Origin of the sequence: Actinoplanes sp. NPDC026670 (assembly GCF_040638175.1) — a bacterium.
GTDB lineage: Bacteria > Actinomycetota > Actinomycetes > Mycobacteriales > Micromonosporaceae > Actinoplanes.
The window spans coordinates 170,752-215,108 of the sequence record NZ_JBEZXU010000012.1; the positions used below are offsets into that span (position 1 = coordinate 170,752).

The 44,357-nt window shown below is 69.5% G+C and carries 32 protein-coding genes (1 of these 32 running past the window's edge); 16 read left to right on the top strand and 16 right to left on the bottom strand.

Annotated elements, in window-relative coordinates:
- Positions 1 to 302, bottom strand: partial view of a sugar ABC transporter substrate-binding protein gene (locus AB0E94_RS14680; protein ID WP_360326315.1) — the 5' end (the start) only. Its footprint begins 982 nt before the window's first position; only the first 302 of its 1,284 coding nucleotides appear in the window; the start codon lies at positions 300 to 302; its stop codon lies beyond the left edge, outside the window.
- Positions 303 to 576: 274 nt separating this feature from the next.
- Between AB0E94_RS14680 and AB0E94_RS14685 the strand changes: the two genes are divergently transcribed.
- On the top strand, positions 577 to 1,404 hold the full coding sequence (locus AB0E94_RS14685; protein ID WP_360326316.1) for a DeoR/GlpR family DNA-binding transcription regulator: 828 nt from the start codon (positions 577 to 579) through the stop codon (positions 1,402 to 1,404).
- A gap of 184 nt (positions 1,405 to 1,588) precedes the next feature.
- On the opposite strand, the gene ilvD is transcribed toward AB0E94_RS14685, so the two are convergent.
- Positions 1,589 to 3,436, bottom strand: a complete 1,848-nt coding sequence (ilvD, locus tag AB0E94_RS14690; protein ID WP_360326318.1) for a dihydroxy-acid dehydratase — start codon at positions 3,434 to 3,436, stop codon at positions 1,589 to 1,591.
- Positions 3,437 to 3,556: 120 nt separating this feature from the next.
- Here ilvD and AB0E94_RS14695 point away from each other — a divergent pair, with 120 nt between their 5' ends.
- The 5 genes from AB0E94_RS14695 to serA all read left to right on the top strand — a co-directional run bounded on the left by AB0E94_RS14695 (position 3,557) and on the right by serA (position 11,015).
- A complete protein-coding gene (locus AB0E94_RS14695) occupies positions 3,557 to 5,896 on the top strand; it encodes a bifunctional diguanylate cyclase/phosphodiesterase (RefSeq protein WP_360326367.1) in 2,340 nt (779 codons plus the stop codon).
- A 141-nt stretch (positions 5,897 to 6,037) separates the two neighbouring features.
- Positions 6,038 to 7,867: an acetolactate synthase large subunit gene (locus AB0E94_RS14700; protein ID WP_360326320.1), complete on the top strand. Its 1,830-nt coding sequence runs from the start codon at positions 6,038 to 6,040 to the stop codon at positions 7,865 to 7,867.
- Positions 7,864 to 8,382, top strand: coding sequence for an acetolactate synthase small subunit (gene ilvN, locus AB0E94_RS14705; protein ID WP_106316311.1), 519 nt, complete (start codon positions 7,864 to 7,866; stop codon positions 8,380 to 8,382). Before AB0E94_RS14700 ends, ilvN begins: the two co-directional genes overlap by 4 nt.
- Before the next feature lie 11 nt (positions 8,383 to 8,393).
- Complete coding sequence (gene ilvC / locus AB0E94_RS14710) at positions 8,394 to 9,407, top strand: ketol-acid reductoisomerase (protein WP_360326322.1); 1,014 nt, start codon at positions 8,394 to 8,396, stop codon at positions 9,405 to 9,407.
- Between the two features lie 30 nt (positions 9,408 to 9,437).
- Entirely contained in the window at positions 9,438 to 11,015 is a 1,578-nt protein-coding gene (gene serA / locus AB0E94_RS14715; protein WP_360326323.1) for a phosphoglycerate dehydrogenase, read from the top strand.
- On the opposite strand, the gene AB0E94_RS14720 is transcribed toward serA, so the two are convergent.
- The 4 genes from AB0E94_RS14720 to AB0E94_RS14735 all read right to left on the bottom strand — a co-directional run bounded on the left by AB0E94_RS14720 (position 11,012) and on the right by AB0E94_RS14735 (position 17,130).
- Positions 11,012 to 11,362 (bottom strand): hypothetical protein, encoded by a 351-nt coding sequence (locus AB0E94_RS14720; RefSeq protein WP_360326325.1) that lies wholly within the window; start codon positions 11,360 to 11,362, stop codon positions 11,012 to 11,014. The two genes, serA and AB0E94_RS14720, sit on opposite strands and share 4 nt — an antisense overlap.
- A gap of 108 nt (positions 11,363 to 11,470) precedes the next feature.
- The gene (locus AB0E94_RS14725) at positions 11,471 to 13,342 is read right to left on the bottom strand and encodes a hypothetical protein (RefSeq protein ID WP_360326326.1); all 1,872 of its coding nucleotides are present in this window, start codon (positions 13,340 to 13,342) and stop codon (positions 11,471 to 11,473) included.
- Positions 13,343 to 13,385: 43 nt separating this feature from the next.
- Positions 13,386 to 15,242: a hypothetical protein gene (locus AB0E94_RS14730; RefSeq protein WP_360326328.1), complete on the bottom strand. Its 1,857-nt coding sequence runs from the start codon at positions 15,240 to 15,242 to the stop codon at positions 13,386 to 13,388.
- Between the two features lie 43 nt (positions 15,243 to 15,285).
- Positions 15,286 to 17,130: a hypothetical protein gene (locus AB0E94_RS14735; RefSeq protein ID WP_360326329.1), complete on the bottom strand. Its 1,845-nt coding sequence runs from the start codon at positions 17,128 to 17,130 to the stop codon at positions 15,286 to 15,288.
- A gap of 697 nt (positions 17,131 to 17,827) precedes the next feature.
- Between AB0E94_RS14735 and AB0E94_RS14740 the strand changes: the two genes are divergently transcribed.
- The 3 genes from AB0E94_RS14740 to AB0E94_RS14750 all read left to right on the top strand — a co-directional run bounded on the left by AB0E94_RS14740 (position 17,828) and on the right by AB0E94_RS14750 (position 23,241).
- Positions 17,828 to 18,718, top strand: a complete 891-nt coding sequence (locus tag AB0E94_RS14740) for a hypothetical protein (protein WP_360326331.1) — start codon at positions 17,828 to 17,830, stop codon at positions 18,716 to 18,718.
- Positions 18,719 to 19,122: 404 nt separating this feature from the next.
- Positions 19,123 to 22,863, top strand: coding sequence for a polymorphic toxin-type HINT domain-containing protein (locus AB0E94_RS14745; RefSeq protein WP_360326332.1), 3,741 nt, complete (start codon positions 19,123 to 19,125; stop codon positions 22,861 to 22,863).
- Positions 22,864 to 22,959: 96 nt separating this feature from the next.
- Positions 22,960 to 23,241 carry a hypothetical protein gene (locus AB0E94_RS14750; RefSeq protein WP_360326334.1) on the top strand — a complete coding sequence of 94 codons (282 nt, stop codon included), beginning with the start codon at positions 22,960 to 22,962 and terminating at the stop codon, positions 23,239 to 23,241.
- 64 nt (positions 23,242 to 23,305) lie between these two features.
- Here the strand turns inward: AB0E94_RS14750 and AB0E94_RS14755 are convergent, their stop codons facing one another.
- Complete coding sequence (locus AB0E94_RS14755; RefSeq protein ID WP_360326336.1) at positions 23,306 to 25,198, bottom strand: hypothetical protein; 1,893 nt, start codon at positions 25,196 to 25,198, stop codon at positions 23,306 to 23,308.
- Between the two features lie 296 nt (positions 25,199 to 25,494).
- Between AB0E94_RS14755 and AB0E94_RS14760 the strand changes: the two genes are divergently transcribed.
- The 5 genes from AB0E94_RS14760 to AB0E94_RS14780 all read left to right on the top strand — a co-directional run bounded on the left by AB0E94_RS14760 (position 25,495) and on the right by AB0E94_RS14780 (position 33,857).
- Positions 25,495 to 26,535 carry a hypothetical protein gene (locus AB0E94_RS14760; protein WP_360326337.1) on the top strand — a complete coding sequence of 347 codons (1,041 nt, stop codon included), beginning with the start codon at positions 25,495 to 25,497 and terminating at the stop codon, positions 26,533 to 26,535.
- A gap of 14 nt (positions 26,536 to 26,549) precedes the next feature.
- Complete coding sequence (locus AB0E94_RS14765) at positions 26,550 to 30,794, top strand: polymorphic toxin-type HINT domain-containing protein (RefSeq protein ID WP_360326339.1); 4,245 nt, start codon at positions 26,550 to 26,552, stop codon at positions 30,792 to 30,794.
- Between the two features lie 12 nt (positions 30,795 to 30,806).
- A complete protein-coding gene (locus AB0E94_RS14770) occupies positions 30,807 to 31,271 on the top strand; it encodes a hypothetical protein (protein WP_360326340.1) in 465 nt (154 codons plus the stop codon).
- A 317-nt stretch (positions 31,272 to 31,588) separates the two neighbouring features.
- Positions 31,589 to 32,614, top strand: a complete 1,026-nt coding sequence (locus AB0E94_RS14775) for a 3-isopropylmalate dehydrogenase (protein WP_360326368.1) — start codon at positions 31,589 to 31,591, stop codon at positions 32,612 to 32,614.
- A 145-nt stretch (positions 32,615 to 32,759) separates the two neighbouring features.
- Entirely contained in the window at positions 32,760 to 33,857 is a 1,098-nt protein-coding gene (locus AB0E94_RS14780; protein ID WP_360326341.1) for a branched-chain amino acid aminotransferase, read from the top strand.
- A 135-nt stretch (positions 33,858 to 33,992) separates the two neighbouring features.
- Here AB0E94_RS14780 and AB0E94_RS14785 read toward each other — a convergent pair whose 3' ends face one another.
- The 3 genes from AB0E94_RS14785 to AB0E94_RS14795 form a co-directional block, all read right to left on the bottom strand.
- Positions 33,993 to 34,265, bottom strand: coding sequence for a hypothetical protein (locus tag AB0E94_RS14785; protein WP_360326343.1), 273 nt, complete (start codon positions 34,263 to 34,265; stop codon positions 33,993 to 33,995).
- Complete coding sequence (locus AB0E94_RS14790; RefSeq protein WP_360326344.1) at positions 34,262 to 35,131, bottom strand: hypothetical protein; 870 nt, start codon at positions 35,129 to 35,131, stop codon at positions 34,262 to 34,264. The genes AB0E94_RS14785 and AB0E94_RS14790 overlap by 4 nt, the downstream gene beginning before the upstream one ends.
- Before the next feature lie 62 nt (positions 35,132 to 35,193).
- Positions 35,194 to 35,940 carry a tyrosine-protein phosphatase gene (locus tag AB0E94_RS14795; RefSeq protein ID WP_360326346.1) on the bottom strand — a complete coding sequence of 249 codons (747 nt, stop codon included), beginning with the start codon at positions 35,938 to 35,940 and terminating at the stop codon, positions 35,194 to 35,196.
- A 246-nt stretch (positions 35,941 to 36,186) separates the two neighbouring features.
- Here AB0E94_RS14795 and cimA point away from each other — a divergent pair, with 246 nt between their 5' ends.
- Positions 36,187 to 37,776 (top strand): citramalate synthase, encoded by a 1,590-nt coding sequence (cimA, locus tag AB0E94_RS14800; protein WP_360326347.1) that lies wholly within the window; start codon positions 36,187 to 36,189, stop codon positions 37,774 to 37,776.
- Here cimA and thrS read toward each other — a convergent pair.
- The 6 genes from thrS to AB0E94_RS14830 all read right to left on the bottom strand — a co-directional run bounded on the left by thrS (position 37,759) and on the right by AB0E94_RS14830 (position 43,713).
- Entirely contained in the window at positions 37,759 to 38,964 is a 1,206-nt protein-coding gene (thrS, locus tag AB0E94_RS14805; protein ID WP_360326349.1) for a threonine--tRNA ligase, read from the bottom strand. The two genes, cimA and thrS, sit on opposite strands and share 18 nt — an antisense overlap.
- Before the next feature lie 146 nt (positions 38,965 to 39,110).
- Positions 39,111 to 39,650 carry a GNAT family N-acetyltransferase gene (locus AB0E94_RS14810; RefSeq protein ID WP_360326351.1) on the bottom strand — a complete coding sequence of 180 codons (540 nt, stop codon included), beginning with the start codon at positions 39,648 to 39,650 and terminating at the stop codon, positions 39,111 to 39,113.
- Complete coding sequence (locus tag AB0E94_RS14815; protein WP_360326352.1) at positions 39,647 to 40,642, bottom strand: endonuclease/exonuclease/phosphatase family protein; 996 nt, start codon at positions 40,640 to 40,642, stop codon at positions 39,647 to 39,649. Before AB0E94_RS14815 ends, AB0E94_RS14810 begins: the two co-directional genes overlap by 4 nt.
- Positions 40,643 to 40,695: 53 nt before the next feature.
- A complete protein-coding gene (locus AB0E94_RS14820) occupies positions 40,696 to 40,977 on the bottom strand; it encodes a hypothetical protein (protein WP_360326354.1) in 282 nt (93 codons plus the stop codon).
- Positions 40,978 to 41,062: 85 nt separating this feature from the next.
- The gene (locus AB0E94_RS14825) at positions 41,063 to 42,403 is read right to left on the bottom strand and encodes a pitrilysin family protein (protein WP_360326356.1); all 1,341 of its coding nucleotides are present in this window, start codon (positions 42,401 to 42,403) and stop codon (positions 41,063 to 41,065) included.
- Positions 42,400 to 43,713 (bottom strand): pitrilysin family protein, encoded by a 1,314-nt coding sequence (locus tag AB0E94_RS14830; RefSeq protein ID WP_360326357.1) that lies wholly within the window; start codon positions 43,711 to 43,713, stop codon positions 42,400 to 42,402. Before AB0E94_RS14830 ends, AB0E94_RS14825 begins: the two co-directional genes overlap by 4 nt.
- 115 nt (positions 43,714 to 43,828) lie before the next feature.
- Here AB0E94_RS14830 and arfB point away from each other — a divergent pair, with 115 nt between their 5' ends.
- Positions 43,829 to 44,266 (top strand): alternative ribosome rescue aminoacyl-tRNA hydrolase ArfB, encoded by a 438-nt coding sequence (arfB, locus tag AB0E94_RS14835; protein WP_360326359.1) that lies wholly within the window; start codon positions 43,829 to 43,831, stop codon positions 44,264 to 44,266.
- Positions 44,267 to 44,357: the final 91 nt, after the last annotated feature.

A 44,357-nucleotide genomic window follows, 5' to 3' on the forward strand; every position in this document is an offset into this window, starting at 1 on the left:
AGGCCCACCACGTCGGGCAGCGTCTTGGAGGCCGCGCCGGTGATGAGCTGCTGCTTGGTCGACGCGTAGGGGGCGCTCAGCAGCTTGACCTTGATGGTGGGGTTCTGCGTGGTGAAGTCGTTGATGATCTTGTCGAATTCTCCGGCTGGGAGCTCCGCCCCCCACCACTGTGCGAACTCGAGCGTGACGGTGCCGTCCGCGCTCTCGTCGCCGGAACCGCCGCAGGCGGCCGCGGAACCGACCAGAACGGTCGCCGCGAGTGCCGCCAACAGCCGCCTCGGCCGGGTGGAACGAACTGCCATGGCCAGCTCCTTCTATATCTAAATCTTTCTGTTCTCTGCTGTGTTGGCGTCACGTTAGCAGCGTGTTACAGATGAGAACAAGAGAAGAACCGCAGAAAACCGCGTAGTACGGCAGACTGTCGCGCGGCAGTTGCCGTCAACCGGCACCGCGGGCAGGTCTTCTGGCAGCTTGTCAGGCCCTGCTAGGCCATGCGGTTCTTTGCGGCATTGCACGGTAGTGTGCGTTTCGCCGGTGAGGTTGTGGCATACTGCCGCACTGACAAGGGGGAGAACAGTGACCGTCGATAAGGATGACCGGCCGCGGAACCTGCCCGCCGGGCGCAAGGCGCAGCTGGCGGCGTTCGTCGCCGACGCAGGTCAGGTCACCGTGGCCGAGCTCGCCGAGCGCTTCAAGGTCTCGATCGACACGGTGCGCCGCGACCTCGATCAGCTGGCCGCCGACGGAGCGCTCGTGCGTACGTACGGTGGCGCGGTCAGCCTCTCCACCGCGGCCCGCGCCGACCGTGCCGTCGACCAGCGGCTCGCCCTCCAGGAGCAGGAGAAGGAGAAGATCGCGACGCTGGCCGCAGAGCTGGTCCAGGACTCCTCGACCATCATGATCAACGGGGGGTCGACCACTCTCGCGGTCGCTCGCCGGCTGGGCCAGCACCGCGATCTCACGGTGGCCACCAACAACCTGCTGGTGCCGGGAGCTCTGCCGGTCACGGCGATCCGTGACATCTACGTGTTCGGCGGCGCGGTGCGGCAGTTGACGCTCGCCACCATCGGGTCGGTCAGTTTCCGGGCCAGCGGTGGCGCCGACCTGGACATCACCTGCGACCTGGCGCTGATCGGGGTCGGCGCGGTCGCGGCCGACGCCGGTTTCACCACCAGCAACATCGCCGAGGCCGCGATGATGCAGGAGATGATCTCCCGGTCCGCGCGGGTCGCGATCCTCGCCGACTCCTCGAAGTTCGACAGGCGCCTGTTCGCCCAGGTCTCCGAACTCAGCGCCGCCGACTACCTGATCACCGACACCGCTCCGCCGGAGCCGCTCCAGGAGGCCCTGACCGCCGCCGGAGTCGCCGTGATCACCCCGGCGTCAGGCTCCCGCCGCCCCTGACCCGCACCCGCGCCGAGCGTGCCGACCTACGGCGCGCTCCAAACCGCACATCACCACGCAGCACCCGGCCACCGGTTGGGTGCCGCCCTGCGGCGAGTTTCGGACCGCACATCACCACGCCGGTTGCGTGGTGACGGTGCGGGTGCCGGAGGCCGGCCGGGATGCGGCGGCCTCCGGCGGTGGGTTACTCCGGGACGCGGCGGTAGGCGCCGTCGCTGGCCGCGGTGGCCATCGAGGCGTAGGCGCGCAGCGCCGCCGAAACCGGCCGCTGCCGGTCGACAGGCGTGTACGGTTTCGGCCGCCGCTCCTGCTCGTGCCGGCGCTGGGCCAGCACGTCGTCGTGCACGTTGAGCGTGATCGACCGGCCCGGGATGTCGATGGTGATCTCGTCACCGGTCTCCACCAGGGCGATCAGCCCGCCACCGGCCGCCTCGGGCGAAACGTGCCCGATCGACAGCCCGGAGGTGCCGCCGGAGAACCGCCCGTCGGTGATCAGCGCGCAGGCTTTGCCCAGTCCCCGGCCCTTGAGGAAGGACGTCGGGTAGAGCATCTCCTGCATACCGGGCCCACCGCGCGGGCCCTCGTACCGGATGATCACGACGTCGCCCTCGACGACCTCCTTGCCGAGGATGCCGGTGACCGCGTCGTCCTGCGACTCGTAGACGCGGGCCGGGCCGGTGAACTTCCAGATCGACTCGTCGACACCGGCGGTCTTGACGACGCAGCCGTCCGGGGCGAGGTTGCCGAAGAGGATGGCCAGGCCGCCGTCGACCGTGTACGCATGCTCGACCGACCGGATGCAGCCGCCCTCCGCGTCGGTGTCCAGCGTGGCCCAGCGGTTCTGGGTGCTGAACGGCTCGGTGGTGCGGACCCCGCCGGGAGCGGCGTGGAAGAGCTCCAGCGCCTCAGGTGACGGGTTTCCGCCGCGGATGTCCCACTTGTCCAGCCAGGACGTCAGATCGGGGGAGTGGACCGCGCGCACCGAGGTGCGCAGGGCGCCGCCCCGGTGCAGCTCGCCGAGCAGGGCGGGGATGCCGCCGGCCCGGTGCACGTCCTCCATGTGGTACTTCGGGCTGTTCGGCGCGACCTTCGACAGGCAGGGCACCCGGCGGGAGATCGCGTCGATGTCGGAGACGCTGAAGTCGAGCTCGGCCTCGCGGGCGGCGGCCAGCAGGTGCAGGATCGTGTTGGTCGAGCCGCCCATCGCCACGTCCAGGGCGACCGCGTTCTCGAAGGCGTCCCGGCTGGCGATGGCCCGCGGGAGCACCGACTCGTCGTTCTTCTCGTAGTAGTCCCGGGCGATCTCCACGATCAGCCGGCCCGCCTCGGTGAACAGCGCCTTGCGGGACGCGTGCGTGGCCAGCGTCGAGCCGTTGCCGGGCAGCGACAGGCCGATCGCCTCGGTCAGACAGTTCATCGAGTTGGCGGTGAACATGCCGGAGCACGAGCCGCAGGTCGGGCAGGCGGACCGCTCGATGGTGTCCAGCTGGGCGTCGGTCACCTTGTCGTTGGCGGCGGCGCTCATCGCGTCGACCAGGTCGAGTTTCTCGTGGACGATGCCCTCGATGGCGATCGTCTTGCCGGCCTCCATCGGGCCACCGGAGACGAACACCGTCGGGATGTTGAGCCGCAGCGCGGCCAGCAGCATGCCCGGGGTGATCTTGTCGCAGTTCGAGATGCAGACCAGCGCGTCGGCACAGTGCGCGTTCACCATGTACTCGACGGCGTCGGCGATCAGCTCACGGCTGGGCAGCGAGTAGAGCATGCCGCCGTGGCCCATCGCGATGCCGTCGTCGACGGCGATCGTGTTGAACTCGCGGCCGATGCCGCCGGCCTCGAAGATCGACTCGGCGACGAGGCCGCCGAGATCCTTGAGATGCACGTGCCCGGGTACGAACTGGGTGTAGCTGTTGGCGATGGCGACGATCGGCTTGCCGAAATCGTCGTCAGTCATGCCGGTGGCGCGCCACAGGGCGCGGGCACCGGCCATCGTCCGACCGTGGGTCGAGGTCCGGGAGCGCAGCTCAGGCATGCCCCCCATAGTGCCACCGTCCGGGCCGTGGACCGTGCCGGACGTCCACAGCGCGGGACGCCGGGGGTGTCGCAATCCGAGAAGATCCGGCACAGTGTGTCCGTGCACTCACCGTCCGGTATGGAGCTGGCGGGCCTCGCGGGCCTGCTCGCCGCCGTCCCGGCGGTCGCCTACCTGGGCCGGTCCGGCCGCCGGCACACCGGCGCGGCCCGGCGTGCCCACCTTCTGCTGGCGGCCGGCGGCGCGGTGGCGACCGGGGCCGCCCTGGCCGGCCTGGTCACGGCCCTGCTCGGCGGTCATCACAGCGATCCCGGTCACAGCCGCGCGCTGGCCACCGCGGTCGCGATCGGCATGGGCCTGGGCACGCTCACCCTGCTGGCCGGCACGGTGGCGCTGCCCGGTTCGGCCCGCAGCCCGGCCGCCGCGATCCGGCACGTGCTGGACGGGCTGGTAATCGCGGCCGCCATCTGGTTCGTCGGATGGGTGCTGGTCAGCGAGCCGACCCGGATCCTGGGTGACGCCACCCCCAACAAGTGCCTGGCCATCCTGCTGCCGGCCGTGCTGCTGGTGCTCGGGCTGGGCCTGACCGCGGTGCTCGCGCTGCACGCCCACCGGCCCCGGCGGCACACCGTGCGGGTGGCGGCCGGGGTCACCGTGGTGGCCACCGCCGCGAATGTGCTGGCCATCGGCATCTGCCGGGAACAGGGCGGGTACACGCTGGTCAGCGGCCTGCTGCTGACCGGCGGGCTGGCCTGGGTGGCGTGGGCGGTGCGAGCCGCCGACCGGCCGGTCGAGGTGACCGGGGACGTGCTGGAGCGCGGCGCGGCGTACGCGGTGGTCCCGATGGTCGCGATGATCGGTGCTCTCGGCTACCACCTGGCCCGTGGCGGTGTCATGGACGTGTTCGGCTATCTCGGCGCCACCGTCGAGGGCCTGGCCCTGGTCTCCCGGCAGTACCTGGCGCTCGACGACGTGCGGCGCTACACGCTGCGGCTGCGGCAGAGCGAGGCGCACTTCCGGGAGCTGGCGCACACCGACCCGCTCACCGGGCTGGCCAACCGGCGCGGCCTCCAGCGGGCGCTGCGTTCGGCGGGGGAGCAGGGCGCCCTGATCGGCATCGACCTGGACGGCTTCAAGACCGTCAACGACCTGCGCGGCCACGACGTCGGCGACCGGGTGCTGGCCGAGGTGGGCGCCCGGCTGCGGCGCAACCTGCTGGCCGGGGACGTGGCGGCCCGGCTCGGCGGCGACGAGTTCGCGGTGCTGATGCACGGTGACGCGGACGAGGCGGTGCTCGCGGCCCATCGGCTGCTCGCGGTGCTGGGGGAGCCGTACGAGGTCGACGGCGGCTCGATCTTCCTGTCCGCGAGCCTGGGCGTGGCCGCGACCGGCGAGCTGCTGCACGACGCGGACCTGGCGCTGCGCTACGCCAAGCAGCGCGGCAAGAACCGGGTGGAGCGATACCAGCAGGGGTACGACGAGCTGCTGCGCCGCCGCGGCACGCTGACCGGTGAGCTGCGCCACGCCATCGACCGGGACCAGCTGCATCTGGTGTTCCAGCCGGTGGTGGCGCTGCCGTCGATGCGCCCGGTCGGCGCCGAGGCGCTGCTCCGCTGGACCCACCCGGAGCTGGGCCGGGTCGCCCCGGTCGAGTTCATCCCGGTGGCCGAGGAGTCCGGCCTGATCAACCGGATCGGCGCGTGGGTGCTCGAGCAGTCGGTCAAGCAGCTCTCCGAGTGGCGGGCCAAGGGCCACGACGTCTGGCTGTCGGTCAACCTGTCACCGAAGGAGCTGCACAACTCCGACTACGCCGCCCAGGTCGCCGACGTGCTGGCCGAGTACGGCGTGCCCCCGCAGCGTCTCGTTCTGGAGGTGACCGAGCACGCCGTCGCCACCGACATGGAGGAGCTGGTCCGGCGGCTGGCCGAGCTGCGTGAGACCGGGGTGCGGATCGCGCTGGACGACTTCGGCGCCGGCTATTCGTCGCTGACCCAGCTGCGGACGCTGCCGGTGGACATCCTGAAGATCGATCACGCGCTGGTGGCCGAGCCCGAGTCGCGTACCGGCACGGCGGCGCCGCTGGTCGACGTGGTGGTCCGGCTGGGGCACCGCCTCGGCCTGGAGGTGCTGGCCGAGGGGATCGGCACCCCGGCGCAGCGGGAGATCGTCGAGGAGGCGGGCTGCCGGCTGGGTCAGGGCTCGCTCTTCGGCTGGGGTGTGCCGGCCGAGCACTTCGAGTCCCGGCTGCTGTCGCTGCGCTCGCCGAACCCGCGCCCGGCCCCTGCGCCGAGATCAGCACCACCGCAGAACGACGCACCCGCACGCAGCCAGGTGGTACAGCTCGGACCGGGAATGCGGCAGGTCAGAGCGTTGCTGCCGGGCGATCCTAACTTTGCGGCGGCCACGAGTGATCAAAATGTGGGATCAGTTGACTCAGGCCGTGAGATGGGGCAAGGTTAGGCGCATGTGCTTCGCGTCCCGAGTACTTATCTGAGCGCACTGTCCTCAACGAGGCAGTGCGCTAGGTCCCGTGCATCATGCACGAGGGCCTTTTTTGTTGCTCAAGTACTGGGACCGCTTACCGAAAAGGTCTGACTTGCCATGACGAGACCCACTCCTGAATCCCTCGCACACCGAGCCACTCCGGCCACCGTCGCGGCGGCCGTGAACACCGCTCCCGCCACCGTGGCCCCGGTAGCCACCACCGGTGCCGGCGCGCTCGTCCGGTCGCTCGAGGCGCTCGGGGTCGAGGTCGCGTTCGGCATTCCGGGCGGGGCGATCCTGCCGGCGTACGACCCGCTGTTCGACTCGAAGGTGCGGCACATCCTGGTGCGCCACGAGCAGGGCGCCGGGCACGCGGCCACCGGGTACGCGCAGGCCACCGGCAAGGTGGGGGTCTGCATCGCGACCAGTGGGCCGGGCGCCACCAACCTGGTCACGCCGATCGCCGACGCGTACATGGACTCGGTCCCGATCGTCGCGATCACCGGGCAGGTCGGCCGGCCGTACATCGGCACGGACGCCTTCCAGGAGGCCGACATCCAGGGCATCACCCTGCCGATCACCAAGCACAACTTCCTGGTGCAGAACGCCGAGGAGCTGCCCCGGATCCTGGCCGAGGCGTTCCACCTGGCGATCACCGGCCGCCCCGGCCCGGTCCTGGTGGACATCCCGAAGGACGTGCTCCAGTCGCAGACCACCTTCCAGTGGCCGCCGACGCTCGACCTGCCGGGCTACCGCCCGACGCTGCACCCGCACGGCAAACAGATCCGCGAGGCGGCCCGGCTCATCGCCGCGGCCAAACGCCCGGTGCTGTACGTGGGCGGCGGCGTCCACAAGGCCGGCGCGACCGACGGGCTGCGCAAGCTGGCCGAGCTCACCGGCATCCCGGTGGTCACCACGCTGATGGGCATCGGCGCGTTCCCCGACTCGCACCCGCAGCACCTGGGCATGCCCGGCATGCACGGCACGGTCCCGGCGGTCTACGCGCTGCAGAAGTCGGACCTGCTGGTCACCCTGGGCGCCCGTTTCGACGACCGGGTGACCGGCCAGCTCGACTCGTTCGCGCCCGACGCCAAGGTCGTGCACGCCGACATCGACCCGGCCGAGATCGGCAAGAACCGGCACGCCGACGTCCCGATCGTCGGCGACGCCCGGCACGTGATCGACGAGCTGATCGCGGCGGTCTCGTCGTCCGCGGGCGGCACCGAGCAGTACGCCGCCTGGTGGGCCACGCTGAACGACATCCGTGAGCGCTACCCGCTCGGCTACGACGAGCCGACCGACGGCACCCTGGCCCCGCAGTACGTGATCGAGCGGATCGGCGAGATCGTCGGCCCGGACGCGATCTACTGCGCCGGCGTCGGCCAGCACCAGATGTGGGCGTCCCAGTTCATCAAGTACGAGAAGCCCGGCACCTGGCTCAACTCGGGCGGCGCCGGAACGATGGGCTACGCGGTCCCGGCCGCGATGGGCGCCAAGGTCGCGCAGCCGGACACCACGGTGTGGGCGATCGACGGCGACGGCTGCTTCCAGATGACCAACCAGGAGCTGGCCACCTGCGCCCTGGAGGGCATCCCGATCAAGGTCGCCGTGATCAACAACGGCAACCTGGGCATGGTCCGGCAGTGGCAGACCCTGTTCTACGACGGCCGCTACTCCAACACCGAGCTGGGCACCCACAAGCACCGGATCCCGGACTTCGTGAAGCTGGCCGAGGCGCTCGGTTGCATCGGCCTGCGGTGCGAGTCGAAGGACGACGTCGACAAGGTCATCAAGCAGGCCATGGAGATCAACGACGCCCCAGTGGTCATCGACTTCACGGTCGGCAAGGACGCCATGGTGTGGCCGATGGTCCCGGCCGGCACCAGCAACGACGAGATCATGTTCGCCCGGGACGTGCGCCCGACGTTCGAAGAGGACGACCTGTGACCAACAAACACACGCTGAGCGTGCTGGTCGAGAACAAGCCCGGCGTGCTCGCCCGGGTCAGCGGACTGTTCTCCCGGCGCAGCTTCAACATCGACTCCCTGGCGGTCGGCGAGACGGAGAACCCGGACGTCAGCCGCATCACGATCGTGGTCAACGCGGACTCGTCCCCGTTGGAACAGGTCACCAAGCAGCTCAACAAGCTGGTCAACGTCCTGAAGATCGTGGAGCTGGACCCGGCCCAGTCGGTCCAGCGCGAGCTCCTGCTGGTCAAGGTGCGTGCCGATCGGGCGCAGCGCGGCCAGGTGCTCGAGACCGTCGAGCTGTTCCGGGCGCGAGTGATCGACGTCGCTCCGGACACCCTGACGATCGAGGCCACCGGTAATCCCGACAAACTGGATGCGTTGCTGCGCGACCTCGAGCCGTACGGCATCAAAGAGATGGTCCAATCGGGCCTGGTCGCCATCGGCCGAGGTTCTCGATCCATCACAACCGGCCCGGCGCTCCGCGCCGCCTAGAAAGGTACGTAATGACCGCGGAAGTTTTCTACGACGGCGACGCCGATCTGTCGATCATCCAGGGCAAGAAGGTCGCCGTGATCGGCTACGGCAGCCAGGGTCACGCGCACTCGCTGTCGCTGCGCGACTCGGGCGTCGAGGTCGTGGTGGGCCTGCAGGAGGGCTCGAAGAGCCGCCCGAAGGCCGAGGAGCAGGGCCTCACCGTGAAGACCCCGGCCGAGGCCTCCGCCTGGGCCGACGTGATCATGGTGCTTGCGCCGGACACCGCGCAGCGCAAGATCTACGCCGAGTCGATCGAGCCGAACCTGACCGCGGGCAAGGCGCTCTTCTTCGGTCACGGCCTGAACATCCGCTTCGAGCTGATCAAGCCGCCGGCCGACGTCACCATCGCCATGGTCGCCCCGAAGGGCCCGGGTCACCTGGTCCGCCGCCAGTACGTGGACGGCAAGGGCGTCCCGGCCCTGATCGCGGTCGAGCAGGACCCGACCGGTGACGGCCAGGCGCTCGCTCTCTCCTACGCGAAGGCGATCGGTGGCACCCGTGCCGGTGTCATCAAGACCACCTTCACCGAGGAGACCGAGACCGACCTCTTCGGCGAGCAGGCCGTCCTCTGCGGTGGCGCGTCCGCGCTCGTGCAGACCGGCTTCGAGGTGCTGACCGAGGCGGGCTACGCCCCCGAGATCGCCTACTTCGAGTGCCTGCACGAGCTCAAGCTGATCGTCGACCTCATGTACGAGGGCGGCATCGCCCGTCAGCGCTACAGCGTCTCGGACACCGCCGAGTTCGGTGACTACGTCTCCGGCCCGCGCGTGATCAACGCGTCGGTCAAGGAGGAGATGAAGAAGATCCTCGCCGACATCCAGTCCGGTGAGTTCACCCGTCGCCTGATCGCGGACGACGACGCCGGCGCGCCGGAGCTCAAGAAGTTCCGCGAGGAGGCCGCCAAGCACCCGATCGAGATCACCGGTGCGAAGCTGCGCGGCATGATGAGCTGGGTCGACCGGCCCATCACCGAGACCGCCTGATCATAGGCAAGGCCTCTAATATCGAGGTCCATGAGTCCAGTAGTGCTCGTCACCGAGGAACTGGCAGCGGCCGCGCTCGACGCGCTGGCCGAGGATCTCAACGAGATTAGAGAGATAGACGGCACGAATCGGGCAGCGCTCCTCGGGGCGTTGCCCGATGCGCATGCGGTGGTCATCCGTAGCGCCACCAGGATCGACGCGGAAGCGCTCGCCGTGGCACACCGACTGAAGGTGGTCGCCCGCGCCGGCGTCGGCCTCGACAACGTCGACATCCCGGCCGCCACCGCCCGCGGCGTGCTCGTCGTCAACGCGCCCACCAGCAACATCGTCTCGGCCGCCGAACAGGCGGTGGCCCTGCTGCTGGCGGTGGCCCGGCACACCGCGGCGGCGAGCGCCGCGCTCAAGGCGGGCGCCTGGCGGCGCTCGGCGTACACCGGGGTCGAGGTGCACGGCAAGACCGTCGGGGTGGTCGGCCTGGGGCGGATCGGCGTGCTGTTCGCGCAGCGCATGGCGGCTTTCGGGGTACGGCTGATCGCGTACGACCCGTACGTGCAGCCGGCCCGCGCGGCCCAGCTCGGCGTGCACCTGGTCGGCCTCGACGAGCTGCTACGGGAGAGCGACTTCATTTCGGTGCACCTTCCCCGTACACCCGAGACCGTGGGTTTGATCGGAGAGAAGGAACTGAATCTGGTCCGGCCCGGAGTGCGCATCGTCAACGCCGCCCGTGGTGGGCTCGTCGACGAACGGGCGCTCGCCGAGGCGCTGGCCGACGGGCGGGTGGCCGGCGCCGGACTCGACGTCTTCGAGACCGAGCCGCTCACCTCCTCGCCGCTGTTCGCCCTGGACAACGTGGTGGTCACGCCGCACCTGGGCGCGTCGACGGTGGAGGCTCAGGACAAGGCGGGCCTGGCGGTGGCCCGCAGTGTGCGGCTGGCGCTGCGCGGCGAGTTCGTGCCCGACGCGGTGAACGTGCGGGCCGGCGGGCCGGTCGACGAGGACGTGCGGCCGCTGCTGCCGCTGGCCGAGAAACTGGGCCGGGTGCTCACCGCGGTGGCCGGTCACCTGCCCGAGCGGGTGACCGTCGAGGTGCACGGGGCCGCGGCCGGGCACGACGTCTCGGTGCTGGAGCTGGCCGTCCTGAAGGGACTGTTCGCGCCGGTGGTGAGCGAGCCGGTGACGTACGTGAACGCGTCCCGCCTGGCCGCCGAACGTGGCGTCACCGTGCAGATGTCGGCCGTCGAGGAGCCGGGTGACCTGCTCCGGGTCCGTGGCGCCCTGCCCGACGGCCGCAGTGTGAGCGTCGCGGGCACGCTCAGCGCCCTCGCCAAGCTGGTCGAGGTGGACGGCTTCGACCTGGATCTCCCGCCGGACGGGGTGCTGGTGTTCTTCACCTACACCGATCGGCCCGGTGTGGTCGGCGCGCTCGGGATGGCCTTCGGGGAAGCCGAGATCAACATCGCCGCGATGCAGGTGGCCCGGCGCGCGGCCGGGGGCGAGGCCCTGATGGCGCTGACCGTCGATTCCACCGTCTCGCCGGATCTGCTGGCCGGGGTGGCCGCGGTGATCGGGGCGTCCCGGGCGGCCGTGGTGGACCTGCGAGCCGACTAGAAAGCCCGGTACACCGATCCGTCCTGGAGGTCGAGCAGGTCGAGATGGAACTGCGCGGCGTACTTCTCGATCATCTCGAGCACCACGTCGGCGCAGTTCTCGTCGAGTCGCATGTGGATGTGGTCGGCTTCGGCGTGCAGCGGAGCACTGGCCCACGGCGACCCGGGCTCCGCGGCACGTGGCCCACGATCCGGGTAGTGGCTGGTCACGGCGTCATAGAAGGCGACGACGCGAGGGTCGGCGGCGCGCTGTGGATGCTCGCCGTTGAAGCAGCGCGCGTTCGCGGCCCGAACCGCGTCCTGATCCGCCGTCGGGTCCATGGCCCACACCACAAGGTCGAAACTCACCGGCGCATGGTGCCATCACCGGTGCCCGGCGTCATCAACCGGCCGTCCGACACGCGGATATGACAATGCCGGTGGGTGGCATCCTCGCCACCCACCGGCATCGATCGATCAGCCGACGATGCTGATGTCGTCGATGAAGGCCCGGAACGTTCCGGCGTTGGCGGGCTGGTCGTAGGCGATGTTGAGCTGCGTGACGGCGCGGCCGTTGAACAGCTTGCCGAGTGGAACGGTGACCTGGTTCCACGCGTTCGGTGTGAGCTTGCCGCACTGGTGCGCCGGGTGCGCCCGGTTGCCGTTCTGGTCGACGGCGCCGGAGTCACGCAGGTTGGCCCCGTTGCTGAAGATCAGGTCGACGGCGACGCACGAGCTGTCGGTCGGCTGCCAGTCTCGTGTGGACGGGTAGATCCAGTAGCTCAGCACGGTCTTCTCGCCGACGAGGACCCGGTCCAGGTTCATCGCCTGGAAGTAGGCGTACGACTTGGTGGTGTTCATGTCGTTACCGACGATCCGTACCGCGTTGCTGCCGGTGTGCACCTGCGTCGCGGGAAGAACGGATCCCGGTGTGACCGGCCCCGCCGGCGCGACGGTCAGCTCCGGCTTCGAGGACGTGCAGGCGGCGAGAGCGGCGACGGCCGTGGCCTGGGCCGCCTTGGCGTCCGTGATCGCCTTGCGGGCGGCCGGTAGCTGAGCCGTGAGCCGGGCCTTCTCCGCCGCGGTGGTGGCTCCGGTGATCTCCATCTGGAGACGCGACAGTTCCATCTCGGCTGAGGCGACAGCAGCGTTCGCCTGGACGACGTTGCTGTTGAGGCGTTGAGCTTGGAGAGACAGACAGTTGTTGACGTTGACGAAGCCGCCCGGAACCGAAGTGTTCGTCCAGGTCAGGCCGATCTCGTCGGCTTCCAGGCTGGTGACCAGGTCGAGGTCGAACTGGCCGGTGCCGATGAACGTGGCCAGGTCGTTGGTGTCGCCGGCGAGAGCCTTACGGGCAGCGTGCACCAGGTTGAGGTGTCCCTTCGTGGTGGCCTCGGCGATGATCGCGTCGGCCTTGGCCACGTCGGCTTCGTATTTCTTGCGGAGGGCGAGTTGGCGGTCGGTTTCGCGGGCTTCGTGGATGCCGGTGTGGATGTAGTTGTTCCAGTCGGCGGGTTCGCGGCTGAGGACGGCGCGTTCGGCGGCGCCGCGGACCGTGGTTCCCTCTTCGGCGTTCTCCCAGATGTAGGTGATGAAGTCGCGGTCGCTGGCGGCGAGCATGCCGTCGGTGGCGGCGACCAGCAGGACGGCGAGGGCGCGTTTGCGGGCGGCCTCCTCGATCAGCTTGAGCTCGAGCGCCTTGTCGCCGGCCGCCTCGTCCTCGATCTGCTTCTTACGGTCGGCTTCGTGGGCGGTCACGATGCCATCACCGAGGAAGGCGAGCTGGTCGTCGTAGGAGCCGGCGGCGGCGGTCAGAGCGGCGGCCTTGACCAGCGGCCCGGACTTGTCGCTCGCGCGGATCAGGTCGACGAAGTTCTTGACGGTCAGCCCGAGATCGTCGGTGCTGACGGGCAGGCCGATGGTGAGGGCGGCTTTCTGCTTCAGCTCCCGTTCGACACGATCCTGCTCCTGGGCCGCCACCTCGTTGGCGACGTCACGCTGCTTGGCCGCGTACACCTCGGTACGGATGAAGAGCGTGCAGAGCGTGCTGTCCTGCCGCTGGAGGTAGTCCGGGCTGGTGAACGCGTCGACGGCGGCGGCGCGGACCTCGTTGCGGTTCTCGACGTCCTTGAGTGCGCCCCAGATCTCGATGGTGAGGTCGCAGTCCTTGTAGCCGGTCCGGATCGCGGTCGGCTCCAGGCCGAGGGCCCGCAGTGCGGCGGCTTTCTCGGCGAGAGTCGCGGGTGCCTCGGCGGCGTAGGCGGGCGCCGGGAAGCTGGTCGCGGCCAGCACGACGGCGGTGGCGGTGCCCACGAGGCTGGTCAGCCTCGTACGCGGGATGATGGTCACGTCGGCCTTTCTGAAGGTTCGGAGGCGCACTCGGGTCGTCCGGTCAGTCCGCGATGCTGATGTCGTCGAAGTAACCGCGGTACGCGCCGGTGTTGCCCGGCTGGTCGTAGGCGATCCGCAGCGTGGTGATGGCCTGCCCGTTGAAGTGCGAGCCCAGGTTCACCTCGACCTTGTTCCAGGTCTCCGGCGTGAGCTTGCCGCACTGGAAGGCGGCGTGCGCCCGGTTGCCGTTCTGGTCGACGGCGCCGGAGTCACGCAGTGTCGAGCCGTTGCTGAACAGCAGGTCGACCGCGACACAGGTGCTGTTGGCCGCGACGACGTGGTTGATCCAGCTGTTCGACTCCGGGTAGACCCAGTAGGTCAGCTTGGTGGTGGGCTTGACGGTGATGCGGGTCAGGTTGATCGCGTTGAAGTAGGCGTGCGACCGGCTGGTGTTCTGGTCGACGCCGTAGTAGCGGATCGCGCTGCTGCCGGCGTGCGCGCGTTCGTTGTTGACGACCGAGTTCTCCGGCTTCTTGGCGGCACACGCGGTCTGCGCGGCGACCGCGTTCGCCTTGTTCGCGTTGGCGGTGGCGAGCTTGGCCTTGGCCGCGGCCACCTTCGCCGCGGCAGCGGCCCGTGCGGCGGCGTTCGAGGCCGGGATGGCGGCGAGCGCGGCTTCGGCGGAGCGTACGGCGGCGGTGGCGCTGGCGACGGCCGCGGTCGCAGCGGTGACCTTCGTGGCGTGCGACTGCGTCTCGGCGATCGGGCAGGCGTTGACGCCCTGGATCGCGTCGCTCCACGCCGGGGTGTGGTTCCAGTTGAGCGGGACCTCCCCGGTCTCGAACCCGGTGACCAGGTCGAGGTCGAACTGCCCGACGCGGAGGAACTGGTCCAGTTCGGTGGCGTTGCCGGCCAGGGCCTTGCGTGCGGCTACGGCGAGGATGTGCTGACCTGCGGCGGTGGCTTCGGCGAGGACGGCGTCGGCTTTGGCCACGTCGGCTTCGTATTTCTTGCGGAGGGCGATTTGGCGGTCGGTTTCGCGGGCTTCGTGGATGCCGGTGTGGATGTAGTTGTTCCAGTCGGCGGGTTCGCGGCTGAGGACGGCGCGTTCGGCGGCGCCGCGGACTTCGGTGCCCTGGGCGGCGTTCTCCCAGATGTAGGTGATGAAGTCGCGGTCGCTGGCGGCGAGCATGCCGTCGGTGGCGGCGACCAGCAGGACGGCGAGCGCGCGCTTACGGGCGGCCTCTTCGATCAGCCTTAGCCGTAGCGCTTCGTTCTCGCCGGCTTCGATGCGGATCTGCTCTTCCCGGTCGGCTTCGTGGGCGGTGACGATGCCGTCGCCGAGGAAGGTCATCTGCTCTGTTGCGGAGGCGTCGTAGGCGGTCTGGGCGCCTGCTTTGACCCGGGTGCCGGCCTTGTCGCTCTTGCGGATCAGGTCGACGAAGTTCTTCAGGGTCAGGCCGAGGTCGTCGGTGCTGATCGGCAGGCCGATGGTGAGGGCGGCCTTCTGCTTGAGCTCGCGTTCGATGCGGTCCTGTTCTTCGGCGGCGATCTGGATGGCGACGTCGCGCTGCTTGGCTGCGAACACGTCGGTGCGGAGGAAGAGGGTGCACTTGCTGGCGTCGCCGGCGAGCGACGCCGGGTCGGTGTAGGCGGTGACCGCGGCGGTGCGGACCTCGCCGCGGAACTGCTGGCCGGCGAGGGCGTTCCAGATCTCGATGGTGAGGTCGCAGTCCTTGTAGCCGGTGCGGACCGCGGTCGGTTCCAGGCCGAGGGCCCGCAGTGCCGCGGCCTTCTCGGCCAGGGTCGCGGGTGTCTCGGCGGCGTATGCGGGAGCGGGGAAGGAGGTCGCGGCCAGTACGACAGCGGTGGCGGCGCCGGCGAGACCGGTCAGCCTCGCACGCGTGATGATCTTCACGTCGGCCTTTCTGAGAGTTCGGATGCGCACTGGGGTTGTCTGGTCAGTCGGCGATGCTGATGTCGTCGATGTAGCCGCGGAACGCGCCGGTGTTGCCCGGCTGGTCGTAGGCGATCTGCAAACCGGTGATCGCCCGGCCGTTGAACCCGGCGAGGCTGACCTCGACCTTGTTCCAGGACTCCGGGGTGAGCTGTCCACACTGGTAGGCGGGGTGCGCCCGGTTTCCCTTCTGGTCGACGGCGCCGGAGTCACGCAGGTTGGCGCCGTTGCTGAAGGTGAGATCGACAGCGAGGCAGGTGCTGTTGGCGGCGACCACGTGGCCCACCGTGGTGTTCGCCTCCGGGTAGACCCAGTAGGTCAGCTTCGTGGTGGGCTTGACGGTGATCCGGCTCAGGTTCAGGGCCTGGAAGTAGGCGTACGACTGGGTGGTGTTCTGGTCGACGCCGTACACCCGGATGGCCTTGCCGCCGGAGTGCGCGCGTTCCGCGACGACGGAGTTCTCCGGGGCCTTGGCCGCACAGGTGGCCGCCAGCTTGTCCATCTCGACCTTGTGGTCCTGTGCGATCTGCAGGTTGAGCTTCGCGGTGATCAGCTTGGCCTGTGCGGACGCCTTCGCCGCGGCCGTGGTCGCGGCGGCGAGGGCGGCTTCGGCGTCCTTGACGGCCTTCGTCTTGGCGGTGACGTTGGCGACGGCCTTCGCGACGGCGTCCTTGTACGTCGCCGTGTCGGCGAGCGAACAGGCGTTGACGTTCCGGACGGAGCCGGTCCAGGCCGGGCTGTGCGACCAGTTGAGCGGGACCTCACCGTTCTCGAACCCGGTGATCAGATCGAGGTCGTACTGGCCGGAGCTGACGAAGTCGCCGAGTTCGGTGGCGGAGCCGGCGAGAGCCTTCCGCGCGGCGATCGCGAGGACGTGGAAGCCCTCCTTGTCGGCCTGGGCCAGGACTTGCTCGGCCTTGGCCACGTCGGCTTCGTACTTCTTGCGCAGGGCGAACTGCCGGTCGGCTTCGCGGGCTTCGTGGATGCCGGTGTGGATGTAGTTGTTCCAGTCGGCGGGTTCGCGGCTGAGGACAGCGCGTTCGGCGGCGCCGCGGACTTCGGTGCCTTGGGCGGCGTTCTCCCAGATGTAGGTGATGAAGTCGCGGTCGCTGGCGGCGAGCATGCCGTCGGTGGCGGCGACCAGGAGCACGGCCATCGCGCGTTTGCGGGCGGCCTCCTCGATCAGCCTGCGCCGCAGCATCTCGTCGCCGTGCGCAATCTCCTCGATCTCTTTCTTCCGGTCGGCTTCGTGGGCGGTCACGATGCCGTCGCCGAGAAAGGCCAGCTGGTCGGTGTGGGTGCCGTCGCCGGCGGTCAGAGCGGCGGCCTTGACCCGGGTGCCGGCCTTGTCGCTCTTGCGGATCAGGTCGACGAAGTTCTTCAGGGTCAGGCCGAGGTCGTCGGTGCTGATCGGTAGGCCGATGGTGAGGGCGGCCTTCTGCTTCAGTTCCCGCTCGACACGGTCCTGCTCTTCGGCGGCGATCTGGATGGCGACGTCGCGTTGCTTGGCCGCGAACACGTCGGTGCGCAGGAAGAGGGTGCACTTGCTGGCGTCGCCGGCGAGCGACGCGGGGTCGGTGTAGGCGGTGACCGCGGCGGTGCGGACTTCGCCGCGGAACTGCTGGCCGGCCAGAGCGTTCCAGATCTCGATGGTGAGGTCGCAGTCCTTGTAGCCGGTGCGGACCGCGGTCGGCTCCAGACCGAGAGCCCGCAGTGCCGCGGCCTTCTCGGCCAGCGTCGCGGTCGTCTCGGCGGCATACGCCGGTGCTGGTACGGAGGTCGCGGCCAGCACGAAAGCGGTGGCGGCGCCCGCGAGGCCGGTCAGCCTCGCACGCGTGATCATGTTCACGTGGGCCTTTCTGAGTTCTGCGGGTGGGCGTACCGCGGGCACGGCGAAGTCACGCGTCGGCGGTACGGAGGCAGCAGCCATCGTGGACACACGTCAGGTGTGCCGGATGGCTGTGTGAGGTAGAGAGTTCGGTTCCCCGGAGAGTCAGCAGACCCGGTGTGGCTCGTCCGCCGAATCGGACACGGCGCGAGCAAGAACTGTGGAAATACGCATGTGGAACCCCGTGATTCGATGCGCGTCGCCTCCACACCGAGGTGTGGCCGGCCTTCCCCGTATGCCGGATGCGTCGCGGTCGCCGGATGCTATCGAAGTGATCGATGCGTCCGCAAGGCCGATCGTTACTCTCAGTTTCCTTACAGAAACCGGGGCGGGCGAATTCCCGTTCATGTGATTCAATGCCAGCGGCGCGAATCCATCGGTCCGGATGGATCGCGCCTTCGCGTTGCCGCTCCGTGCCGGGTGTTTCCACGCCTCACCTGCGGCAATGATCATTTTCGGGTTCCACGGGGGAGCTTGCATGCGCTCACGCGCTCTAGCTGCGGCGATGGCCGTAGCGACGTTAACTTTCGGTGCTGTGACCGGTGTCGCAGTCCCAGCCGCGGCGGGTCCGCCCGCGGTCTCCGCGACAGCTGAATCGGCCGTCAACAACGCAGAGTACGATTTTGTGCTCTGGCTCGCTCAATACGACGAACGCGCGATGGTGCGTTCCACGGCATGGACCGCCCTGCTCGAGGAGGATGTCGCGGCGGGCATTCTGCGGTTCTTCCAATCGGAATGGGAATACGCAGAGTCACTGGCGGCGGATGTGTCGGCGCGTAATAACGACTTCGTGAAGTACCTCGTCGACACGTGTGTCCCGGCGTATTCGCCGGAGGTCTGCGCGGCCGCTTCCGACATGCTGTACGCCACCGCGGAGGAGCAGGGGGCGTTCGTCAGCGACGGCTACCGGGCGGCCAGGGAACGCGACAAGCGGGTCCGTGACCAGACCGGCGCGCAGGCTGCCGCGCTGGTCGCCGGTGACCGGGCGTACGTGGCCCACCTGCGCGACACCGACCCCGGCGCGCAGGTGCGACTCGCCGCTCGATGGGCGCTGCGTGACGGCGCCGACGACGGGGACCTGGTCGAGTTCTTCAGCCACGGGTGGGCGTACTCGGCCGGTCTCGACGTGCGGGCCCACCGCTCGGCGATCGCGGCCCTCGAACTGCCCTGGCGCAGCGCGGTCGCGAACCTGACCATCGCCGCGCAGGACGCCGAGAAGAAGGCGCGTGACTCCGCCGGGCAGGCCAAGATCGAGGCCGAGGCCGCTGCCGCCCGTGCCTGGGGTGGCGTCGCCCAGAACGCCGGCCCGGCCCGGACCGCGTGGCAGAACGCCGAGCGGGAAGCCCTCGCCCGGGCCGAGCAGTGGCGCCAGATCGCCGTCGCCGCGGCCGCCGCGGAAAGCGCCAACTGGAAACCGATCCTGAAGGCCGACATCAGCGGGCAGTGGACCGCCTACGCCCGGACGGCCCGTGAACAGGCCGCCTACTGGACCGGCAAGTACAACGACGCGCTGGCCGCCGAGGCCGAGTACTCCAAGACGCCCGCCTGACCGACCCCTGACTTCAGCGCTGCGTGGCCCTCGCCGCCGCGGAGCGCTCTCGCCTTGCGCGGAACGGAAGTGACGTGAGACTCACCACGCGGCTGAATGCTGCCCTGATCACGCTGCTGGCGGCCACGGTCGTCGGCGCGGGACTGCACGCCCCACCGGCCCTCGCGGCCGACCCGACCCCGGCCCCGACACCCACCGCAACCGACGAGTCCAACCCGGACATCAAGATCCCGGAGCTGGTCACCGAGTCATGGAACGGCACGACCGGCGTCAACACGATGGACGAACGCTGGCGCAAAGCCGTCGCCGACGTCGCCGAGTTCACCGCTGAGCAGGAGGTTCGTGACGCGGCGCTGGCCGCGCTCGCGACGGGTGATCCGGTGACGATTCAGAAGTTCGCGACGGTGGACAAGCCGGCGTTGGACAAGCTGGTCGCGGCGCGTAAGAAGCAGGAGGCCGCGAACAATCTGGCGACGATCAAATCCTTGAGGGGTACGGGTGGCCCGTACTTCAACGCCGAGGTCGAACGGGTCTTGGCCGGTACGGATAGTGACCGGGCGGCGTTCCTCGCGTATGGGGCGGCGATCGCTCGTGATCGTGACAAGAAGACGAGTGATGACGCTGTCGAGCGGGCGGCGACGTTGCGGGAGCGGGTGCGGCTGATCGCCGCGATGGCTCCGGCGGAGTCGAACGTCAGGCGTGCTGCGGAGGCGGCGTTCGCTGGTGACGACGCGGCGATCAACGCGTTCCTCAACGGCGGGTATCTGACTGCGGCGCGGGCGGATGCGGCGGAGCGTGAGCAGTATCTGAAGGACCTCGAGGCGCGGAACAAGGCGGTCGAGGAGTTGACGGAGCTGGCGCAGAAGTCGGCGCGGGCGTCGGAGGCGCGTCGTCGGCTGCTGATCGCGCATGGTGAGGGTGTTCGTGCGTTGCAGCAGGCGTCGAATGCGATGGCCGCAGCCGCGAATGGTGCCCGGCATTCCGCACGCGTCCTGGCCGGTTCGGGTTCGGCGGCGTCGAAGGCGACCGAGCTGACGGCGGCGAACACGGAGGCGAAGCGGCAGCTCGGCTACGCGCAGGTCGCTGCGCGAGAGGCCGGGATCGCGGCACAGACGGCGTCGACGGCTGCCGACGAGATCATCGCGACCGGTCTGGACTATGGCGCGGAGTGGGCGCAGATCGCGCAGGGCATGAGCGAGGCTGCGACGGCTGCGGTCGGTGCGACGCAGACGGCGGTGTATGCGTCGGACGCCACCGTTGCGACAAACAATGCGCAGGGTGCGCAGGCGCAGGCGGAGGCGCACGCCGCGCAGGCGATCAAGTGGCGTCAGCACGCGGAGGAGCACGCGAAGTCGGCGGCCAAGCTCGCTGCGGCCGCCGCGAAGCAGGCGCAGGCAGCCAAGACCGCCGCTGCTCGTACCAAGAAGGCACGGGAGCAGGCCGAGGCTGCCGAGGCGAAGGCGTGGGCGGAAGCGGAGAAGACCCGCCGGCACCGCCAGGAAGCCGAAGCACAGGCGGCCGAAGCGAAACGTCAGCGGCAGATCGCTCAGGAACAGGCGGCGCTGGCCGCCCAGTACCGTGCCCAGGCCGAGCGGGAGGCTGCCGCGGCCCGAGCCGCTCGCGCCAATGCGGAGGCACAGGCCGCCATCGCCGACGGCGCCGCCAAACGAGCCGGCGACGCCGACCAGAAAGCCGGCGCCGCCGAGACCAAAGCCTGGGAGAAGGAGGGCGTGGCCAGGCAGGCCCGCGATGCCGCGTATGCCGCCGAGCGCAACCGGCAGACAGCCGAGGCGAAAGCCCAGTACAACCGGGGGTGGGTGGCCAAGGCGGACAGCGCGGAAGCCCGCAACGAAGCGCTGGCGGCGGCTGGCGAGGCCGATCGTGAGTTCCAGACCGCGGACGCCGCCGCGAAGTCGGCGCGGGGATACGCGAACACCGCCACCGGCGCCGCAGCCAACGCGCGGGGTGCGGCCACGCAGGCGCAACAGGCCGCCCGCCGGGCTTGGGCCGCGGCTGAGCAGGCGAGAGCCGCTGCTGCCGCAGCGGACGCGGCGGCAGATCGGGCTGAGGCTTCGGCGAGGGCCACGCACGCCGCACGGGTGCGTGCCGACGCCAAGGCCGCGGTCGCGACGGCACAGCAGGTCAAGGCCGCAGAGGCGGCCGCCGCAGCGGTCAACCTCGCGCGGCAGGCCGCCGAGGAGGCGGTACGCGCCTTGTGGGCGGCCGATCGAACCAGGAGCGAGGCCGACGCCGCCACCACCGAGGCCGTCGCCGCGTCGGCGCAGGCCGAGATCGCGGTGAACGCGGCTACCGCAGCCAGGCAATCGGCGGCGGGGATCGCCGATCCGCAGAACACGGCCATTGCGATGGTGGCGCCGTTCACCGGCGCGGACATCGACGCGGACTTCGTCCGATCGGTGGCCGAGCAGGCTGGTGTCATCGGCGCGGAGCAGGCTGCGGCCGCACAGGCTCGTGCCCTGGAGGCGGTTGCCGCGGCGACGCGTGCGCAGGAGGCCGCCGACCTGGCCAACGCCCAGGTCAAGCCGGCCTATGACGCGGCCGCGCAGGCCGCGAGGTCAGCAGGCGAAGCCGCCCGATCGGCCGCCGAGGCGAAGAAGGCCGCCGCGCAGGCCGCCGCCGATGGCGCTGCCGCCCGTGCTGCGGCCGCGAGTGCCGGCCGTGCCGACGCGCAGGCACGCGCCGATGCCTTGGCAGCACGTCAGGCCGCGAACGAAGCCGCACAGGACGCGGCGATCGCCGGACGTAGCGCCCAGCAGGCGCAGAACGACGCGAACGCCGCAGACAGCGCCGCCACCGCAGCCGAGAACGACGCGGCCGCGGCTCGCGGTGCGGCCGACCGCGCCGAAGCGTCCGCCGCTGACGCCAAGAAGTTCGCGGAGTCCGCACAGAAGCACGCGGACCGCGCCGTCGAGGCCGCGTCCCTGGCTTTGCAGCACGCCATTGACGCGCAGAAAGCTTACGAGCGGACCGAGGCGACCGAGCGGGAGGAACTCGAGAAGGCGCTGGAGAAGGGCGCCGAGCTGACCCCGGAGCAGGAGAAGGCGTTCCTGGAGTCACTCAGCGAGCAGGAGCGTGCCGAGTACGAGGCCGCCAAGAAGGCCGCAGACCAGGGCATCCTCGACTTCATCCAGGAGAACGGCCTGGAGTTCCTGGGCGATCTCATCATCGGCGATCTCAAGGACTGCGCGACCAAGCCCAGCTTCGGCGCATGCTTCTGGGCGGTCTTCGACCTGATCCCGATCGGCAAGCTCAAAAAACTCAAGAACGTCTGGGATCTCTACAAGAAGTACGAGAAGTTCGCCGACGGGATCAAGGGCGCCCGCAAGAAGGTCAACGACCTCGTCAAGAAGTTCTTCAAGAAGGGCGGCTGCCCGGACGACAACAGCTTCGTCCCCGGTACGCGCGTCCTGCTCGCCGACGGCACCACGCGGCCCATCGAACGATTGGCCGTCGGGGATCGGGTTTTGGCCACCGACCCGGTCAACGGCCTGACCGCTGCAAAGCCGGTGACCGACACGATCATCGGCAGCGGCGACAAGAAGCTCGTCGACATCCTGGTCGACACCGACGGCGACCTCGGTGACGGCGCCGCGTCGATCACGGCCACCCACAATCACCCGTTCTGGGTGCCGGAACAGGACCGGTGGGTCGACGCCGAGTACCTGTCGCCGGGGCAGTGGCTGCGGACCAGTTCCGGTACCCGGGTGCAGGTCACCGCGATCGAACACCGTGCCGCCCGAGCGGTTGTACACAACCTCACCGTCGCCGACATCCACACCTACTACGTGCTTGCCGGTGAGGTTCCGGTCCTTGTCCACAACTGTGGGGACCTGGGACCGGACTGGAAGCCGCGAGCGGCGTCCGAGGTCTGCGACTCGACGGGATGTGAAGCTGTCGCGTTGGAGATCAAGCGACGGATCGGTGGCGAGATCTACCGGATCAATCCGCCACCCGGTTGCTCCAACCTGGGCCGGTACCGTGACCAGTGGTCCGGATGGGGACACCACGAGGTGGTGGTACGGGAAGGCAGGGTCTATGACGGATTCACGGACCGGAAGGGTCTCCCGATCAGCGAATACAAGGCGCTGTTCAAGGACCTCTTCCCCGAGGACTTCCCGTTCTGAGGCTCACGGGTGAACCACCGGGCCTACTTTGCGTCGGTCCGGAGCCGGCCGCGTCTTCACGGCCTGGACGGCACCTATGGGGGTGCCGTCCAGTTCGTGCTCGGCTTCGACGCTGCGATGTCCGGCGGTCTGCTCTCGGGTTTCCGGGAATGGCTCATAGTCCGCCTGGACGATGGCAACAATCTCGCCTGGCCCGCGCTGGCCGAGCGAGCCGTGGCGGAGTCCTCTGATTTCGATGCGCCGATGGAGACACTGTTCGCACTGCTGGACGATTTCCTCGCGGTGAAGGAGAGCCACAACGGGTTGGCCAGAATTTTCGAAGCCTATCTGGAATGGCTCAAGCGACAGCAGTGGTATCGGAGTGACATTCTCGAATAGCGCGTAAGGAAGTGGCCCCCGGCTCTCGGAGCCGGGGGCCACTTCCTTGTTGGTGCGGTCGGGATCAGGCGGGGTCGGGGGCGGTCCGGAAGGTCGTCCAGGACGCGCCGAGGCCACCCTCCTTCACCAGGGCGACCCGGTCGCCGGTCACGATCGCGATCCGGTTGCCGCTGAGGGCGTGCTGCTGGACGCCGGAGTACTCGTTGACCCAGGCGGCGCTCAGCGTGCCCTCCTTGACGTACGCGATGCCGCCGGTGGTGAGCACGCCGATCCGGTTGCCGGACAGGGTCAGCTCCTTGATGCCGCCGTGCTCGTTGACCCAGGCGGCGTTGAGCGCGCCCTCCTTGACGTACGCGATGCCGCCGGTGCTCAGCACGCCGATCCGGGTGCCGGAGAGCACGAGCTGCTTCATGCCGGTGTGCTGGGTGCTCCAGGCGGCGCTCAGCGTGCCCTGCTTGACCAGCGCGGCGCCGGCCGTGGTGAGCACGCCGATCCGGTTGCCGGAGAGGGCGATCTGCTGGACGCCGGAGTACTCGTTGACCCAGGCGGCGCTCAGCGTGCCCTCCTTCACGTACGCGATGCCGCCGGTGGTGAGCACGCCGATCCGGTCACCGTCGAGGGCGATCTGCTTGATGCCGGTCTGCTCCTTGACCCAGCCGGCGCTCAGGCCGCCCTCCTTCACGAAGGCGGTGCCGTCGTTGGTGAGGACACCGATCCGGTCACCGGCCAGTACCAGCTGCTTGACGCCCGGGTGCTCCATGACCCAGGTCGCGCCGAGGCCACCCTCCTTGACGTAGGCGGTGCCGTCGGCGGTGAGAATGCCGATCCGGTTGCCGGAGACCGACACCGAGACCACGTCCGAACGCACCGCGTACTGCCCGGTCTGCAGGAACCGGACGACCTCGGGGTAACCGCCGGCCAGCGCCTTCTGTCCGGCGGCGGCCAGAGTGACGTACCCCGCCTTGAATGACCGGTCGACGATGCCCTGGACCGCCTTGCGGTCGTCGGCTTCCTTCTTCTCCAGAGCGATCTGGATGTCCCGGTCCTTGGCCTGGTGGATGCCGGTGTCGATGAACGCCTTCCAGTCCGCCGGAACCAGGCTGCGAGCCGCCGCGATCGCCGTGATCTGCACCTCGGTGCCCTCGTCGGCGTGGTTCCAGACGGTCACCACGAAGTCCCGGTCGGGCAGGCTGAGAAGCTGTTCGGTGACCGGCAGGCCGATCCGGTTGGCGGCGTACTGCTTCGCGGCCCGGGCCAGCGCGGCGGCCTTCTCCGCCTCGGTCTTCTCCTTGTCCTTGGTGATCCAGTCCTCGGTGTCCTGCTTGGCCGCCGCGGCCAGGCCGGAGGCGATGAACGCGGTCTGCTCCTCGGCCGAGCCCTGGCGGGCGGCGTCGGCGCCGGCCTTGACCAGCGGCCAGCGCGCCTCGTCGACCAGGTCCTGGATCTTCAGCAGGAACTGGGCGTCGGTGCCGCTGAGCAGGGCCGCGTCGGCCACCACGTCGATGGCCGCGGCGGCGGTGCTCCGGGCCAGGTCGCTCAGCCGCTTCGCCTCGGCGATCTGCCGTTCCCGCGCGATGTCCCGGTCGAAGGCCGCGTACACCTCGGTGAGGATGAAGTCGACGCTGGCCTGGGCGGCGTCCTCGGGCGCGGCGCTCAGCGCGATCTCCGCGGCGATCCGGACCTCGGTGTGCTCCGGCTTGTCCTTGACGTGTGACCAGATCGCGAAGACGAAATCGCGGTCGGCCCGTTCCGGCAGCGTGAAGTCGTCACCGAGACCGAATTTGACGGCGACGGCGAGCTTCTCCTCGTACAGGTCGGCGGCGGCGAACGCCGCCTGCGACAGAGGCTGAGCGGGTACGGCGTACGCGGCGGCCGGCGAGACCGCGGTGAACGCCACGGCTGCGACACCCGCGGCGATGAGCCGTCGGGCGGTGATCCCGTCGGTGATGTGTGGCATGAAGTTGATTCCCCCGTGTGAATGCGCCCGAGTGGGCGCCCGGGCAAGCTAGCCCGGACTTCAACCCATTGACAAGGGCACATGACGATGACGGATGACTCATTCTTTCGTCTGCGCTGATCAACCGCTCGGCATGGAGTTTCCTGAGAGTTCCGGGGCAGCGCGACGGCCCATTTTGTGTTTCCATCACCGTCTATTGCGCCGGACCGCCGTGGGTGGCCGGCGTATTGTCGTGCGTTCCAACGGGGGAAACGATGAAACGCAGAAGTCTATTCATGGTGAGTACGGTCACGTTATTGAGTGCCGTTTCCTGGAGCGGTGCGGCATGGGCCGTGGATCCGGTGGCCGTCACCACACTTTCAGCCGAACAGCAGGAGGCGGAACGTTTCTTCGTGCGCTGGCTGTCGGCCTACGAGGAGCGCGCGGCGGTGCGTAGCGCGGCACGGTCGGCCCTGCTGACCGGGGAGACCGCCGAGGAGAAGGTCGCGGCCGTCACCGAGTTCCTGGACACCGGCTACACCGCGGCGATGGACCGTGCCCAGACGTCACTGGACCGCCAGATCACGTACGCGCAGCGGATGGTCGCCACCCACCCGGCCCGCACCTATCCACGGGTCAATGCCGCCGGGCGGCGCGCCCTCGCCGGCTCCGAGGTGGAACTGGACGAGTTCGCCCGTACCGGATATGCCGTTGCCCTGGCCTTTGATCGCCAAGGGATCGCCGACGACAAGCTACGCGCGGACCTGGTGAAACAGGACGACCGCGACTTCGTCGCCCTTCTGCGCGACAACGACCCCGGCGCGCAGGTGCAGGCCTGGGCCCTCCGGGCGCTCGCATCCGGAACCGACGCCGACGTCGCCGAGTTCCTCAACTACGGCTGGGCGAGCGCGGCCGGCCTGGACACCCAGACCTACCGCCGGCAGTGCGCCGAAGCCGACAAGGCGTTTCTGCTGAAGTCGCGGGAGCTGGTGGCCGCCGCCCAGACCGCCGAACAGAAGGCCCTCGGCGCGGCCGGCGAGGCGAAGGAGCAGCTGCGTGCCGCGGCCGCCCGGGACTGGGCCGATGTCGCCGCCCACACGTCGAAGCCGCGCGTCGCCTGGGCCGAGGCCGAACAGGTGGCGCTCCAGCAGGCCGAGACCTGGCTGCAGATCGCCCTCCGGGCGGCCGGCACCACCAGCCCGAACTGGCAGAACATCGCCGGCACCGCGCAGAGCACCCGCGACCAGTGGCTCACCGCCCAGCAGACCGCCGCCGAACAGGCCGCGTCGTGGGCCGTGCTCTACCAGCGGGCCCTGGAAGCCGAAGCCGCGTTGCTCACCCCGACCTCTCTCGTCTGAACAGGACTTTCGCAGTGAAACTGACGCGGCTACGCGTATTCCTGATCTCGTCGCTGGCGGCCGCTGTCGTCGGCGCGGGACTCCACGCCCCACCGGCCCTCGCGGTCGACCCGACGCCGGCCCCGACCGCGACGGCGTCCGAGGAGCCGGGCCTCGAACTGGAAATCCCCGAACTGGTCACCGAGTCGTGGAACGGCACGACCGGTGTGGACACGATGGCGGAGCGGTGGCGTAAGGCTGTCGCTGATGTCGCGGAGTTCACGGCTGAGCAGGAGGTTCGTGACGCCGCGCTGGCCGCTTTGGCCACGGGTGATCCGGCGACGATTCAGAAGTTCGCGACGGTGGACAAGCCGGCGTTGGACAAGCAGGTCGCGGCCCGTAAGAAGCAGGAGGCCGCGAACAATCTCGCGACGATCAAGGCTTTGAAGGGTACGGGTGGCCCGTACTTCAACGCCGAGGTCGAACGAGTCCTCGCCGGCACCGACAGTGACCGGGCTGCGTTCCTGGCCTACGGCGCCGACATCGCGCGTGATCGTGATAAGAAGACCAGCGACGATGCTGCTGAGCGGGCGGCGATGTTGCGGGAGCGGGTGCGGCTGATCGCCGCGATGGCTCCGGCGGAGTCGAACGTCAGGCGTGCGGCGGAGGCGGCGTTCGCCGGTGACGACAACGCGGTCAATGCGTTCCTCAACGGCGGGTATCTGACTGCGGCGCGGGCGGATGCGGCGGAGCGTGAGCAGTATCTGAAGGACCTCGAGGCGCGGAACAAGGCGGTCGAGGAGTTGACGGAGCTGGCGCAGAAGTCGGCGCGGGCGTCGGAGGCGCGTCGTCGGCTGCTGATCGCGCATGGTGAGGGTGTTCGTGCGTTGCAGCAGGCGTCGAACGCGATGGCCGCTGCCGCGAATGGTGCCCGGCATTCCGCACGCGTCCTGGCCGGCAGCGGTACGGCGACAGCGAAGGCGCCGGAGTTGGCGTCGGCGAACACCGAGGTCAAACGGCAGCTGGGGCACGCGCAGGTGGCTGCTCGTGAGGCGGGGATCGCGGCGCAGACGGCGTCGACGGCTGCTGACGAGATCGTTGCGACCGGTCTGGACTATGGCGCGGAGTGGGCGCAGATCGCGCAGGGTATGAGCGAGGCTGCGACGGCTGCGTTCGGTGCGGCGCAGACGGCGGTGTTCGCGAGCGATGCGACGATCGCGACGAACAATGCGCAGGGTGCGCAGGCGCAGGCTGAGGCACACGCGCAGCAGGCGGTCAAGTGGCGCGAGCATGCCGAGGAGCACGCGAAGTCGGCGGCGAAGCTGGCGGCTGCGGCCGCGAAGCAGGCGAGTGCAGCGAAGACTGCGGCGGCACGGGCGAAGAAGGCGCGGGAGCAGGCGCAGGCGGCTGAGGCGAAGGCGTGGGCCGAGGCGGAGAAGACCCGCCAGCACCGCCAGGAGGCCGAGGCGCAGGCGGCCGAGGCCAAGCGCCAGCGCCAGATCGCCCAGCAAGAGGCGGCGCTGGCCGCCCGGTACCGTGCCCAGGCCGAGCGGGAGGCTGCCGCGGCCCGAGCCGCTCGCGCCAACGCGGAGGCACAGGCCGCCATCGCCGACGGCGCCGCCAAGCGAGCCGAGGATGCTGATCGCACCGCGGCCACGGCCAGCGACAACGCCTGGGCCAAGGAGAACACCGCACGGGAGGCCCGCGACGCAGCGTATGCCGCCGAGCGGAATCGGCAGACGGCCGAGGCCCGGGCGCAGGCCATGCGAGCGATGGTCGCCAAGACGGACAGTGCGGCGGAGAGGGACGCCGCTCAGGCGGCGGCGAATCAGGCCGACGGTGAGTTCCGGACCGCGGACACCGCGGCGAAGTCGGCCCGCGGATACGCGAACACCGCGAGCGGCGCTGCCGCCAACGCAAGGTCCGCCGCGACGCAGGCACAACAGGCCGCCAACCGGGCGTGGGCGGCCGCGGAACGGGCACGGGAAGCGGCCGCGGCAGCGGACGCGGCAGCAGACCGAGCCGAGGCATCGGCGAAAGCGACGCATGCAGCCCGGGTGCGGGCCGACGCGAAGGCCGCAGTCGCGACGGCCCAGCAGGCCAAGGCGGCACAGGCCGCCAACACGGCCGTCAGCCTGGCGAGCCAAGCCGCTGACCAGGCGGTCCGCGCGCTGTGGGCGGCCGACCGGACCAAGGCGGAGGCCGAGGCCGCGACGACTGAGGCCGTTGCCGCCGCGGCGCAGGCGGACATCGCCATCCGAGCCGCAAGTGCCGCCGCGGCGTCGTCGGCGGGCATCGCCGACCCGTACGACACAGCCCTGTCCATGGTGAGCCCGTTCACCGGCGCCGACATCGACGCGGACTTCGTCGAGTCGGTGGCGGAGGAGGCTCGCATCATCGGTGCCGAGCAGGCTGCCGCGGCACAGGCCCGGGCTGATGAGGCGGTGATCGCCGCGACCAAGGCGCAGCAGGCAGCCGACCGAGCGAACGCCCAGGTAAAGCCGGCCTACGTGGCTGCCGCGCAGGCAGCACACTCGTCGGCCGAGGCGGCCCGGTCTGCGGCGGAGGCTAAGAAGTATGCCGCTCAGGCCGCCGTCGACGGAGCCGCCGCCCGCGCGGCGGCGGCCAGCGCCGGGCGTGCGGATGCACAGGCTCGAGCGGACGCGCTGGCGGCACGGCAGGCCGCGAATGAGGCCGCCAACGACGCCGCGATCGCCAGCCGCAGCGCGCAGCAGGCCCAGGCGGACGCCAACGCCGCCGACAGTGCCGCCAGCGCTGCCGAGGCCGACGCCGCGGCGGCGAATTCGGCGGCTGACCGGGCGGAAGCCTCCGCCCGCGACGCCAAGGCGTCAGCAGAGAGCGCGCAGCGGTACGCGGACAGCGCAGCCGAGGCCGCAAGCCGCGCTCTTGAGCATGCCGTGGCGGCCGAGCAGGCGGCCGAGCGAGCCGAGGCAGCTGAGCGGGAACGCCTCGACAAGGCTCTGGAGGAGGGCGCCGACCTGACTCCGGAGCAGGAGCAGGAACTCCTCGACGAGATGACGCCCGAGGAGCGGGCCGAGTACGAGGCCGCCAAGAAGGCCGCTGATCAGGGCATCGTCGACTTCATCAAGGAGCACGGTCTCGAGTTCCTGGGGGATCTCATCCTCGGTGATCTCAAGGAGTGCGCGACCAAGCCCAGCTTCGGCGCCTGCTTCTGGGCGGTCATCGACGTCCTGCCCTGGGGCAAGCTCAAGAAGCTGGGCAATCTCTGGGACTTCTACAAGAAGTTCGAGAAGTTCACCGACGGGGTTCGGAAGGCCGGTAAGAAGGCCGACGAAATCCTGAAGAAGGCCAAGGACAAGCTGCTGCGCAAGAGCAAGTGCCCGGGCAACAGCTTTGCGGCGGGAACGCCGGTCCTGATGGCCGACGGAACCACCAGAGCCATCGACCGGTTGGCCCTCGGGGACAGGGTTCTGGCCACTGACCCGTTCACCGGCGTCACCGCGGCTGAGCCGGTCATCGCGCGGATCGTCGGCAGCGGCGACAAGAAGCTCGTCGACCTCACGATCGGCGGGGCGACGATCACCGCCACCCACAATCACCCGTTCTGGGTGCCGGCGCTCTTCGAGTGGGTCGACGCCGAGTCCCTCACTGCCGGGCAGTGGCTGCGCACCAGCTCCGGAACGCTGGTCCAGATCTCGGCGGTCAGCCATCGGGCCGAGACATCCACCGTGTACAACCTGACGGTCGCCGACGTCCACACGTACTACGTCGTGGCGGAAGCCGCAGCGGTTCTCGTGCACAACGCGACGCCGTGTCCGAAGCCCGGGGACCCCGACTTCGACAGCGCCGAGCACTACGGCGAACTCGGCGACGACTTTAAGCCAGGGGTCGTGGACCCGCACAACCGGCTCGAGGACAAGGAACGTGCCATCGCCGAGCGGCTCGAGCGGGAGGGCGAGGCGGTCTTCCCGCGTAAGCGGGTCGACGATGTCCAGGGGCACAAGAATCCCGACGTCATGGTGCGTCGAGGCCCGAACGACCCCGGTGTGATCATTGAGTTCAAGACGCTCAACTCGGGTTCGACGTCGGCGGTCAAGCGCAATATCTTGAGTGCCGGCAAGCAGGTCGAGGGGGCAAAGGGCGAGATGGTCATCGACGGCCGGAATGTCGGCCTGACCGCTGAGACGGCTCGTGAGGGCTTCAAGCGTGCGGCCGGACAGGCCCGGGCCCATGGGCAGGCAATCCCGTCCAAAATTCGTGTGATCCTGGCCGACGACACCATCATCGAACTCAGCTGACGGGGAGGCCATGTGAGTGACACCGAGCAGATCTTCCTCCGATGCGATCTCGCGCCGGACGAGGCGGCTCATCGGCTGGCGCACTCACTCGGTCTGGATTTGAAGGTCGACGGCTCCGATGCCGTGCTGAGCCGCCCGGCTTCCGCCGGGCGGCCCGGCCGGGTCGGTGGCCCACTCCGGATCAACCAGTACGCCGATCCGTCCGGCGATCCCGATGATGTGTCCGTCCTCGATGGATACGATCTGGTCTGGGAGATGTGGTACACCCGGCACGACGACCCGGTGCAGCGGGACGAGGTGCGACTCCTCTTCGAGAAGGTGGCCGCCCGAATGCCCTGGCCCGCCCTGCTCCTGACGAATCTGGACCTCCTTCTGGCGGCGTTCGACCCGGCTACCGGGGTTCGCTGGTTTCCCGAGGGCACGACGCCTGACCTCGAACACCGTGCGCTCTGGTCGGACTACGCGATCGACAGGTGAACCACTGTCGGCTGAAACGCCGGGCGACACGCGGGGCGGGGCGGCTTGCGCGTTATAAGTCCGTCTCGCTAGCGTTGTCCCCCAAGCCGCACGTCTCGTACGGGCCTGTCTTCGGGTGATGGCGCCCGTTTCCGGGACGAGCGGTGGATATTAAGGCGGGACTTCTCGTCGCTACAGCCCCCGTGACCGTTTGCCGCGGTCCGGGGGCTGTTCGCATCCGTCGGTCGTTCACCTATTGGGACTCTCGTACCGATGATCGGGACGGGCGGGTAGCCTGGCCAGGGTTTACCAGAATCGTTGGGGGAGTTGACGTGAGCGTGGCGCGGATCGCGGTTGTCGGCGGCGACGGCATCGGTACCGAGGTGACCGCTCAGGCTCGCAAGGTCATCGACGCTGTCCTCCCCGGAGTCGTCTACAACGAGTATGACCTGGGCGCCCGCCTCTACAACCGCACCGGTGAGGTCCTGCCGCAGTCGGTCGAGGACGAGCTGGCCGGCCACGACGCGATCCTGCTGGGCGCCATCGGCGACCCGAGCGTCCCGCCGGGTGTTCTGGAGCGCGGCCTGCTGCTGAAGCTCCGTTTCGACTTCGACCAGTATGTGAACCTGCGCCCGTCGAAGCTGTGGCCCGGCACGTCCAGCCCGCTGGCCGGTGTGAAGCCCGGCGAGATCGACCTGGTCGTGGTCCGCGAGGGCACCGAGGGCCTCTACGTCGGCGCCGGCGGTGTGCTGCACAAGAACACGCCCGCCGAGATCGCGACCGAGGAGAGCCTCAACACGCGGCACGGCGTCGAGCGGGTCATCCGTGACGCGTTCGCCCGCGCCCAGCGCCGCGACCGTCGCCATGTCACCCTGGTGCACAAGACCAACGTGCTGACCCACGCCGGCAACCTGTGGTCGCGGGCGTTCGCCGCCGTCGCGGCCGAGCACCCCGACGTCACCACCGAGTACCAGCACGTCGACGCGGCCAGCATGTTCCTGGTGACGAACCCGCAGCGGTATGACGTCGTGGTGACCGACAACCTCTTCGGTGACATCCTCACCGACATCGCCGCGGCCGTGACCGGCGGCATCGGCATGGCGGCCAGCGGTTCGGTCAACCCGGAGCGCATCTACCCGTCGACGTTCGAGCCCGTGCACGGCTCCGCGCCGGACATCGCCGGCAAGGGCATCGCCGACCCGGCGGCCGCGATCCTGTCCGCGGCCCTGCTGCTGGAGCACCTGGGCAAGCTCGACGAGGCCCGGCGAGTAACCGAGGCGGTCGCGGCCGAGGTCGCGTCCCGCACGCCGGGCGCGCCGCTGCGTACCGCCGAAGTCGGCGACCGGGTCGCCGCAGCCGTCTGACCGGCCGGTCTCGTCACTCAGCCCTACGGGGCTGCTCACCCATGGTCATTATTTTTTAACGACCGTTCGGGGTAAATTCATGGGGCACTACGGGTGCCCCCACGCATGCTTCCATTCTTCGTTGTAGAAAGCAGGTCCACCTGTCATGAGCGGTGGTGACCACCTCGATTTCGAGATCCGTCCGAACCCGGCACCCGTCAGCGACGCGGACCGCGCCGCCCTGCTGGCCAACCCCGGTTTCGGCCGCATCTTCACCGACCACATGGTCACGGTGCGCTACGCCGACGGCAAAGGCTGGTATGAGCCGCGTGTCGAGGCTCGCGGGCCGATCCCGATGGACCCGGCGAGTGCCGTCCTGCATTACGCGCAGGAGATCTTCGAGGGTCTGAAGGCGTACACGACACCCGACGGCGGTGTCGCGATGTTCCGCCCCGATGCGAACGCGAACCGGTTCAACCAGTCCGCAGCCCGGATGGCGATGCCGGCCCTGCCGGTGGAGACGTTCCTCCAGTCCCTCCACGAGATCATCAAGATCGACCGGAGCTGGATCCCCGAGGACCCGGAGGGCAGCCTCTACCTGCGCCCGTTCGCCTACGCGAGCGAGGTGTTCCTCGGCGTCCGCCCCGCCAACGAGTACCTGTACCTGGTCATCGCCTCGCCGGTCGGCCCGTACTTCTCCGGCGGCGTCAAGCCGGTCAGTATCTGGGTGACGCCCGACTTCACCCGTGCAGCGCCCGGCGGCACCGGCGCGGCCAAGTGCGGCGGCAACTACGCGGCCGGCCTGTCAGCCCAGGCTGAGGCGTCCGAGCACGGCTGCGACCAGGTCGTCTACCTGGACGCGGTGGAACGCAAGTACATCGACGAGCTCGGCGGCATGAACGTCTTCCTCGTCCTCGACGACGGCAGCCTGATCACCCCGCCGCTGACCGGCACGATCCTGCCCGGCATCACCCGCGACTCGGTGATCAAGCTGGCCGAGCGCGCCGGCCGCAAGGTCGAGGAACGCCCGATCAGCCTGGCGGAGTGGCGTGAAGGCGCCGCCTCCGGCCGGGTCCGCGAGGCCTTCGCTTGCGGCACCGCCGCCGTGATCACCCCGATCGGCACGATCAAGAGCGAAGACGGCGATTTCACCGTCGCCGACGGCGGCTCCGGCGAGGTCACCATGGCCATCCGCAAGGAACTCGTCGACATCCAGCGAGGCCGAGCCGAAGACCCCTTCGGCTGGGTCCACCGAGTCCTTTAAACCCTTTGGCGGTACGGGTGGGAGCGCCACAAACGCACCCACCCGTCCCGAACTACACCGCAACCACCGCGGTCCGTCCAGTCCCCAGCGCGCCCGCCGGGGCGTATGCGTCCGTCACCACTCAGCGGCCGCCCGTCATCCGGCGAGTGACCCGCCGAGATCTTCCACGCGTTCAGCTACGACAGCGCGTCGAAGCCACAGTTCGAGCTGCTCGAGGTCGGTGCAGGCGGCGATCGTCGCGCGCACCTCGTCGGAGACTTCGATGCCGCGTGCGCTAAGAACTAAGAAGAGCGCACGCGCCTTACCTGCCGCCCTACCTTCGGCCTTGCCTGCCTCGAAGAAGGGCCGGCCGAATTTGCTTTTGAACGGGTATCCGAGGACGCCTGCTGGATCCTTCTCGTCGTTCACTCGGCGAGTGACCCGCCGAGGTCTTTGATGCGTTCGGCGACGACGGCACGCTGGATCCACTGTTCGAGCTGTTGGAGGTCGGTGCAGGCGGTGATCTTTGCCCGCGCCTCGTCGGAGACTTCGATGCCGCGTGCGCTAAGAACCGTCAGGAGCGAATGAGCCTCGCCCTCGGCCTTGCCGGCCGCGAAGTAGGGTCGGCCGAATTCGCTCTTGTACGGGTAGTCCGTGGCGGTCATGAGTTCCTCCAGCAGCGTGCGGGCTGCGGCCGGCAGCATGGTGAGCGCGAATTCATAGTAGAGAACCGCGCGGTCGGATTCGATGACGGCGAGTGCCGACTGCATTGCCTTGAACAGCGGAATCGGGTCGTGCCTGCCGGCGTGGGCCATGGCGGACAGCAACGTCAGCTCGGGTAGGCGCTGGGCGGTTTCGAGGTCGGTGATGACGGGTGTCTGTGCCGGGCCGAACGCCACCGGATGGATCGCCGATGGCGGCAGGCTGAAGAGAATCGGCTTGGCCGCCCAATCGGCGACCGACTGCAGTGGGCACACGACCAGAAGTGTGACCGGGCAGCCCAACCGGGCGTACAGGGTCGCGACGTAGGCGGGCCAACTTCGCAGCTTTCGTGGGTCGACCTGGCGCTGCACCTCGACCACGATCGAGAGGACCTTCTCCTTCCCACGCGTCAGGGTGACGACGGCGTCGGCTCGGTACTCGGTGGGGGCTACGTCTGTCAGGTCGGCTGAGGCCAGGTGGGCCTCGTCGTAGGCGGGGAGGGTGTCGTGTAACGGGCCGTTCAAGAGCTCCGCGGCCAGGGAAGGGCGGCCGCGGAACATCTCGATCAAGACCTCGTGTACCTGCGAGGGCATGACACTTAACCTACACCTAGTTGACCCTTGAAGGGTAGTCGCTAGGCAGGCTTGTCGTACCCCTAGATGTCGGTGAGCAGATGCGACCGCAACGAATGCAGGTCGTCGTCGGTCAGGCCGATCTCCTTGGTGTAAGCCTCGACCGAGCCGTGCAGGGCGCGGAGGTCGTCCAGGAAGAGCAGCATCGCCTCGGCGGGGGAGTCGAACATGTGCTCGTTGCCCTGGACCGCCTCCGGGTTGGCCCGCATCAGGTACTCGGTGAGCGGCCGCATCGCCTCGGTGGTCAGCGCGTAGTCGGCGGCGATGTCCTCGTCGGACACCCCGAGCAGGGACAGCGTCAGCGCGCAGACCGTGCCGGTCCGGTCCTTGCCGGCCATGCAGTGCACCACGACCGGGGCGGCCTCGGCGTTCGCGATGACGCGCAGCGAGCCGGCGATGCCCTCACGGCCGTCCTCGGCGAAGTTGAGATACCGGTCGGCCAGCCAGCGCTCGTGGAGGATGTCGTCGGTGTGCGCGATCTCCTCCCAGTCGACGTGCCGGATCACCAGGTTGCGGTAGTCGACGCCGTGCTCCTCGGGCACCCGCCCGAACTTCTGCACCTCGAACTCGCGGCGCAGGTCGATGACCGTGCGGATGCCGAGGGCGGCGAACGCCTCGCCGTCGGCATCGTGCATCCGGTGCAGCGAGTCGGCCCGGAACAACCGCCGCCAGCGGACCCGTCGCCCGTCGAGGCCGGCGTAACCGCCGACGTCCCGGAAGTTGTAGGCCTTCGTGAACGGGAGACTGCGTGAATACGATTCGGCGACCACGTTCCCAACCTAACCGGCGCGTGCAGCCGCTCGACCGGTCGAATTCGTCACTCCCGCCGTCTCAGCCAGTGGATTTCGAGTCCATGTCGTGGCAGCCCGTGGCATGCTTCGGAACGTGACCCGCTCCGTGCTGATTATTCGCACCTAGCGCGCCGGCTGACTCTCCGCCGACGCGCAGACCTCCCGCATCCGCGGGGGGTCTTTTTGTTGTGCTCGGCGGGTGACCGATCGAAAGGACTTTCCCCGATGGACTACCAGGTGTTCGACACGACGCTGCGGGACGGCGGGCAGCGCGAGGGAATCAGCTACACGGTCGCCGACAAGCTCGCGGTCGCGCGCCTGCTGGACGAGTTCGGCGTGGGTTTCATCGAGGGTGGCTGGCCGGGCGCCATGCCCAAGGACACCGAGTTCTTCGAACGGGCGAAGACCGAGCTGGATCTGAAACACGCGGTGCTCGTGGCGTTCGGCGCGACCCGCAAGGCGGGTGTCGACGTGGCCGAGGATCCGCAGGTCAAGGCGCTGCTCGACGCCGAGACGCCGGTCGTCTGTGTGGTCGCGAAGTCGGACATCAGGCACGTCGAGCGGGCGCTGCGCACCACCGGCGACGAGAACCTGAACATGGTCCGGGACACGGTCCGGCATCTGGTCGCGAACGGGCGGCGCGCCTTCGTCGACTGTGAGCACTTCTTCGACGGGTTCCGCCACGACCCGGAGTACACGGCGAGCGTCGTGAAGGCGGCGTTCGAGGCCGGCGCCGAGCGGGTCATCATGTGCGACACCAACGGCGGCATGCTCCCGTCGATGGTCACGAAGGCGATCGACCAGGTCGTGGCGATGACCGGGGTGAGCGCCGACCAGCTCGGCATCCACTGCCAGAACGACACCGCCTGCGCGGTCGCGAACACCGTCGCCGCCGTCGAAGCAGGCGTCCGGCACTTCCAGTGCACGGCCAACGGGTACGGCGAGCGCCCCGGCAACGCCGACCTGTTCGCCACGGTCAGCAACCTGCAACTCAAGCTCGGGCTGAAGGTCCTACCGGACGGATGCCTGGAGAAGGCGACGCGGGTCTCCACCGCGCTCGCCGAGATCGCCAACATCGCCCCCGACACCCACCAGGCCTATGTCGGGGCCGCGGCGTTCGCCCACAAGGCGGGCCTGCACGCGAGCGCGATCAAGGTGGATCCGCTGCTCTACAACCACATCGACCCGTCGGTTGTGGGCAACGACATGCGGATCCTGGTAACGGAGATGGCCGGCCGGGCCAGCATCGAGCTCAAGAGCCGTGAGCTCGGACTGGACCTGGCCGGCCACCCGGACACCCTGACGAAGGTGACCCGGAAGGTCAAGGACCTGGAGGCGACCGGCTGGTCGTTCGAGGCCGCCGACGCCTCGTTCGAGCTGCTGGTACGCAGTGAGCTGCCCGGCGCCGACCTGGCCCGGCCGTTCACCCTGGAGTCGTACCGGGTGCTGGTCGAGCACCGGGAGGACGGCACGGTCATCTCCGAGGCGACCGTGAAGGTACGGGTGCGCGGCGAACGGGTGATCGCCACGGCCGAGGGCAACGGCCCGGTCAACGCCCTGGACGAGGCGTTGCGTACCGCGCTGACCAGCCACTACGAGCACCTGAAGTCGTTCGAGCTGACCGACTACAAGGTGCGGATCCTGGAGGGCAGCCACGGTACGAACGCCGTGACCCGGGTGCTGCTGGAGACCAGCGACCACAGCCGGGAGTGGACCACCGTCGGCGTGCACGAGAACATCGTCGAGGCCAGCTGGACCGCCCTCGTCGACGCCCTCACCTACGGCCTGGCCCGCACGTCAGCTCCCGCTTCCTGAACGCTGGTCCCGGACGGCGGCTCTGATCAGTTCGAGAGCCGCCGCCCGGGGCATCGGGTCCAGGCGGCTGCCGTCCCGCAGCCGGAGGGCCACCTCGCCGGAGGCGGCCTCCCGGGCGCCGAGCACCGCGATGTACGGAACCCGGCGGTGGTCCCGGATGCGGGCGCCGATCGAACCGTCGTGCACCACCTCCACCCGCAGGTCGGCTGCCGAGTCCGCGAACGAGCGGGCAGCCGCGTCCTGATCGGCGCCGATCGGCAGGACCGCCAGCTGGACCGGCGCGTACCAGACCGGGAACGCGCCCTCGTGCACCTCGATCAGGTGCCCGAACAGCCGCTCCATCGAACCGGCCAGGCTGCGGTGCACCATCACCGGCCGGTCCCGTCCGCCGTTCGCGTTCACGAACTCCAGCTCGAACTGCTCGGGCTGGTGGTAGTCGATCTGCACGGTGGCGAGGGTCCACTCCCGGCCGGACGGATCGGCCACCTGGACGTCGATCTTCGGGCCATAGAACGCGGCCTCACCCGGAACGGCCAGGTACTCGACCCCGGCCTCGGCCAGCGCCCCGCGCAGCAGCGCCTCGGCCCGCGCCCACGAGTCGTCGTCACCGCCGTACTCCTTCCCCGGCCCGCGCAGCGACAGCTGGTAGGAGACCGGGCCCATGCCGAGCGCGGCGTGCGCCTGCCGCGTCAGCGCCAGCACCCCGGCCACCTCGGCACCGGCCTGCTCCTCGGCGCAGAAGATGTGCGCGTCGTTGAGCAGCATCTGCCGGACCCGGGACAGGCCGCCGACCACGCCCGACCGCTCGGCCCGGTACATCGGTCCCAGCTCGGCGACCCGCAACGGCAGTTCCCGGTACGACCGCCCGCGCGACTTGAAGATCAGCGCGTGATGCGGGCACAGGCTGGGCCGCAGCACCAGCTCGTCGTCGCCGACCCGGATCGGCGGGAACATGTCGTCGGCGAAGTTGCGCCAGTGGCCGGACAGTTCGTACATCCGGCGTTTGCCCAGGGCCGGCGAGTACACGTGCCGATATCCGGCCCGCCGCTCCAGGTCGTACAGATAGGACTCCACCTCGTGGCGTGCGGCCGCGCCGTCCGGAAGCCAGAACGGCAGGCCGGCGCCGATCAGCGGATCGGAGTCGAAGAGGTTCAGCTCGCGGCCGAGCCTGCGGTGATCGATGGACATGTCGGGTCTCCTCGTTTCGGGGACCCCGGACGACAAAGCCCCGGGCATGTCGCCCGGGGCCGGTCGTCGCTCTCTAGCGCAGCATCGACTCGTCGCCGGGAACTCCCGGCGTGGTCGTCATCGAGCTGAGCATCATGCCGACGATGCTAGGAGGTGGCGGAGCGCGACTCCAACCAGTTTTCCGAGAGGAGCTGGAAGAGGTAGTGGTCCTGCCAGTCGCCGGCGATCTTCAGGTACTTCGGCGCCATCCCGAACCGGACGAAGCCGTTGCGTTCCAGGACACGCTGTGACCGTACGTTATGAAGAAGTGTGCCTGCCTCGAGCCGATGCAGACCGTAAGTGAGGAACGCCGCCTCAGCGACCGCCGCGACAGCGGCGCTCGCAACGCCCCGCCCGGTCGCCGCCGCGTCCACCCAGTAGCCCAGGTTGGCCGACTGGAACGCGCCGTGCACCACGTTCGACAGATTGACCCGGCCGATGACCCGGCCGGCCTCGACGATCGCGTGCGGCAGCGCGTTGCCCGAGCGCAGCGAGTCGGAGATCAGCTGCCACTGGCCCTCGGTGGTGTAGTAGCTCTCCTCACGCAACGGATCCCAGGGCGCCATGTGCTCCCGGTTGGCCCGCAGCAGGGCCGCCATCTCCTCGGCGTCGGCCGGACTGATCAGCCGGATCGCTATGTCGCTCATGCGGCCGGGACGGTCAGCCAGGCGATCACCGCTCGGTGATCGGAGTCCTTCACACTGTGCACCTGGACATCTTTCACCCCGATCCGGTCATCGGCCAACACATGGTCGATGGTGACCGGCGGGATCGGATCCCCGTCATACGGCCCCCACGTGCCGATCCAGCCCTTCCCGACGGTGTCGGCGGCATCCCGGTAACCGGTGTCGATCAGGTCACGCAGCGGTTTGTGGTCGAGGGTCGAGTTGAAATCGCCCATCAGGACCTTCGGCAGCCCGCCGGCGGCCGGCACCTGGTCGGCGAGGTCGGCGGACCAGCCGGAGACCATGTCCATGGCGGCCGGAGCCAGCGGATGCACCGACTCGACGTAGACGGTCCCGGCGCCGGGCACCTGCACCGCCGCGTGCGCCTGCTGGAAGCCGCCGTCGTTGCGCCGGGACGCCTGCTCGGCGAAGTCATAGCGCGAGTAGAGGCCGGAACCGCTCGCGCCCGGCTCCGGGGCGAGCTGGTTGAAGGGCAGCAACTGCTCCAGCCCGGCCGCCTTCAGCGCCTGCTGAGCGGGCACGGTGAACTCCTGCAACGCCAGCACGTCGATCCCGTTGTCGCGCACCAGCCGCACGATCTCGCTCGCGTCAGCCCCGCCGAAGAGGATGTTCGCCGTCATCACCCGGAGCTCGACGCCGGTCGACGGGCCCTCGTCGCCGTCGGCGACGACACGCGGCACCACGGCCATCGCGAAACCGAAAGCGATCAGGACCGCCACCGCGGCGGCGGCCCACCGGCGGGCGATCAGCGCGCCGAGGGCGGGGATCAAGGTCCATATCGCGACGTACGGCGTGAACGCCAGCAGTTGGACCCAGAGGCCGGCATCCCACCCGAAGGCACGCGCCAGGAACCAGATCACCGCCGGGATCAGCGACAACCAGAGCAGACCGGTCAGCACGATGCGTCGCCGCCCGACCGGGCGTGCCGCGGGTGGCGCGTCGGTGATCGTCATGGCGGCGACGGTATCCGCAGGCTGCCACCCCGGATGGGTGAACGCGGCTCAGGTCACAGAATCGACGGTGGTCGCCGGGCGAGTGGACCGCCCAGATCCTCGACCCGGTCGGCGGTCGCCGCCCGCCGCACCCAGCGATAGATCTGAGCAGGGTCTTTGCAACTCCGGATGGTGTCGCGCGCCTCACCCGAGACCTCGACACCGCGTGCCTTGAGAACGTGGAACAGGGCGCCGGTCATGCCGGTCAGCCGTCCCTCGGCCCGGCCCTCGGCCTCGGCCCGGGCGGCCATGCGCCGCAGGAGATCCTTCGGAAGGTTGTATCCGATGCGCGTCATGGGGGTTATCGTACGCCTAGCTGAACCATGACAGCTAGGCGTGGGTCAGGGTGTGCGACCTCGTGATCGCACACCCTGTCCGTCGTCAGAGCTCCGAGTCGACGACCTCGCCGAACTCGGCGAGCTCCGCCCGGATCGCCGCGCCGTCACCCTCGACCACCAGGGTCAGCGCGTTCACCGCGAGATGCTCGGCGGCCGCCTTCGACACCTGCTCCACGGACGCCTCCAGATACTCCGTACGCAGCGTCTCGTAGTAGTCGTCGGGCAGGCCGTGCACCACCAGCGTGCTCAGCGCCCCGGCGATCGCCCCCGGCGTCTGCATCTCCACCGACAGCTGGCCGGCCCGCCACGAACGCGCGACCTCCAGCTCCTCCTCGGTGATGCCCTCCGCCTGGGTGCGGGCGATCTCGCCGAGCGTGTCCCGGATCGCCGGGGCGGTCACCGCGGTCTGCACCCCGGCGGCCACCTCGAAACGGCCCCAGCGGCGGGTCATCGCGTACGACCCACGGATCCCGTACGTGTACCCCTTCACCTCGCGGATCAGGTGGTTGAGCCGGGACGTGAACGCGCCACCCAGCACCGTCGCCGCCAGCGTCATCGGTACGTAGTCGGGGGTGGCCCGCTCCGGCGCCCGGTGCCCGATACGCAGCGTCGACTGCACCGAGTCCGGCCGGTCCACCAGGATCGTGCGCCGGTGCGGCGGCAGCACGACACCGAGCGGGCCCTCCAGTGTCAGCGGGTCACCCGAGGTGCCCTCGAAAGCCGCCTCGGCCAGCGCCGCCAGGTCCAGCGCGTCCAGATCGCCGGCCACCAGCAGCACACCCGGCCGCCGCAGCCAGGCCTCGTGGAAGGCGAGCACGTCCTCGACGGTCACCGCGGCCACCGACGTCGGATCGCCGTGCAGCGGGCGGCCGTAACGCCCGTCCGCGCCGAACAGGTCGGCCCGCAGCGCGGCGTCGGCGCGGGGGCCGGGCTGCGCCCAGTCCATCCGCAGCGCGGTCACCTCGTCGTCGCGCACCCGGGCCACGTCGGCCGGATCCAGCTTCGGCGTACGGGCGGCCTCCGCGGCCAGGCGCACCGCGTCGGCCAGCAGCGGGCCCGGGGCGGACACCCCGACCCGGAACGTGTCCCAGTCCACACCCGGGGACAGCTCCGCGCCCAGGCTCTCCAGCGCCAGCGCGTACGCCGCCGAATCCCGTTTGCGGGTGCCCTCCTCCAGCGACTTGGCGAGGACGGTGGCCGTACCCTCCCGGCCGTCCGCCTCCCGGGCCGCGCCCGCGTCCAGCAGCAGCAGCGCGCTCGCCAGGATCTGGCCCGGCATGTGGGCGGCGATGACGGTGCCGCCGTGCGCGGTGACCCGCCGGATCACCGGGAACGAGTACGGCCGGGCCGCTCCGGCGCCCGGTCGGGTGGTGACGAGGGTCATGACGGCTCCCCGGGAACGTAGGTGAGAGTGACACGGGACTCGGGGCGCAGCACCTGACGGGCCGCCTCGGTGACGTCCTCGGCCGTGACGGCCAGCCACTCCGGCAGACGGTCGGCGGCCGTCGCCGGGTCACCGAACTGGGTCGCATAGCGCCCCAGCAGATCGGCCCGGCCGTACGCCGTGGACACGCCCCGCCACCACGAGGTGGTCAGCAGCGCCTTCGCCCGGTTCAGCTCGTCCGCCGTCACCGGCTCGTCGATCAGGCTCTGCACCACCTCGGCCAGGCCCGCCTCCAGGGTCTCCAGGCCGACGCCGTCCTTCGCGGTGGCCGTGATGATCAGCGGGGCCGGCGCGTGCGCCAGATCCACCCCGTACGCCCCGATGTAGTCGGGCTGGGCGATCCGGGAACCGTCGGCCAGCCGCTGGTAGAGCCGGCTGCCCCGGCCACTGCCGAGCACCGTCGACAGCACCGTGATCGCGTCGTACCCCGCCGTGCCGAACGGGTAGGTCCGGTACGACAGGTAGATCCGCGGCGCCGGCACGTTCGCGGTGACCTCCTCGCGAGCCGCCTCACCGGCCGGGATCGGCAGCGTCCCGTCCGGCGCCGCCGGAATGCCGGGAACCGTGGCGATCGCCCCGAAGTACTTCTCGGCCAGCTCGAACACCTCGGCCGCGGTGGTGTCGCCGACGACCGTCAGGACCGCGTTGTTCGGCGCATAGTACTGCTGGTGGAACGCCTTGAAGGTGTCCAGGGCGGCGGAGTTCAGATCCTCCATCGACCCGATCGTCGAGTGGTGGTACGGGTGCCCCTCCGGGTACAGCAGCGGCAGCAGGCGCAGCCAGGCGTCACCGTAGGGCACGTTCTCGTACCGCTGGCGCCGCTCGTTCTTGACCACCTCGCGCTGGTTGTCCAGCGTCTCCTGGGTCAGCGCTGGAACCAGGCCGCCCATCCGGTCGGCCTCCAGCCAGAGCGCCAGCTCCAGATGCTCGGACGGCATCGTCTCGAAATAGTTCGTCCGGTCCGGGTTGGTGGTCGCGTTCAAGGAGCCGCCGTTGCCCTGGACCAGCTTCATGTGCTCGGTCTTCTTCACGTGCTGCGAACCCTCGAACATCAGATGCTCGAAGAGATGCGCGAACCCGGTCTGGCCTGGCGGCTCGTGCCGGGAGCCGACGTCATACCAGAGGTTGACGCAGACGACGGGCGCCGTCCGGTCCTCGCTGACGACGACGCGCAGACCGTTCGCGAGCTGCGTGGTTTCGATGGGCCACGGATAACCGGTCGTGGCGACCGGTGCGGATGGTGACGTCACCCGTCCAATCTTGCCCTGTCCGACACGAATCCGGCGCGGGCTCCGTTCGTGAGAGACGGCCGGGGCCGGCCATTCCCGGCCCTAACTCCATGGCGCATGATCATGGCCGGGTGCGATGCTGGGCGGCGTGCTTGAGGACGTACGGGTGAACGACCGCCTGACCATCCCGGCGGCTGAACTCTCGTGGCGTTTCTCCCGCGCGAGTGGCCCCGGTGGCCAGGGCGTCAACACCACCGATTCGAGGGTCGAGCTGTCGTGGGACGTGCTCGGCTCCGACCTGCTGCCCCCGATGCTCAAGGAACGCGCCACCGAACGGCTCGGCGGCCGGCTGGTGAACGGTGTGATCACTGTCATCGCCTCGGAGAACCGGTCCCAGCTCCGCAACCGCGAGGCCGCCGCGGACCGGCTGGCCGGGCTGATCGCGGCCGCCGTCGCGGCGCCGCCCCGGGCCCGCCGCGCGACGAAGCCGACCCGTGGCTCGGTCGAGCGCCGCATCGCCGACAAGAAGCGCCGAGCCCAGACCAAACGCAACCGCCGAAGCAACGACGACTGATTCCCTATCGGGGATTTGTTGTCAAGTGCGGGTCTGCTTGACGGTCGGTGAGGGTGCCGGGGAGGATTTGTGTGGGGAAGGTCGCCTCGTC

Coding starts and splice junctions, on each gene's coding strand:
- ilvD (WP_360326318.1), bottom strand. CDS start 3,436: ATGCCTGAGCTGCGCTCCCGGACCTCGACCCACGGTCGGACGATGGCC.
- AB0E94_RS14695 (WP_360326367.1), top strand. CDS start 3,557: ATGGAGCTGGCGGGCCTCGCGGGCCTGCTCGCCGCCGTCCCGGCGGTC.
- AB0E94_RS14700 (WP_360326320.1), top strand. CDS start 6,038: ATGACGAGACCCACTCCTGAATCCCTCGCACACCGAGCCACTCCGGCC.
- ilvC (WP_360326322.1), top strand. CDS start 8,394: ATGACCGCGGAAGTTTTCTACGACGGCGACGCCGATCTGTCGATCATC.
- serA (WP_360326323.1), top strand. CDS start 9,438: ATGAGTCCAGTAGTGCTCGTCACCGAGGAACTGGCAGCGGCCGCGCTC.
- AB0E94_RS14740 (WP_360326331.1), top strand. CDS start 17,828: ATGGTGCGTTCCACGGCATGGACCGCCCTGCTCGAGGAGGATGTCGCG.
- AB0E94_RS14755 (WP_360326336.1), bottom strand. CDS start 25,198: ATGCCACACATCACCGACGGGATCACCGCCCGACGGCTCATCGCCGCG.
- AB0E94_RS14780 (WP_360326341.1), top strand. CDS start 32,760: ATGAGCGGTGGTGACCACCTCGATTTCGAGATCCGTCCGAACCCGGCA.
- AB0E94_RS14790 (WP_360326344.1), bottom strand. CDS start 35,131: ATGCCCTCGCAGGTACACGAGGTCTTGATCGAGATGTTCCGCGGCCGC.
- cimA (WP_360326347.1), top strand. CDS start 36,187: ATGGACTACCAGGTGTTCGACACGACGCTGCGGGACGGCGGGCAGCGC.
- thrS (WP_360326349.1), bottom strand. CDS start 38,964: ATGTCCATCGATCACCGCAGGCTCGGCCGCGAGCTGAACCTCTTCGAC.
- AB0E94_RS14810 (WP_360326351.1), bottom strand. CDS start 39,650: ATGAGCGACATAGCGATCCGGCTGATCAGTCCGGCCGACGCCGAGGAG.
- AB0E94_RS14815 (WP_360326352.1), bottom strand. CDS start 40,642: ATGACGATCACCGACGCGCCACCCGCGGCACGCCCGGTCGGGCGGCGA.
- AB0E94_RS14820 (WP_360326354.1), bottom strand. CDS start 40,977: ATGACGCGCATCGGATACAACCTTCCGAAGGATCTCCTGCGGCGCATG.
- AB0E94_RS14825 (WP_360326356.1), bottom strand. CDS start 42,403: ATGACCCTCGTCACCACCCGACCGGGCGCCGGAGCGGCCCGGCCGTAC.
- arfB (WP_360326359.1), top strand. CDS start 43,829: ATGCTGGGCGGCGTGCTTGAGGACGTACGGGTGAACGACCGCCTGACC.